We start from the raw sequence: 51,424 nt of genomic DNA, 5'->3' as shown, positions 1-51,424 counted from the left end.
TTCTTCGCCTTGCTGGTATGCCGCACGGATTTGTTCGTCAGTAGGTAATGGGGACGGTGTCATTGTCTACAGTATGCCTGATGAATGTATGCTTTGCAATACAAGAGTCGTCCAAGTTTGGTTATGCCTGAGCAGTTACGATGATTTTTCGTTTATGCAATGACGGATATTTTCGGCATAAACTCCAATGACCCCTCCACCAGCGTCAAAATCTCCACTTCCAGCAACAGGAAATAATTTTCCGTTACCAGGATCTGATTTATAAATTGAGAAAGTGAATTCCGAATTTACCGAAATTTCGCAAGGAAATTTAGAGATTCTCGAGTCAAGAAATTTCTGTAACGCCAAGCGCATATCTTTTTTTGCTTGGCGAATTTCTGATTTGAGCGGGCGTCTGTAATCGACAAAAACCCAATATGATTTTCCAGTGTACAAATGATTGAACGATTTCAATACTTCTTCAAATGCGTCATCTAAAGGATAAGATAGATTCTCTAACCCTTCAGGCTTTCCACCTTCAAAGAAATGTTGATTCAATCTTCTGACCTCTACAGCTATAGTTGAACCCACAAGAATATCAGGCGGGTCTTTATGCTTTGGCACAGGAACCACATCTTCGCCAAGCAAACTTTTCAAGTATTCAAGCGTGATCTGTTCTTCACGATTCATAAATTATGCAATGGGCAAGCCAACGGTTGGCGTTAGCGGCGGACAAGGAGCGGGTGTAGATAAAAGCCTGGGAGCGAAAAAAACTCAAAGCCAGAAAAAGGCTTATAAATCGCGCAGACTCCCCGCCGTCCGCTGCACGCATTGTTGGGCTGAAATTGCACGCTCTCATCACGTTTATTTCGACCTTTCCTGACCCTGTGTTAATCCCTAAAGAACACTTCCACGATTGGACTTGCATTTACCAAATCATCAAGTGAAGCCACCTGGTCGCGATACCATTTCGTTTCTGGAGCACTCATCAAAATTCTACGATCTTCTGGGTCAACAATTTCAACGGCTCTTGCGGGTAGTTCAACTTGGAGAGATTCTTTGAGACAAAATGTAAACTCGGGATTGGCTTTCAAGTTTGCTAACCAGTCCCGCCGCGAGCGAGGGCCTTTACCACCTTCTGCATCGGGTGTTCCGCAGATGATAATACGACCATTCACATTGGTAAACCAGATTTCAATTTTTCTGGGAAATCCTGACTTTGCGCCAACGGTGATGATATCAATCGTTCGATCTTTCCGCAGAGCCTCTTTGATTTCTTCATTCATAGCTGGGTTAGGCATCCTTTTGGGTGTATGAAACTCGATCACAGGTTTTCAGCCCAACGGGGCGGCTGCATCCGCTTGTTCGACGGCGCGCAGCGCCGAGAACAGCGGATGGAAGTCCGCCGCCCCGTGCGAGCGGCGCGAAGCGTCCGCTCGCACTATGTCTTATGCGGACAAATTTCGGTATAAGAATCCCCTGGGGGTGTTATACGGAATTTTTTCTGCCTACCCGCCTATGTGCGAATTATATAACAACTCCCAAGAAAAGCAATTGTTATGAACCAATTCGATGCGATCAAGCCGGTTTCACATACGCCACATATCCAGTAAACAAAACCTCGCGCGGAGCATCCCCGAAAATTGCCGCAATCGTGCGACTGCACCAATCGCGAATTTCGTTTTCCGGTACGCCGCGCGCAATTGCGCGCTCCACATTCGTTTCACTGAGAACGTATCGCCCGTACGCGTCCGTGCTCATAGGCAACGCGATCTCAAATTCGTGGTACGCGTCGAGTCGCAGACCGCATCGCGCGAAATCCATCGCGCGCACATCGAGCGCATAACCGGGTTGGAAAGGATAACGACGTTCAAACTCGGCGAACCACTTGTCCAGCGCATCGTCATCGCGAAAACGCCTACCTGCGGAAAAATCGTAAATGATGAGCGTGCCAGTCGGCGTGAGAATGCGTACCGCGTCTGGCAAAAAGCGACCCAGGTCGGCGTAGTTCAACGAGCCAGCCGCGGTGATGAGGTCGAACGCGCGATTGGCGAACGGCAGACTTTCCGCAAATGCAACTGCAAATTGCGCGTTTGGAGCTACCGCGCGGCAATACGTCAGCATCGTGTAGATTGGCTCGATGCCAACCACGACATCCGCGAGCGGCACAAGCGCATCGGTCGAGCGACCCGCGCCGCATCCGACATCGAGCGCGCGCACACTGCGGCGTTGACTTTGATGATCGGCGATCATTGCGATGACGCGCGGATGCACCGGCGGTCGCGCGAACGCGTAGCCATCGGCGAGACGCGTACTTTCGTAAACGCTTCTTGATGCAGTCATGTGTTCCTTTCGCTTGCTGGGCTGGGTAGAGTATAGGGTGCTTGCACCTTGGCGTCAATACCTCGAATCTTTGACATCTCTCACTCCACGCGTTATAATCTTTTTGAGACTAGTCGCGATGCGAGTCGCGCACGGTTGCTCGTCTCACCGCGCCTGGGGTTGGGTGCAGACGGGCGTTATTATTTTTATCTGGAGGTGGGAGATGGCTGGACGACAAAAAGTGACGCTCGGTTCGCTGTACGACAAGATGCGCCAGGGTACGCCGATCACCATGATCACTTGCTACGATTATCCGATGGCAGACCTGGTCGAGAAAGCCGGCGTGGACATGGTGCTCGTCGGCGATTCGTTAGGCATGACGATCCTGGGTTACGATTCGACCTTGCCCGTGACCCAGGATGTGATGATGCCGCACGTGCAAGCGGTACGGCGCGGCACGCCGAATGCGTGGCTCATCGGCGATATGCCGTACATGACGTACCAGCCGTCCGTCGAGACCGCGATTCGCTGCGCCGGTCGTTTCATGGCAGAAGCCGCGTGTGACGGCGTGAAGCTCGAAGGCGGTATCGAGATGGCGGATCGCGTCGCGGGCATTGTCAAGTCTGGAATTCCGTGCATGGGACACCTGGGATTGACGCCGCAAAGCGTGTCCGCGCTCGGCGGGTACAAAGTGCAAGGCAAAGGCGCGACGCAGGCGAAGAAGATTATTGACGATGCCAAGGCACTCGAAGACGCCGGGTGCTATTCGATTTTGCTCGAAATGGTTCCCGACCGCGTGTGCGAGATCATCACGAAACGCGCGGGCATCCCGATCATCAGTCTCGGTTCGGGAATAAACGCGCACGGACAGTTGCTCATCTTCCACGATATGTTCGGATTGTACCCCAAGTTCAAACCCAGGATGGCAAAAGTGTTTGGCGATGCGGGTAAAGTGATCGGCGATGGGTTGAAGCAGTACGTCGCCGAGGTCACGTCGAAACAATTTCCGCAGTCCGAAAACTGGTTCGGCATCAAGGATGAAGAGTACGCCGAGTTATTGAAGATGCTAGAAAAGTAAAACGTAATCTGTGATGCGTAACAAAAATCGCCGACCACTGATGGCGATGATGCAAGGGTGGTCGGCGGTCAGAGCCAGTCCTGAGCACTGGCGAAGGATGATCGTCGTTTTCAAAGGAGAAACGAATGGACAGTAAATTGCGCAGCAAACTCAAAATCCCCGCGAGAAATCTCGCCGCGCTCAACGGTCTTCTGCTCGATCCGAAAAGCAAGCTTGTCAACGATGTGCTCGCGGTGATCGCCAAGCACGGCACGATTGACGCGATCAATCACAAATCGGCGGAGGCGCGCCAACTGCCGAACTTGATGAAGCGCTTGCGCGCGATGAATTCGCCGTACGTGCCCGATCTCGAATGGCTGATCGAACAGCGCGACGCCGGCGCGTTCGTCAGCGTCGCCGATTATCGGCGCAAGGTGTTGGGCGATGCCGCCGCGACGATAAAGTTCAAAAAGTCATACGCGGTCACACTCGAGATCAGCGCGTTCCAGTACTTTCCCTGGATCATCGCGGAAGCGCAACATGCCATCGAGAAAAAAGGGTTGATGCCAGGACGATTCATTCGCGTGCGGTACATGAAAGAGTCCGAATCGGATCAGGGCGATTTGCTCGCGGGGATGGCGGCGATGCAAATCCTGGGTTCGTCGTACGTGGACACGCTCGATACGAAAGGCACCGATGGCTCGAATGTGCATCTCGGCGGCGCGGACACGATTGCCGGCTATTTCGGCGGCATCGGCGAGCCGAACGAGTACGCGCTCAAATGGCTCGACGAGTTTCTGTACTATTACACCAACTATGGCATCTACCAGGTTTTGAACATCAACGCCGGCACGATTCTCATTGGTTATTTGATCCATCGCCTCGGCATCAACAACGAGTTCAAGATTTCCGTGTTCGTCGGCAACGACAATCCGTACTTTATCGCGTGGACGTTGATGATGGCGAAACTGTTCGCGCGACCCAATGGCACAACGCCGCTCATCGGTTTCAACTTGAGCAACTCGGTGAACAATTGCACGATTGAGGCGGCGGCGGACATTCGCAAAAAATTTGGATTCGAGAATGTCGTTCGCATCGAGCATCACATTACCGAAACGTACAAGAGCATCGTGCGCCAGCCGTATGACCGCCGCGCGGAATTGATGGAACTCGCCGGCAAGGTCAAGAACATTTCCGCGAAACACGAGGGCGGCGATCCAGAGGTCGAAGCGACGCGCGCGCATCCATCGAACTTGCTCGAGTACTTTATTCCGAAAGCGGATGTCGAAGCCAAGGGGTTGATGCCGACATTGTTGCAGAATTACATGGACAAGCACGCGGCGCTAAATCACACGGCAGAGGAATTGACCAAGCACGGGCACGCGTTTATCGCGGCGAAGAATTTGCACAAGTAGCGAATGGCGGATGGCAAATAGCAAATGGCGAATGGCGGAGTCAACTTCGACTCCGCCATTCGGTTTAATAGTATCATCACCTTCGCCAAAATTATAAATTCATCCGCGAATAACGCGAACCCTGGCACTTGCGTTCCCGCCAGGGCAAGTGTAACGCGAATGAATTTAAAATTTAGCGGAGATTCGCGTTATTCGCGGATAAAAAAACGAGTGAAAACGATTTGGCGAAGGTATTGTAGTATATGACGTTATTCAGAATAAGAATTTGCCCACGAAGCGCACGAAAAATTCTTGAAAATTTCTTGACCTTGGTGTTCTTCGGGGGAGAAAAATTATTTCAGATAATGTCTACAGTTGTCCGGTTTCGCTCCACATGGCGAGGCGCGCGCGATAATCTGGGTCGTCGTAGCGCGCGGGCGCGAACGCGCGCGCATAGTCCGGTAGTGGGTTACCCAAGACGCAATTGGCGAGCAACTCGCCGGACGCGCACGCCGCCATCACGCCGAATCCAGATAACGCGCCGATGACGAATGCGCCGCGCACCGGCAACGCGCCAATCAGTGGACGGTTCTCGCGCGTTTTGGTGTAATAACCGCCATCTATCCACGGCTTGGGCGGATGATCAAAGTAATTCGCGAGTCCTGGCAAGAGCGCCGCCATGCCGCGCAAAACGATTTGCGGATACATCTCGTCGAACGGCGGCGGGAAATTTTCCGGAAGGGGCGGCGTGTGGTACGCCCACAGCATCAACGCGATGCGACTCGATGCGCCGCCTTCGGGACGCACGTGCGCGCCAGCCGGAAACTCGTCGAGCAGTCCGCGCGTTTCGGGTGATTCGCCGAGCAGCGCGCGCTCTTCGTCGGTGAATGGCAAATGTTGTGGGTCGCTCCAAATCAGCAAAGGCGCATCGCGCGGCACGATGCCCAGTTCGTCGCTGAAACTCATTTTTTGATGCAGTTCCGAAAAGACCGGTAATTCAACTCCGAGCATCTGCGCGACGTGTTTGAGGAATGGTCCCGCCGCCATGACGAACGTATCGCACGCGAGCGATGTGCCGTCGCTCAAGCGCACGCCGCTCACTGCGCCGCCATGCGTCTCGACCGATTCGACGCGCGCGGAGATAAAACGCACGCCGCGTGCGCAGGCTTGCTCGAACAAGTACATGCCCAGTTGTTGCGCGCTCAACCAGCCGCATCGCCGCGCGTGCAGAACGGCGACGACGCGCTCGGACAGGTACGGAAAATATTGGCGAATCAATCCTGGGTCGAGAATCAAATCCGCACCGTCAAGCGTACTTTCAAATCCGTGTGGCGATGCCGGTTGATACAACTCCCTCCCTTGTAAAGCGGGGGAGGGTCTGTGTTCGCGCAACGCGCCCGCGCCGTACTCCGCGGCTTGGATGCCCGCGCGGCGAAACTCGACGACACGTGCGGGATCGGCGGTGACGTAGAGATAGCCGCGCCGATTGAGATGGAAAACATTGTCGCTCGCGCGCGCGAGATCGTCCATCAACGCGATACTTCGATTCATCAATTGCACCATCGCGTTGTCGGGACCGCTCCACCAATTGCGATAACATTCGGTTGATTTGTCGCTCGTGAGCGAGAGCGGCGCGCGTTCGTCAATCAACACAATATCGCGCGCGCCGAGTTGCGTTAGAAAATACGCGGCGCTGATCCCTGCGATACCCGCGCCGCAAATGATAATTGACGGGTTCATTGCCAGACACGTTCCCTCAGTTCCCTCATTTCCTTCCTGCCCTGGGATTTACGGCTCCTCTCCCGTCTTCATCGGCAACTCCGAGCGACTCCAATCGCTCCACGAACCTTCGTAGAGGCGCGGGTTGGCATACCCGGCGAGCGTCAACGCGAACACGGCTTGGCTCGCATTGATGCCGCTTCCGCAGTACGCCGCGATTGTTTCTGCTTGATTCGCACCGAGCGCGTCGTAGCGCGCGCGTAACTCGGCTGGGTCGCGAAAACGGAAATCGTCCGGCGCGCGCAAGTTCCCGGCAAGCGGCACGTTCTTCGCCCCAGGCACGTGTCCCGCGCGCGGATCGAGCGGTTCGGTTTTGCCGGTGTAGCGCTCGTTGAGGCGCACATCCAGCACCAAGCCGCGCGGATCGTTTGCCAGCGCGCGTACCTGCTCGCGATTCACCATCATGTCCGGGCGTGGACGCGGCACAAAATTCGCGCGCGCGATTTGCGGTACGTCTGTCGTGAGAGGACGATTTTCTGTGCGCCATTGCGCGATGCCGCCGTCGAGCAGCGATACGTCGTCGTGACCGAAATAGCGCAACAACCACCACAAGCGCGCTGAGACTGCGCCACCGCGATCATCGTAGCAAATGACGTGCGTGCCCGCGCCGATGCCCGCACGCACCATCGCGTTTGCGAACTGGGTCGCGGTCGGCAGCGGATGGCGTCCCGGTCCTTGCAAAGGCGGTGACGAAAGATCGGTGTCTACGTCAACGAACACCGCGCCGGGGATGTGACCTTTCGCGTACTCGCCGCGCCCGGTGATGTCTTTTTCGAAAAGGTACCAACGCACATCGGCGATGCGAATGCTGGGATCATGCAAATGCTCGGCGAGCCAGGTCGTGGAAACGAGCAGGGGTGTGGTCATCGAAATCGCTCCAGATAGAATCAATCTGTTTGATAATGCTGAAGGGGCGAGATGACCTCGCCCCTTCGAAATCGTTCATCGAGTCCCAGGTCAACGCGCGCTCAACGATTCGCGTCCCCACAAATTACCGTCCGGGATGGCGGGATTGATGACGCGCCTGGGACTCGCGCCGTCGGCGCGCATCACAAAGATCGCCCAGCCGGTGCCGTTTTGGTCGGAACGCCAAAAAATAAAATTGCCATCGCGCGACCAGGTGGGTTGACCATCGTTGCTTTTGCCGGTCGTCAATTGTTTGCGATTGCTGCCATCCGTGTTGACGCTGAACACATTGACCGTGCCATTGCCGCTATCGGCTTGATAAACGAGTTTATCGCCGGTCGGCGACCATTGCGGGCTTGCGCCATTGTCCGTCGTAATCATCGCGATGTTTTTGGTTCGCAGATCGTAGATGAACAGTCCGCAACCGCGTGACGTGTTCTGGCAACCGGCATACGCGATGCGATTGCCGTCAGGCGCAAAGTCGGGACTAAAGCCCGTCGTGATTTCCGTGTCGTTAGAGCCGTCGGCGTTCATCACATGAATTTCGCCGCCGACTTTGAACTTGCCTTGAAAGTACACGATGCGTTTGCCGTCCGGCGACCACTGCGGATTGTATGCCTCGGTCGTGGTGAGGCGACGCACGCCGGAGCCGTCGCTGTTCGCCGTGTAGATGCCCGGTTCTTTCAAGGTAGCATACGCGATCCTGGTTCCATCCGGCGACAGCGAGGGCCACATCGCCGCGTCCAGGATTTTGTGCGCGTTGCTGCCGTCCGTGTCGGCGACCCAAATCGCTTTTTGATCCGGCGCTTCGCCGGTTGATACGCTGTACGCGATCTTGCCGCGTAGTGTTTCGGGTGCGACGGTGGTCGGTACGCGCGTCGGTACGGGCGTCGCGGTCGGCACGACAATCGCGACGCGCGTCGGCGTGGCGATCAAGGGTGCGGTCGTCGGCGTGGCTGGAAAGCGCGTCGTCAGGACGATCGCGATGGGCGGAGTGGGGGTCGGTTTACTGCCGAGCGAAAAAACGCCGAACGCCAGTACGCCGCAGAGCGCCAGCGCAATCAATCCGCCGATGACGGCGACGAACCAGGGTCGGCGATTGGTCGGTGCGTCGGATTCTGGCGCGGGCTTGGGCGTGGACGCAGGTTTGGTGAGCGACATCGGCGCGGGCTTTGGCTCATCCGCGAATGGGAGGACAATCGGAATCGCGTCCATATCCATTTGCGGACCGCGCACCGCGTTCTCCATCGCGCGCACCAGTTCGCGCACGCCGTTGTAGCGTTTCGCCGGATCTTTTTCCAGGCACTTGAGGAGAACTTGCTCGACCGGAATCGAGATGCTGGGATTGAGCGCGCGCGGCGGCGCTGGCGCGTCGTTGATCTGCGCCATGATCGTCGCGTATGGCGTATCGCCCATAAACGGTGCGCGCCCGGTGAACATTTCGTACAGCACGATGCCGAGCGAGTAGACATCGGTGCGTTGATCCACCTGCTCGCTGCGCGCTTGCTCGGGCGAGAGATACTGCGGCGAGCCGATGAGCATATCCTGCGACATCGTGGACTCGCCGCTACGTTCGATGCGTGCGAGACCGAAATCGGTGAGAAAGACATTGCCGTCCTTGTCAATCATAATGTTCGACGGCTTGACATCGCGATGGAGTACGCCGCGCGCGTGCGCGTAATGCAACGCGTCGCCGACGGGGCGCAGAATGTTAAGGATTTCGTTCGGCGTGAGGTGGCGTTCGAGCAACACATCCTTGAGCGTTTTGCCTTCGATGAATTGCATCACGAGAAACGGAATGCCCTCGGAGGTGATGAGGTCGTGCACCTGTACGATATTCGGGTGCGTGAGGTTGGCGACGACGGTCGCCTCGCGCGTCAGACGCGCGACGAACGATTGATCATTTTTGAGCGTGGGGTGAATGACTTTGAGCGCTACGTGCCGATCGAGGTTGGTTTGGTACGCCTTGAAGATCGTTGCCATCCCGCCTTGCCCGAGGTACTCTACGATTTTGAATTGCCCAACATGTTCGCCGACGACAAATCCCATTCCGATTTTCTCCGCGTGGTGTTGTCCCATTATACTCAGAACATACCGAACGCACAATTATACATCAAGCCCATTCCAAAAAAGCAAGGCGGATTCATCGCGTATCCGCCTTGACATGTTCGCAAAATGCAACGGCAGACGCATAAACGCGTCTGCCGTGGTGTGCGTTACGGCATGGTAACGAGTTGAAAAGTGACTCGATAGTTTACGTGTCGCTTCAAGGGCATAATCATGCCCATCGCTTTGTCGCTGGGGTATTGATCTTCGATGTTAAAGCCATAGCCGTCGCCATACATCGGATAGTTATAGTTGCAATCGCACATATCGGCGGCGGGCTTTTCATCGGGATATTCTGATAGACCACCCACGCTCGTGAGATGCGCTTTTTTACCATCCACGCGTTTGCCATCTTCGCCGAGCACTTTGACATAGATGGTGTGATCGCTGCCGGACTCGTCAATATTTTCGAACTTAAGACTGATCACGCGCCAGAATTTCTGTCCGCGCTGAACACCTTGCGCCTCTTCTACCTTGACGCCCTCGAGATGCGGCAACACTTGCGGTCCATTGCCCAGACGCGGATCAATGTAACGCGGGGCAAGGGGCGGCGCGGCGGGCGCGGCGGGCGCGGCGGCGACCGGCGCGGGGACCGGTGTCGGCGGGACGCGCGTTGCGACGACACGCGTCGGGGTCGGGCGCGGTGTGCTTGTTGGTTTCGGAGTTGGGGTGGGACGCGGCGTGTCGGTCGGAATGGCGAACGCGATTTTCAAACGATTGATCGGATCCGGTTCGTTCTGCGCGGACGCGTTCGTTGTTCCACTGTTGCCGTTTTGCGCGTTTGAAATCTGCAATCCGCCGACAGTCGAACTGACGGCGCTGATCGTCGTGAACGGCAGTGCGATCAACGCGAGCCACATCACCAACGCGCCCAGCGTCAACGCGCGCATTTTCGCGCCGAATGACAAACCGTTGAGCCACTCGCCGGCTTCGGCAAAGAAACCGCGACGCGGTTGCGCCGGCGCGTAGGTCTTCGGCGCGGCGGGTTGTAGCTTGGATGAGACCGGTTGAGTTTTGGCTTGCGCCGCGTGGACGTGCTGGAACGGGAGATGCAACCCAGGTTTCGGCGGTCGCGGCGCGCGATTCGTCGCGCTAGGTGCGGCAGGCGCGCGACTTGTTGCCGGCACGAGTGCGCCGGATTTCTGGAACGGGAGATGAAACGGAGGTTTGGGCGGTCGCGGCGCGCGATTGACCGGTTGCGCTGGCGCGCTTGCCGACGCGGTCGCGCCGGGCAAAATCGCATTTGGCGCGATGGGCGGCACGATGGACGCGCGCGAAATCGGACGCGCACCGGACGGCGGTCGTTGGATGCGCCCGACCGGCGGACGCGGCGGCGGCATCGCGCCGGGTGGACGCGTAGTCGGCGGACGCGTGTGCGACGCGGGCGCGCCTTGCGCGTGCGACAACCGATCGGCGATCAAACGCGTGACGGTCATCGCAAGCGACGGATACTGTTCCATCAGCGCGACGAAATCGCCTTTGCTGATCGTCCACACTTCAACTTCTTCGAGCGCCTGCGCGGTGTACTCGTAACCCAGGTTTTGCACGATGGCTTGTTCGCTGAACGAATCGCCGGCGTCGAGCAAGTCCACCGTAACCGGTTCGCCGTTCGGACCGACGCCGATGCGTTTGACTTCGCCGCGCTCGATCATGTACAGCGTGTGCGCTGGTTGTCCGCCAAAGCAAATGATCTCGCCGGGACGAAAACGCAAGCCGCGCACTTTTTTCGCGATCGCGTTCAACTCGGCATTCGTCAAATTCGAAAAGAGCGCGATGCGGCGCAAGTGCCGAATCACGAAATCATTCTCGCGTGAGGCGAGGCGGTCGGTGATCGCGCGGCTCAACGAAACGCTGATTTCCGGAAAGCGCACCATCACGTCGTCAAAGTCGCCTTTGTAGAGTACCCACACGGTCGTGTCGGTCGCGGCGCGAGCGCATTCCGCGCGCGTGCGTCCGGTGAGGAGCGCCATTTCGCCGAAGAAACTGCCGGCGCGAATGCGCTCGAGCAATTGCGCGTCGGAGAACGCGGTCTCCATCAACTTGACTTCGCCGGCTTCGATGATGTACATCGCGTCGCCCGGTGTGCCTTCGGTGTAAATCGCTTCTTCCGCCGGAAAATGACGCAAGACCAGGCGCGCGGCAATCGCGGTGAGCGCGTCGTTCGGCACATCGTGAAACAGATCGAGTGCGCGCATACGTTGCACCGCGTCGGCTTGATCGTTCGTGCTCAACGATTCGGCGAGCGCGCGACTGAACGCAAGTTTGATCGCGGGACGTTCGTTGATCAGGTATTGATAATTTTCGCGCGCGAGCACCCAAACGTTCACCGGCGTCACGGCGCGCGCCGTCGAAGTGTACGGCTTGCCGGTGATGAGCGAGGTCAGACCGAAAATCTGTCCTTCGTTCAAATCGTCGAACGACGTGCCGTCGGACGATTCGGTGATGAGTCGCACCTGTCCTTCTTCGATAATGAACGCGGCTTCGCCATCCATCCCATCTTCGATCAGCGTATCGCCGCGCGCGAACGTGCCAAAGCCAAGACTCTGCGCGATCAAACGCAGATCTTCTTCCGACAACGCGCTGAGGAGTTCGATGTTACGCAAGCGATGTTGAACGAGGTATTGTTCGAGGAATGGAATGTGGACGCCCAAACCCGCGCCGAGCTTTAACCCGATGCCAGGATGTTCGCTGATCAATTCTTCAATGTCCGCGCGCGCGAGCACGAGCAGCTCGGTATTCGCCGCGGCGTGCGCGGTCGCGGAGTACGGACGTTCGAGCAAGCAATCTACTTCGCCGAGCAAACTGCCCGCGCCCAGGTTGGCGAGCGTCGCGGTCTTGGAACCACTGGAAAGTTTGACCAAGCCCGCATGCACGACATAGAGCGCGTCGCTGGGATAACCCTCGGCAAAAATCAATTCGCCACTGGCAACGGTGCGTCGGCGCAAACGCGCGATCAAAGGTTGGCGTTCGTCATCCGACAAGTTCTGAAAGAGTGGTACTTGGTCAATAGGTTGTGGAATCACTCAGGATTTCCTCCGGGACAAAGTTCATTTCTGTGACTGCTCACCCTTGCGAAGTTTTGAAGGCGTGCTTACTTGGAAAAGGGATTGGCAACTTTTGCAAGGGTGGGCTGAGTAGTCGTTCATTTCTGCTGAAAAACAATCTTCCATCCGCGCGGCGTTGCGCCGCGATCATTGCGGCAGTTCGCCGGCGGTGCGCCGATCAGCAAATCGGTCGCCGCTTCGCTCGGCGCGTTGAGAATCGTCACGGCGTACTTGCCGGGTTCGACCTGCACATCCGCGTAACCGAGTCCGCGTTCGGGCTTGAGTCCCGTGTAGACGATTTCTTCGCCGTTTGCCGAACGGACTGCAATCGCCATGTTCGGCAAGTCGCGGCCGGTTTGATCGCGCACGATCAGACGAAGAAACGCGGCGTCGGGTTCTTCCGTACAAGTCAGTTTGGTGTGTTCCTTCAATACAAAGGTCGCGATGGCTTGGGTTGGCAGCGCAATGGGATCGGACGATGTACGCGCGCCGGGCGCGGGACGTTGTGCGGTGTAGGGCAGACGATAGCCCAGCGCTTGACCCAAATGGATCAACGAATCTTGAATTGCCGAGTTGCCCAGAGATTGTTTTTCCTGTGCGATGAGATCCAAGAATGTTCGTGCGGGGTCGCTCAGTTCGAGTTGTTCCAGGCGTCGTCTAGCCAGCGGCAGATCGCCGGACAACTCGTACGAGGCGCTGATCATGCGGACATAATCGTTTTTGATGGATTGGCGCAAGCTCGCGGGGCTGGTATTCCAAAAGGGAACCGGGACGCCCAGCCACGCAATCGCCAAACCGATCGCCATGCCCAAGACCGCGCTCGTTACCGTGGCTCCAATCACCGACACGAGCGAAACATCTTTGGTGTTTCGGGAGATTCGTTTTGCTCCGTTTGTTTCCTCGCGCTCAAGGCGCACGCGTTCCGCCGGGTCTGTGCGACGGCGGAGTTGATGAAAGCACTGGAGAGGATAAAACGCCGATGGAAGAATGAAAATTTGTCGAGCGGGATGCTCGCGCAAGTAATGGATGTTTCATCACCGGCGAATGTGGCTTTAATCTCGAATCATGATATAATAAAAATGTGAGTGCCGAAGGAGGGAATCGAACCCACAAGAGCGTAAGCTCACACGATTTTGAGTCGTGCGCGTCTGCCAGTTCCGCCACTTCGGCTTGACGATAGCAAGTATATTGGAAAAACGTTGTTAAGTCAAATTATCTCAACTTCGCTATGGACGAAAAAACGCTGATTTTTGCGGCACAAAAAGGGGATGTGCCGTCATTCAACCAACTTGTCCGCGCGTATCAGGCGTTGGCGTACCGCACCGCGTATCGCGTAGTTGGCGATACCGCCGCGGCGGAAGATGCGACGCAAAACGCGTTCATTTCCGCGTTCAAACATCTGCGCGATTTTCGCGGCGGCTCGTTCAAAGCGTGGTTGTTACGCATCGTGACGAACGCGTGCTACGATCAACTGCGCGCCAAGCAACGCCGTCCAACCGCCTCGCTCGACGCGTTGTTGGTTGATCCGGACAATCCCGCGCCGGGCGTGGATCGCGCTGCGCCGGAAACACCTCAGGAATTTGCCGAACGTCAAGAACTCGGCGCGCTGATTCAACGCGGCATCGCGACTTTGCCGCCGGATCAGCGCGCGACGTTGGTGTTGGTGGATATCGAAGGATTCGATTATGACGAAGCCGCGACCGCGACGAATACGAACGTCGGCACGGTGAAATCGCGGCTTAGTCGCGCGCGTGCGCACGTGCGCGATTTTCTGTTGAACCAGCAGGAACTTTTGCCCGCGCGTTATCGTCTGAATAGTGAGCGAGTGTGAAATATGTTTGGCGATAGTAACGATAAAGTGCATGCGTGGGTCGAAGATCGTCTATCCGCGTACGTGGATGGGCAACTCGACTCTACCACGCGCGCGCAAATTGAAACGCATCTGCGCGGGTGCGCGGGTTGCCGCACGAGTCTCGACGCGTTGCGGTGGACGATGTCGCTCGTCAAGCAAGCGCCCGCGCCCAAGTTGCGGCGTTCGTTTGTGTTACCCGTGCCGGTTCAGCGCGCGCCGTCATTCGGTTTTGTCGCACTGCGTTTCGCGACGGTCGCTGCGACGGTGTTGTTGTTCGCGCTCATCGCGACTGATCTGTTGATGCAATCTTCCGGTACGTCTGCACCGGCGCCGGCGGCATTGATGCGCGCGCCAGCGCAAGAACAAGCCGCGCCGACCTCGCTCGCATTTGCGCCGACGCAAGCACCTGCACCAACCAAAGCGCCGGCAGCGACGCGCGCGCCGGAGCCGACCAGACCTGCCGCACCCGCGCCCGCCGCGTTGCCGACCTCTGCGCCGAAACCAACATCTGCGCCGGCGGCGACTGCCGCCGCGTTGCCGACGACCGCGCGGGCTGGGAATGCGTTCGAAGGCACGCGCGCGGCGACACCAGCGCCGCCAGCGAGTCTTGGCAACGTAACTGAAACCATGACACCCGCGACGGACGCGACCAGCAAAGTCGCGCAACCGGCAGTCGCGCCGCGTGATGCCACATCGCCAACTGCCGCGCCATCGCCAACGGTTGTGCCATCGCCGACCGCCACGCTCGCGCCGACCGCGACTCCTCTGCCTACGCGCGTCGCGATCATCCCGCCGACGATTGCGATTGCGCCCGAACCAATATCTGCGCCGCGACAAAACTTGTTCACGCCGCTGCGCGTCGCGCAATTCGTCGTCTTGTTCGCGGCAGTGTTTCTCGCCGCGTTGACCTTGATGTTGTGGCGACGACGATAAAGCGCGCGCGAATCGCGCCAAGCACACAAGAAAAAGATGAGGCGAGCCATCACTGGCTCGCCTCTGGTTTTTGCTGATGAATTTATTTTATTTGGCGATGTAGATGAACAGCGTGCTGACACTCGCGTCCGGTTTGGTCATTTCACTTGCGATGCCCATCGCCTTGATCGGTTTGACCCAGGGTTGAACCTCGGTCTCGTAACTCGTGCGCGCGCGTCCGGTCAGTGTGCTGGCGTAAACGGATTCCGCACTGCTCACATTGACGTAGAACACACTACTATTCTTTTTACCGACGCCAGTTTGCACCGAAGTGTACGTCGCGTCTTTGGTCAGCGCGTTGCTCGACGCGCCGACCGCGGCATCGAGCGCGTCGAGCGGACCACCGATCACGAGAAATCCGCCGGTGAATCCATATCCCGCCGCGGGCGCGTTTGGATCGCTCGGCGAACCCAGCTTGGCGGTCTTGAACGTGACGCCCTTGATGTTTTGATCTTTCATCGGCGGCATCCCTTGCTTGGCGAGCGCGTCCACGATCTTGTCCAACTTGGCGGTCATTCCACTTTGGTCTTTGGCTTCGACGAACAAAAGGAAACCCAGTCCTGGCGCGCCAGACGTCACCGGTTTTGCCGGCGTCATGGCAATCGCAAAATCGCCGGTCATCCAATCGAAAACGTCTGTATTGATATCAATGCCAGTCTGCTTTTTTACCATATCGAAAGAATCTTGCATTTGCTTGCGCGAGGTCGCATCCATGACACTGAGCGAACAGTCCCACAGACTCTTCCAATCGTGCGCCGCCACCACGCCTAGCGTATTCGCGGGCAGCGCGTTGAGCGCCTTGGTCGGCGTGGTCTGTTGTTTCGCCAGGTTGCGCGAGCATTCCGGCAATTTTGCCATGTCGAATGTAATAGCCGTGTCCAGATTGACGCCGTTCTCGACGAACGCCAGCGACCCGGCGACGGCTTGATACGCGTCCAGTTGTGTCAGGATCTGCGGCTGAATCCCAGGTTGCGATTTGAGGTACGTCGCCGCGAGCGGCGCGAAATCGGCGTAAAATGTCGCGGTACGACTCGTCGGCAAATTCGCCAGCGCGTTTTTGTATTTCGCGCTGTTCGCGAGCGCGGTTGTCGCGCCGCCGGTTTGCGCGTCAATCGCCGCGCGCATCGCATCGGTGGTCGTGCTCACCAGGACATGGTTCGCGACCAGCGCGACCGTTGCGTCTTTGTAGATTTTCAGATTATTATTCTTGTACGTTTCGGTGCGCGCAGTTTGATCTTTCGGGACGCACTTTTGGATCGCGGCAGTCGCTTTCGCCTGATCGCGCACGCCCATCGCGACGACGAAATTCGGCGGCGCGCTCGTCGTCGCGCGACTGGAAGTCGTACTCGGCGCGAGGTTGGTCAGGTCGGTGAAGAAGAACGCGAGGTCGGGACCCCACCACGGCGCGATGTCCGCGTCGAAATCACAACTGAACGCGTCGCGAAATTGTTTTTTGAAATCGTCCGTGTTTTGTTTCGCGCGCGGCGATTGCTCGAATGCGCTCCACACCTTTTGAAAATTCACGGCTTGCTGAAAATCCACATCGAGCGACGCAAAGATCGGCGCGTTTACCGGCGCGAACGACGCGGCTTGCGCCTTGGGTCCCAAGCCGGCGAGCGCGAGTAGCGTATCCGTCCCGACGACCATCACCACCGCGACCCAAATACCGACACAGACCAGGAGTAGCACGGCGAGCACACTACAACCGATCAACAGCGTTTTGTTGCCGCCGGATTCCGGCGACGCTTGCGGAGCCATTCCTTGCATTTCATCCTCCGAGTTGGGCAGTGGGGCAAATTTCTAATTTGCCAGATGGCAAGTTGGAAACTTGCCTTACGTTTGAATGCGTACAGATTTCAACCACAATGCGGGAACCAGCGCGATAGCCGAGATCGTAGCGGCAATGAGAAAAATTTCGTTCATCACGGTCGCGGAAATGTTGACGACAAATTCGGCGGTCAGCGCGCCGAGCGGCGCGGCGCGCGAGAGTTCGTCAAAGCGATGCACACCCCAGGTCGTCAACACCGAGATCGCGATCGTCATGCCAACCAGTCGCAAGATCAACACAATCGCGGACGCGGTGCCGCGATGGTGTTCCGCGACGGTGTTGATCACCGCGGTGGCAATCGGCGAGATGACGATGCCGAGTCCGACGCCGCACACGACCAGGTCGCGCGCTTGGGTCACGTTGTCGAGCGACGCGTTCCAACGACTGAGCAATCCCAAGCCCAGCGTCGTGACGACCAAGCCGAGCAGAACCGGTACGCGAAAACTCCACCGCGCGGTGAGCGCGCCGCCGACGAATGCCGCGAGCATCATCGAGGTGGTGAGCATCGCGAGAATCACGCCGCTGTGCCAATCGGCTTGCGCGGGCGTCATGCGCCGCGCGAGCAACATCACCGTGTTGACGAACAACGGCACGTCCACGACTGCCGCGATCAACACACCGCCGACGAGCAGATTCACCGCGCACGCCGCGCGAAACGTCGCGTCGTTGAACATCGCGAGATCAATCAGCGGACTCGCCGCGCGGCGTTCGCGCCAAACAAATCCCAGGATCGCGACGAGACCGAGCGCGAAGAATGCCGGCGCGTACGGCGATAAACCTCCGCTGCTCGATGCGCTTGCGGCAGCGAACGCGGATTCCGAATTCGATTCGCCCGTGAGCGCGAGACTGAGCGAGGCGAGCGCGATGCACAACAACGTTGCGCCGGCGTAATCCATTCGCGCGTGTGTTGTCGCGTGATCGAGATCGCGCAACGCGATGAACGCAAGCACGCCCGCGACGATGCCGAGTGGAAGGTTGATCCAAAACACCCAACGCCACTCGAACTGGGTGACCATCCACGCGCCGTAGAGCGGTCCCGCAACCCAGCCGGCGGTGTCCACCGCGCCGATGATGCCAAGCGCGACCGCGCGTTTCTCTGGCGGCAACACATCGCCCACGATTGCCATCGCGACCGGGACGAGTGCGCCCGCGCCCAGGGCTTGCACAACGCGTCCCGCAATCATCGTCTCAAGCGAATTGGACAGCGCGACGATCACGGAGCCGACGACGAACAACGCGAGCGATGCGGTGTACACGCGGCGTCTGCCGTACAGATCGGAGAGGCGACCCATGACCGGCATCGTCAAGGTGTACGCGAGCAAATAGCCGGTGACGATCCACGCGGCTTGATTCAGTCCGCTCGGAAACGGAATTTCGAAATCGAAAATGACTTGGCGCAAAATCGTCGAAACGACGGTGAGATCGAGCGCGCCGAGAAACACCGCGAACGCGACGAGTGCAAGTGTGAATGTTGGGTGAAGTGAGCGGGTGTTCATTGGATAATGGTGTGGAGTAAACAAGGAAACAGGGAAACAGGTCAAGTTCCCTCATTTCCCTTGATTCCCGGTTTCCGTGTCTACTTGCTTCCGATCTCCGGCTGATTGATTTCGACCGGCACATCGAACTTGGTCAGGTCAATCAACCATTGCGTCGGCGGGACGGGTGTGCCTGGCGAGGGCGTCGCGTTCGGCAAGATTTCCGTCAGACGAATGCGGCGCAACGGCGCATCGTTCGCGCCGATCCACAACTCGACCTGGATCGTGCCGTCGCCGATGAGCCAACCCGTGATCGGCGCGACCGCCGTACCGGCAATGTCGCCGCGTAAACGATGATAACGTTGGTTCTCGATATGTTCGTCCGCGAGTGCGGTGAGGTTTTGCGCTTGGGTCATCAACGCGCCGAGACCGGTGCTCGACTGAAACAAAATCGCGGGATTAAAACCCCACTCGGTTGGAATTTTTTCCCACTTGCCGTTGAGCGGATTCGTCGCGAATTGGTGTTCGCCGATGCCGATCGCGTTGATGAGGACGTACGCGCCCGGCAACGCGGCTTTGACGCTTGCGCGCATTCGGTCAGGGCGTACTACGTCGCCTTCGACGCGGCGCAACGCCAGCGTGTGCGCGCGGTCGAGGTACGTCGGATCGCCGCTAAACTCGATGCTAAAGTGGAGCGATTGAATCGCGGAGAATTTTTGCGCGGCTTGATTGACCAGGTCGCGCGGAGGCGGTGCGGGAGGCGTCGCGAGAGAGCACGCGGCAAGCCACGCGGCAGTCGCGATGAGGAGAAACCGGAGAGCTCGGCGCGTACTGGAATTTGGCTTCATAGGTATCTGGGATGATTGTAACATTCCGCGCGTGCCGTGTCAATGGATTGAATAATCCTATTTGGTTATGGATGGATTTTTTCGTGCTTTTCTAACATGCGAATGAATTGCTGAATCTGTTTGGCGCGGGTCTCGGCTTTTTTGGCGGTCTCAAGTCGAAAGAGAATCGCGTAGCGGTTCGCGCGGTCGAGCGTTTCGAAAAAAGATTTTGCATTAGAGTGCTCGTCCAACTCGGACTGAAAATCGTTCGGGATCGTTGCATTGCGCGATGAACTGTACGCCGCATCCCATCGTCCATCTTGCTTTGCCGCTTGTATGGCTTTTAGCCCGGCAGGTTTCATCCGTCCGCTCTGGATGAGCATGTCGGCTTTTTCGCGATTGATCTTGGACCAAATACTTTTCGCACCGCGCGGCGTAAATTTTTGAAGCCATGCGGATTCATCGAATCCTTTTTTCTGACCATCAATCCAGCCGTAGCATAACGCGACTTGAAGCGCTTCAGCGTAAGTGATCGAAACTAGCTCAGAGTTTTTCTTTGCCAGCTTCATCCAGATGCCGGACGACGCGACATGATTTTTGTCGAGCCAGGTCGTCCAATCTTTTTCTCGTTTGAATAAAATGATCGGAATGTCGTTCACGCAAGACGCTCAACTTCACTGTCCAGTTTTGAACTGTAATGTCACATCGCTCGGTGTAATGTTGATGCCGACCAGCCGCATCCCGGTGCCCTGCAATGCGCGTTGCAGTTGCCGATTGATTTGCTCTTCCGCTTGGGCGCGAATCTTTTCGACTTGTTGCGACACGACGACTTGCACGATGCTCGCGCCGCTGACCTGCGTGTCTTGCACGGTCAACACGATGCGATTGTTTTGTACGGCGACGCGCAGCGTGATCGTCGCGTTCAACGTGACCGCGGCGCCGAGATCGCTGACGACGACTGCGCGGCACAGATTGGGCGCGCTGAACGTGAGGGTCATTTGGCGCGCGAGACCGCTCGAACGCGCGATGGGTTGAATTTGTGCGTTGATGTACGCAGTACTCGTCGTCACCGAAACATCCGGTTGTCCCGGCAACGGTTGCGGTACCACGACGTTCTCAGCGGCGCGGCTGGCGAACAACGCATTTACGCCAAACGCGAGCACCGTGCCGATGATGATGCCGAGTACCAAGCCCGCGCAACCAATCGCAAGCGATTTCATTTCTCGTTACTCGTCACTCGTCACTGGCTCACATCGTCTCTGGCGCGCGCACGCCTATTAAGCTCAACGTGCGCGCGAGTGTGCTCTTGGCGGCGGCGACGAGTTTCAAACGCGCGCGGCTGATCGCGGCGTCGCCGGGTTCGGACGACAGGACGCGGCACTGCTTGTAGAACGCGTGAAAGATGCCGGCGAGTTCAATCGCGTAATGCGGTAGATGATGCGGTTCGAGTTTCGTCGCCGCGAGTTCGACAATTTCAGGCAAGCGCAACAGTTCGCGAATCAAATCGAGTTCGGCGGGATGCGTGAGCAGCGCCACGTCGCCGTCTGCGCTCGTGATGCCAACTTCGTTCGCTTTGGCGAGAATGCTGGCGATGCGCGCGTGCGCGTACTGCACATAGTACACCGGATTTTCGTCCGATTGTTTTTTCGCCAGTTCGAGATCGAAGTCCATCGTCGTGTTCGCGGATTGCGAGATCAGCATAAAGCGCACTGCATCCGCGCCAACTTCGTCAATCAGCTCGTCCATCGTGACATACTCGCCAGCGCGCTTGCTCATCTTGACCAACTCGCTGCCGCGTTTCAGGTTGACGAACTGATGAATCAGGATGATGACTCGCGCGGGATCGAGTCCCAGCGCGCGCGCGACAGCAAGTACGCGCGGCACGTCGCCGTGATGATCCGCGCCCCAGATGTAAATCGCGCGATCAAATTTCCGGACGACCAACTTGTTCCACACGTACGCGACATCGGACGCCAGGTACGTCGGTCGCTCGTCCGGCTCCGCGATCACTTGCGGCGAGCGGATCAACACCGCGTCCTTGTCTTCGCCCAACTCTTGCGCGGCGAACCAAATCGCGCCATCCTTTTCGACGGTCAAGCCCTTGTCTTTCAAGACCTGAAACACTTGCGAGAACAATCCGCCTTCGTGCAGCGACCGCTCGGAAAACCAATTGTCAAAGCGCACGCCCATCCGCGCGAGTGTCTTGGCGTAATCGCTCAACACGGTGGCGATGCCCATGCGCCCGAGTTCACGAAGGGCTTGATCGCGCGGCATTCGCAAAAATCGTTCGCCCTGTTCCTGCGCGATCTGTTCTCCCATTTCGATCACATACGCGCCTTGATACCCTTTTTCCGGAAATGGCTCGTCACGACCGAGCGTCTGCGCGTATCGCGCGAAAACACTCGCACCAAAGAGTCGCACCTGGGTGCCGTTATCGTTGATGTAGAATTCGCGTTGAACATCGTGACCCGATGCTTGTAATATATTTGCCAGCGTGTCGCCAATCGCGCCGTTCCGTCCTCCGCCGATGTGCAACGGTCCGGTTGGATTCGCGCTGACGTACTCAACCTGGACGTGTTCAGGTTTTGCGGTGGGCACATCGCCAAAGCGCGCGCCTTGCGCGAGAATTTCTTCGACTTGGCGCGTGAGCCACGCATCGTTGAGCGTGATGTTTACAAAGCCAGGCGCGGTTGCTTCCACTTTTGCAATCGTGTCGTCGTTCGGAAAATGTGCGGCGATGGTTTGCGCGATTTGTAGCGGCGCGCGTTTCGCTTCGCGCGCGAGTTTTAACGCCAGCGCGGTCGAATAGTCGCCCCACTCTTTGCGTTGCGCGCGTTCGACAAACGTGTCAGGCATCGCGAACGCGGGGAGCGCCCCGGCGTTTTGCGCGGAGAGGATCGCGTGTTTAACCAGTTCGGCGAGATGATTTTTGATGAGCATGGTTGTGATTCTTTCTATAATCATTTTTGGGCGACCAACTGAGAAACGCGTAAATCGGATACAACTGCTCGACGCGTTTCAAAATCTCGGTCGCGATGTCGTCGGGATGCAGTCGTTTGTCATTAGGCGCATACGTGATGCCGAGGCGCAACTCGTGCCCGCCCGGTTTATACTTGTCCATCGTCGAGTTCAACATGCCCACGTTGACCAGGCGACTGGCTTTGGCGCGCAAAATTTCTTGATACCCTGGATAGCCGTCGTCGGGACGCACGAATTGCGTGAGACGCAAGGTGTGTTCGCCGCCCAGTTCGGCGAGCAGCGCGCGAAAATGACCGCGCTGGGTCGCGTTCTCTTCGAGACGACTTTTCAAATTCTGTCCGTCCACCCACGCTTTTTCGCTGATGAGCAGTTCAATCGCAAAGCCGCTCTTGTCAACGCGAGCCGCGAGCATCGCGTTCGCGTAAAAGTGTCCAAAGTCTTCGATCAGTTGTTTCTTCATCAACTTGATCGTCGTTTCGGGCTTGGAGTACCGCAACGTCATAAACTCGACGCGCGGGGTGGCGGGCGAAATGCGTGATGCGCTGATGAGCCACTGCGGCATCCAGTGTGGGTGCAGGTCCCATTTCTGTTTGCGAATTTCCGGATAAATGCTCTTGTGTAGCGTAACGAGTTTTTCGCGCACGCGTTCGCGCTCGCCGTCGTATTCGGGATTGGTGGTAATGCCGCTTTCGAACAAGGCATAGTCGGCGGGTGAAAAGAAAGTTGGGTTGGTCATCGGAGATTCATTTCGAGTGTCAAAGATCGCATTGAATTTGTTCTGCTTTGTAACCTGTAATTGGAACTGTGTCAAGTAGTGCGATATTTAACGCGGACAAACACAGCGCGCGGTTTCCGCCGGTTCGCAGTGAACGTTGACCTGAATGGATCGAATCGCGATGTCTGCCGGCATCGCGACTGGATCGAGCCGCAGACGCGTGACGCGATGGTCGAGCCACAGCATCCCGCTCTTCGCCATGTCCACGCGATAGGTGTGCCACGCGCCATCGGCTTGCCCAATGAACGATTGCTTGAGCACGGGCGAGAAATCGGGTTGGTCGGCGGTGAGCCAGTAGACCTCGCCCGCAAACGTCGGTTGCGCCGCGCGGACGCGCAGCGTGATCTCGATGTCGCCCAGCGCGAGACTGGGAATGTCGAACACGGGACTGCCCATATACGGATCATCGCCGGTTGCGCGCGTGATGAGCGCGCCATCGCGATTCGCCAATTCGTCCAAATCGTTCCAGGCGACCCACCCTTGCGAATCGCGCGAAAAATCCCAGGTCAGCGCGGGACGCGAGAAATCGGCGCACTGTTTGCGCGATGCGAGCGTCGCGATCAAGTCGGCGCGTTCGGCGACGCGGCGATGGTCCACTTGAAAGAAAAAGGTGCGGTCGAGGTCGTCGAGCCAAATCGGAAACCGGGATGATTTTGAAATTTGTAGCGATGGATCGTCGTAAACAATCGTGAGCGCTTCCCAGAATCCCGCGCCAAAAACCGGCGCGCCTTCGGTCGTTGCATCGGGCACGCCGGCAAAAACGAGGCGCGCCTCGGGCGGCATCGTCGGATGCGACTCGGTGACGCGTTGCAGAATCGCCTGGGTTACCTGGCTCGCGCGGACATACGCTTGGTTGCGCGCCCAGAGCGAATTGCTGTACAGCAGAATCACCGCGCCGACGCCCGCCAGTCCGGCAATCCGCGCGACCCAGGTTTTGTGCTGCACGAATGACGCCAAGACGATTGCTCCGACCAGCGCCACGCCAAACGATGGAATGTAGAACGAGCGATCATTCACGCCGCCAACTGTTGTGGTGAATAATGTGATTGGAATCCACAGCAAACCGAAAATGATTTCGGCGCGCCAACGATAAGCGAGCAACAAACACGCGACGCATCCCAGGGCGACCCAGCGCAGGTCGCCCAAGGATTCGGCGAGCGGATCGAAAACGCGCGCGAGATTCGCGTCAACGTAGTACGCCCATCCCTCCGGCGCGAGCGTCAGCCCGCGATAACCGTGCCCGAAAAAAATCAATCGTCCAGCCGCCACGACCCAGAACGGAATGTGCTCGATCACGATGCGTCGCAAGTCCGTTCGATGTTGACGCCAATAAATTGCATCGTAGGCGAATACGATGGCGGGAAACGTCAACGCGGTTTCGCGCGAGGATAGCGCGAGTGCGAACGCGATCAACGCGATCAAGTAAAAACGCCACGCCAGTTTCCGGCGATATAAAATGAAAAAAGAAATGGCGAGAAGAAAATAGATGCCGCACCACACGTCATAGTTCGCGGCGAGCCAGGATACGGCTTCGGCATGAACCGGCATACTCGCGAAGATGAGCGCGCCGATGCCAGCGGTCACGCGTTGGCGCGTGAGCAAATAGATCAAGATGAAAACGAGCAGAGATACGATCCAGTGGCTCAACACACTGACCGCATGGTAACCGAATGGTTCCAGCCCAAACGCGATAAAGTTGAGCAACCAATACACGTGGCTCATCGGACGAAAGACGCTATAGTTGACGATGCCGCCGATGAACCATTCCTCCCACTGTAGTCCGTTCAACATCGCCGCGCGGTTGAAATGCAAGAATCGAAGAAAACTAAAATCGTCGGCATTAAAGTACGCGGCGAACACTGGGCTGTACAGAATGATGATGATCAAACCTGCGCCCCAGCCGAATCCACGCGCCAGGTTTGCTTGAAATTTGTTGGGATGATTTGCTTGAGATGTTTGGTTCATCGTGCTAACGCAATTCAGTTTGCCGGTTGTGCGAAACGAAACCTTCAATGAAAAAAGCGATGCCCAGAGTGACCAACCCGCACAATGCACTGATGCCCGCGCCCAGGACGAGTGACATCGGTTGATAATCGAATACGATATCATGTTCGCCGGATTCAAGCGGTACGGCGCGGAATAGCACATCGGCGCGCGAAATAGGGATTGGCTCAGCATCCACCCACGCGTTCCACCCAGGATACCAGGCGTCCGTCAGCACCAAATAACCTGGGCGATCAGTTGCCGCGCGCAAGGCGATGTGCTCTGGTTTGTAATCGCGGATTTCAACGCGATCCAGAGAATTATCGCCATTGAATTGAAGCGGAACCCCTTGTTCCAACAGTACAATTCGGTCGGCAGGGAAATCCGGTTTTTGCAAACGCGCAAATGCCGTCGCGTCATCGGCGATCTCGGCGGTGTGAACGATGAACGCGCGCGGCAACTGATCGCGATTTTCCCACGCGCCGACCGTATCGCTCATGTACGCCACAGACAAGTTGGGCTTGCCGGTAAGGGTTGCCAATGAAATGGCTTGATTGTTCTCGCCGATGAGCGATACACTTTCGATGCACAAGCGTCCGTCTGGTAGCGCCGATTCCACATTCATCGCGACGATGCGCCGCGCCGGCGCGAGTTCGTAGCGCGCGCGATAGGTATGCGCCTCGAACAATTTCCCGTACGCGCGCGTCGCACCGGGATAACTGTGCGCGACACGCGCGCGTGGATGTTGCGCTGTCCTGGTGTCATTCGCGCGGTCGAAATCCCAGTCATCCGTTTCGACGCTGACCCGCAACGGAAATTGTAGAGTACTGTTATCGTCCAAGGTCAGAACGATGTGCGCCGCCAGAGTGCCGGCGGGCAGATTCGCGGTTTGTTCGGTGAACGATGTGACCTGGATTGCCGAGGCGAGCGTTGCCGCGATGCGCGCTGGTTCATTGTTGAGCAACCACGCGAGCGATTGGGTTGGCGCGGCGATGCGATGCGTGCGTGGTTCCAACGGCAACATGAAATAGCGCACGTTCAGTAAATTCAACATGGGCGCGGACAAAAGATTGAGGTACTCTTCGTGTCGCGCGTACGGCAACGGCGAGTACACTTGCGCGCTCTGACGTCCATACACGGTCGCTTGGTTGGGTGCAAGACTACCGCGCACTGCCGGGACGCTCGGCACGATGGACAGATCCGTTAACACGCGATCCGTCACGCGCGGTTCACCCAGGGCATTCACAACGCGCGGTGGCGTCTCGACGTACGAAGGCGGGGTCAGTTGTGCGAGCGTGAAAAGAAAGGGTGGCGCAAAACTCACGAGATCGAACAAGGTCAAGCCCAGCAATGTCGCGATGAACGTGGCGCGTAAAATTTTTCGTCGCCAAGCGAGTGCGATGAAGCACACCGCGCCAATGCCAATCGCGAACGGAAGCCATTGCCACGCGGTGAGCCAAAACTCGAGCGATTGCGATTGAGTGAGCCAAAACGAAATGCCTGCGAGCGCGCCCAGGATCGTCGCGATGCCAATCGCTTTTTTGTTCACGCGCGAGGATGCCAACCGATTCGACAATTCGTCGAACGCGATCGCGCTGAGTAGAATCGCGCCAAACAGCGCCAAGAAAATATAGCGCGCGGGTGTGCGAAACAAGTTGAAGAGTGGTAGCCGGTAAATCAATTCGTATGCCGGGTTGAAACTGCCGAGCGCAAATGACAATGTGATGAGCACGAACAGCGTCAAAAAAAGCGTGCGCCGGGTGCGGCGTATGAGCGGCGCGAGTATGGCGAGCGCAAAAGGCGCGATGCCGAAGTATGCCCAGTATTCGTTCGTGTGTTCGATCGGTTCGCCTTGTGTGTACGGGAAGATAAATTGCGCGAGAAAAGATGGCGGCAAAGAATACTCGGTTAGATAGTCCTTGCTCATCGCCGCGCCGCGAACGGATTGCTGAATCAGTTCCATCGTCGGAACGATTTGAATCGCCGCGATGCCCGCGCCCAATCCCAGCGGAAGGATCGTCGAGACTAGAAATCGCCGAAGCGGGGCATACGCTTGCTCGGTTACGATTTCAAACAAGCCGAATAATCCCAGGGTCATTGCGCTCAACAACGCGGTCTGCGGAAATCCAGAGACGAGTTGCAAACCGATACTGAACGTCAAAAGCAGAAACCAAATGCGTTTGTGCGTGTGGAGGAATTGGCTGTGCAAGAAAATGAGCCAGGGGAGCCAGGCGCTGGCGACGAGAATCGGAGTATGATACAGTTTTTCGAGCGTCAAACCGTTGAAAGAAAAAATGAAACCGGCAAGTAACGCGCTCGGACGATTCAATTGCATTGCACGCGCACACACGTACATCCCAACGCCTATCCATGATAGATGCAACACCATCCCATATGAAATCGCGAAATGCGGCGGCAAGAATTTAAAGAGCAACAAATAGATCGGGGAAAATGTCGCGACGTGTCCTTCGGCGATAAGCGGAAAACCGGCAATGAAATTTGGCGACCAAAGTGGCAGGCGATTCTCGGCGAGCGCGCGCGAAAGCTCGACGCCGAAAGGATGATACAACAGCATAATGTCGGTGGTAAACCAAACGGCTTGTCCCAGCGTCACGCGCCAAAAATAAAGCCACGGAAACGCGAACAGGAATGCGATTGCCCAGACATCGCGGTTGGATAGAATTTTGAACAGCGGCGCGTGCGCGGCGCGGAAAGCAAGCATGGAATTCATTATAGCGAGAAAAAATCAGGGGTCAACGCGCGGTGTGTTTAGTGCACGTTCCACTTGAAACCGAAAAACGGAAACTGGTTGATGTTGCGCGTCATTTGCAGCGGCGGCGCGATGTATTGCCACGGCGCTTGCGAACCTTGCCACGTCGAAAGAAGCGACAACGCCAATGCCGGGATGATCAACGCCCACGCGAGATGTTTCCACGTTCGCGCGCTCAAAGGCGGCGCGAAGAAAATGAACGCGAACAAAAGCGGAATTGCCGGGATGAACCACCGTTCGCCATACGCGTTCCCGCCATAGTTGCCGGTGTTCGTTGCAAGGTAGAGACACAGCGCGGCAAATCCGATGATGGCGGCGAGACCTTCGATCCACCACGTGTGGCGGCGATTCCATGCGACGGCAATCGCGCCGACGATGGCGAAAAGCAACAGAGGATTGTAAGCGAACAGACCTTGCCCACCCAGGAACATTCGAAAAGCGTATGCCGCGTAATCGTCCGGTGTGCCGTTGCCGGCGAACGTCGCTGGAAATTCCGACCCAGGATAGTTGTAGCCATTCGTAATCATGTACGGCGGAATGATCATCCCCGCGATTTGATAATCGAGCAGCGCGGTGAGGACGAGCGGCAGCGCGCCGCCCAGCGCGAAGAAAAAGAACTCGCGGCGCACGCGCACGAGCGCGATCACGCCGACCGTCGCCGCGACGATGCCTGCCAGAACGTCGAACGCAATCGCAAGCGCGGCGAGCACGCCCGCGAAAAAGATCGCGCGACGATCCTCGCGGCGCGTAACGATCAAGTAGAAACTGCCGAATGCCGCGCTCGCCGCCGGGATGTGATGGTTCAGCACGAGTGCGTATGGAAACCACATCGTTCCGATACCGAGCGCGAACGTGCCGAGCAAAGCGATCCAGGTCGCTACGTTTTGGCGGCGCGCCAAATCGAAAAAGAGCGCGAGTGTAATCGCGGCAGGGAGCGCATCGAACACGCGCGCAAGCCAGGGATACGCGCAAGCGTTACAGTCCGGCGCTAACGATAATCCAGCCCAATGCAGGGGCGCATAAATGCCGACGCCCATCAGTGTGAGCATCGGCATCTTGTCCGAGTAAAATTTACCGTTGAGCCAAACCTTGTCTTTGGTCGCGTTAACCCAGGGCGAATCGTCAATCGCCCAGGTGCCGCGCTCGACGAGCGACTCGATTGCCGCGACGCGTGCGATGTCGTTCCACGCGGCGGGCTGGGGTTTGGTCAGGGGAAACGTGAGTACGAGGAATACGATCGCGATGACGAACGACGCCACTTTCATTTTTTGAATTCTTGTTGCTCGTCCCAGTTTTGTCCGACCGTGACATCCACCCGCAACTTCGATTCGAGCGCGTACGCGTTTTCCATGATCTCGCGCACGAGCGGCACCACGGCGGCGAGTTCATCGTCGGGACATTCGAGGACGAGTTCGTCGTGGACTTGGAGTGTCATCCGCGCGCGCAACTGGCGCGCATGCAATTCGTGGTGCAAACGCAGCATCGCGATCTTGATAATGTCGGCGGCGCTGCCTTGAATCGGCATGTTGATCGCTTCGCGTTCGGCGGCGTTACGCGCGGCGACGTTGCGGCTTGCCGCGTTCTGCAACTCGGGAAAGTAACGGCGGCGACCCAGCAACGTTTGCACGTACCCGCGCGTGCTTGCCTCGCGCTTGGTTGCTTCGGTGTACTCTTTTACTTTCGCAAACTGGGTGAAATAGTTGTCAATCAATTCACGCGCTTGCGTTTGTGACAACTCGGTGCGCGCGGCGACGCCATAGCCGGTGATGCCGTAGGCGATGCCAAAGTTGATCGTCTTGCCGAGCCGGCGCATGTCCGACGTGACTTGCGCGAGCGGCACGTTGAACAGACGCGCGGCAGTCGCGGCGTGAATGTCTTCGTTGTGCGCGAACGCCTCGAGCAAACCTGGGTCGCGCGTGATGTGCGCGAGGATACGAAGTTCGACCTGGGAATAGTCCGCGCTGATCAGTTTGCTGCCGCGCGGCGCAATGAACGCGCGGCGCACTTGGCGACCCAGCTCGGTGCGGATCGGAATATTTTGGAGGTTCGGGTCGGACGACGACACGCGCCCGGTCACGGTACCGGTTTGATTGTAACTTGTGTGCACGCGCCCGGTGTCGGGGTGCACGAGCGCAGGCAGCGCGTCCACGTACGTCCCTTTCAACTTGGACAACTCGCGATGTTCGAGAATCAACGGGACGACCGGATGCGCGTTCCGCAACGAGTCGAGCACATCGGCGGCGGTCGAAATTTTTCCGGTGCTCGTTTTAGGAACGCCAGCCGTTGGCAGTCCCAGTTTGTTGAAGAGCGCATCGGCGAGTTGCGCGGGTGACGCGACGTTGAGCGGCGCGCCGACGTGCGCTTGAATTTGTTTTTCGAGTTCGAGCAAGCGTTTCGCCAAATCGCCGGACATGACGCGCAACGCGTCCAGGTCGAGCAACACCCCGGCGCGTTCTATCGCGACGAGAACGGGAACGAGCGGCATCTCAAGTTCGTTGAATAATTTGTCCAGTCCGCGTTCGGCAAGTTGTGGGCGATAGTGTTCGACGAGGCGAAATGTGTAGTCGGCGTCCGCGCACGCGTACTTGGACACCTGCGCCACGTCTACCTGATCCATCGAAATCTGATTCTTGCCTTTGCCGATCAACGCTTCGATCTCGGTCATCTCGATTTTGAATTTGTCCGCGACAAGTTTTTTCAACCCAAGCAATTGCGTGCTGGGTTCGATGAGGTGCGCCGCGATGATCGAATCGAACGCGATGTGGTTGACGGTGATGCCGGCTTGCGCGAGCACGAGCGCATCGTACTTGGCGTTGTGCGCGTACTTGGCGATGCGTGTGCTCTCAAAGAGCGGTTTCAGTTTAGCAAGCACGCGATCCTGGGATAGAGACGGAGGACGGAGGACGGAGGACGAAGGATTCGTGTCGAAAGCAAGTTGTCCTCCGTCTTTCGGCTTTCGTCCTTCGTCTAATTCCAACGGGATATAGTACGCCTCGCCCTTGCCGACGCCAATCGCGATGCCGACGAGCTGCGCGAGCATCGCGTTCGTGCCGGTTGTTTCGACATCGAACACGAACGCGTCGAGCGATTGCAAACGCGCGACGAGTTGATCGAGCTCGGCGTCTGTATCTACCGTGTGATAATTATCGCTGACCGGCGCGACCGAGTCGGGCGCTGATGGTTCGGCGACGAGTTCGGCTTGGGTGGGTGTGCCAGGAAGTCGTTCGATCAAACTGCGGAAACCCAGGTCGCGAAAGAGCGCGACGACGCGTTCGCGATTGAACTGGGTTACGCGGCATGCATCGAGATCGAGTTGAATCGGCGCGTCGGTCACGATCGTGACGAGTTTTTGGCTTTGATACGCCGCATCTTTGCCGGCGCGCAATTTCTCGCGCGTGCGCGCGTCAATCTCGTCGAGATGCGTGTAGATGTTGTCGAGCGAGTGAAACTGTTGGAGCAATTTCGTCGCGGTCTTTTCACCAATGCCTGGGACGCCGGGCACATTGTCGGACGGATCGCCTTTCAGCGCCTTGAAGTCAATCAACTGTTTCGGTTCGAGTCCGTACCGTTTGACAACCGCGGCGTGATCGTAAATGACCGTCTCGTTGATCTGCCGCGCAAAGGTTAATACGCGCACGCGCGGCGTGATGAGTTGAAACGTGTCCGAATCGCCGGTGACGATGATTGTTTCGAGATTGGCGCGTTGACTCGCGAGGTGCGCGAGCGTGCCGAGCAAATCGTCCGCCTCGTACCCTTCTTTGCCGAACGTGGGAAAGCCGAACGCGGCGACGACCTCGCGCGAGCGTTGCAGTTGCGGCACGAGATCATCCGCGAGCGGCGGGCGATGCGCTTTGTATTGCGCGTACAGATCATCGCGAAAACTTTTGCCCACGTCGAACGTGGCGGCGATATAGTCCGGTTTTTCGTCGCTCAACACTTTGAGGAGCGTGGAAGCAAAACCGTACGTCGCGTTCGTCGGCTCACCGCTGGGACTGGTGAGCGTGGGCGGGACCGCGTGATACGCGCGATGAATGAGCGCGTGCGAATCGAGAAGGACAAGTTTCATGATTGTGGGTTGCGAGTTACTTGATGCGCTGCAATTCGGCAACGCCCGCCGATTGCAATTCTTGAAAGCGCGCGTCGCCGTCCTTAACGCGCCACTCGACGACTACCTTGCCGTCGCCGTCTTTGTACGCCGCGAGCGGTTTGTGTTTGAGGACGAGTTCAAACGCGTTGAGCGCGGCTTGATCGGGTTTGCTCAATTTGAGCAAGAGATACTTTTTCGGTTCCCATTCAATCGCGAAATTTTTTTCGCCCCAGGCTGCCTGGGCTTGGAACGGCGCGGCGTCTTTGACGCATGAGAACCACATCGTTTTGAAACCGGCGCGCCAGAATTCAAAGCGGAGTGCGTTTTCAATCGCGTGGCGGGAGGCGGGCATTTCGTTCAGAAGAAAATTCGATGGCATGGTTTCTCCTCAAAAAAAAGAATGTCACACGGACGGCGACAATTCTATCACAAGAGCGCGGAGAATGGCAAATGGCGGATGGCGAATGGCAAACGGTAGATTGTTTCTTGACTTTTGATTGGCTTTGGCGGAGAATTGGGTTGGGAGAAATTCGCAATGACAGACATGATTCGAACGTTTATCGCGATTGAGTTGGACGACGCGACGCGACGCGCGTTAGGCGAGGCGCAAGCGCGGTTGAAACGCGATCGCGCGGCGAGTTACGTGCGCTGGGTCGCGCCGGAGAATGTTCACGTCACGCTCAAATTTCTCGGCGAGGTCGCGGCGGAACGCGTGCCCGAATTGCAGAACGCGGCGGCGCGCGCGTGCGGGGGCATCGCGCCGTTCGCGTTGACGATCACCGGCGCGGGCGCATTCCCGAACACGCGGCGTCCAAACAATGTGTGGATTGGCGTCGAAGGTGATGTCGCGGCGCTGGAACGATTGGCGCAACGCGTGGAAGACGCGTGCGCCGCGCTCGGCTACGCGCGCGAGGAACGACCGTTCACCGCGCATCTCACGCTCGGGCGCGTCAAGCGCGATGCGTCGCCGAGTGATCGGCAGTTCGTCGGCAAGATGATCGAGCAGGCGCAAGTGGGCAAGCTCGGCGTGTTGCGCGTCACGTGCGTCAGTGTGATGAGAAGCGAGTTGCGTCCGGGCGGGAGCGCATACTCGCGATTAGCAGAGATTGGATTGATGAAGGACGGATGACGGAGGACGATCGTGTTTCTTGATCGTCGCGACGCGGGCAAGCAACTTGCCGCGCGGCTCGTGTTTCTCACAGCGGAGACCGATCTGATCGTGCTTGGCATTCCACGCGGCGGAGTGGTCGTCGCGGTGGAGGTGGCGCGCGAGTTGCACGCGCTGCTCGACGTTTTTATCGCGCACAAAATTGGCGCGCCGTTCAATGCCGAACTCGCCATCGGCGCGCTGACGAGCACGGGCGAAGTATGGTTCGATGAAGCGGCGCTTGACGAACTGCGGTTGGGTCAGCGCGCGATTGAACGCGTGGTGGAACAGACGCGCGCGGACATTGAGCATCGCGTTGAAATGTATCGCGGCAAACGCGCGCCGCTTGATGTGAAAAACAAAACCGTCGTTCTGGTGGACGACGGCGTGGCGACTGGCTCGACGGTGCTCGTTGCGTTGCGCGCGTTACGCAAACAAAATCCAGCGCGATTGATCCTCGCCGTGCCAGTGGGACCCGCAGACACGATGCGCCAACTTGCGTTTGAGTGCGACCAGGTTGTTGTCGTGGATACGCCGGACCCCTTCTTCGCCGTCGGGCGATTCTATACTCAGTTTGGGCAGACGAGCGATGAAGAGGTGGTAAGATTGCTGGAGGAAGTGGAGCGTGATGCGTGAGGTGTGAACTCGGGGTACACCGCAACGGTGGACGAATCGAAAGTACCTTCCAATTGCAAGCCGCTCCGTCGTTGCCGGCGTACGTTTCGCGTTTGTGCGGTTTTGAATCGGTCGGCATCTTGACGCTAGTATCGTTATATGATACTATTCATGTGTGATTGAGTCTTTCGCCGACCCTGAAACAGAAAAAATCTTCCAGGGCATTGCTTCGCGCAAGCTGCCTTTCACCATTCAGAAAACGGCGCGACGTAAACTGGTCTACTTGGATGATGCTGATGGCTTGCGTGACCTGTCTGCGCCGCCTGGCAACAGACTCGAAGCGCTTCACGGAAACCGTGAAGGTCAACATAGCATCCGGATCAATGATCAATACCGAATCTGTTTCAAGTGGTCAAAAGGCAAAGCGAAAGACGTGGAGATTACGGATTATCCCTAAACAGAGGTTACGTATGGAAAGATTACCGCCTATTCATCCTGGCGAAGTACTACTCGAAGATTTCATCAAACCACTCGGCTTGAGCCAATATCGCGTGGCGAAAGATATTGGGGTGCCGACTTTGCGGATTACCCAAATCGTGCGCGGAGAGCGTTCCATTACGGCGGACACCGCCCTGCGGTTGGCGCGCTACTTTGGTACGAGCGCAAACGTCTGGCTTCGTATGCAAGCGCGTTATGATCTTGAAGTTGCCGAAGCCAAGATAGCCAAGCGCATTAACCGTGAGGTCAAGGTTTTGCAGGTCGCGTAATCCGCCGCGCGAGATTCACGCCTCACGCTTTCGATAAAAACACAGCATCGTGCTGCCATACTTGCGCTGATCGTACAGTTCGAACTGGGTCAGCGCAAGTTCTGTGTACTCTTTCGGATGAATCTGCGCGACGAGGATGCCGTCGGGTGCGAGCACCTCGCGCGTGTCGAGCGTCTTGAGTGTTTCGGACCACAATTCCTTGTACTGCGGCGGCGCGATGTAGATCAAATCAAACGGTGTCATTGCGAGGAGCGACCTTTGCGACGAAGCAATCTCCAACCCCACCTTCGCCCTCCCCTTGTCAAGGGGAGGGTTGGGAGGGCTAGATTGCTTCGACGCTTCGCGGCTCGCAATGACAGGATAACCGCGAATGAACTTGAACACGTCGAGCCGCACGATTCTCGCGCGACTGGTCAAGCGCGTCAGTTCGAGATTCGCGCGAATCGCGTTCAGCGCCGCGCGGTCGAGTTCGACGAATGTTGCCGCGCGGGCGCCGCGCGAAAGCGCCTCGATGCCGACGCTGCCCGCGCCAGCGAACAGGTCGAGCACGTTCGCATCGCGCACATCCGCGGCGATAATGTTGAACAAACTCTCTTTCACGCGGTCGGTGATCGGACGCGTCGCCTCACCTGGCGATTTGAGTGTACGTCCTCTGGCTGTGCCGGAAATCACGCGCATCGTTTCACCACCGATAATGTCCAATCATTTTGAATGAACGCAAGGCATCCTCTTATAGACTTTATTGGAAACAACTTTTGCCTCTCGCCAAGACGCAAAGCACGCAAAGAATCATATTGAAAAAACTTGGCGTTCTTGGCGGCTTGGCGAGATATGCCCTATCCCCGATAATGTCTAATCCATTCGCGTTATTCGCGTTATTCGCGGATTAATTTATGATTTTGGCGAAGGTGTTGTTCAAAGTACGGCGATTCATTTCTTCAATTCGCGCAACCATTCTTCGATCTGCGCGCGGTCGGGCGTGTTCGGCTCAAGTTGCAGATGTTTCTCAAGATCGGTAATCGCCAATGCGCGATTGTTTTGCTTGCGGTACGCGAGTCCGCGATTGAGATACGCGATAGACATCCCAGGATCGAGTTCGAGCGCCTTGGTGTAATCCGCAATCGCGCGCGCATAGTCGCCCTTGTCGTAGTAGACGAGTCCGCGATTGTTGTAGACGCGCGGCAGGTTCGGTTCGATCTCTAGCGCGCGTGTGTAATCGGCGAGCGCCTCGTCGAGCTTGCCTTGGTCGTGATAGAGAATGCCGCGATTGTAAAACGCGCGAACGAGTTTGGGATCGAGTTGAATCGCTTTCGTGTAATCGGCAATCGCGCGTTCGGCGTCGCCCTTGTCCTCGAACGCGACCGCGCGATTATAGTACGCGTTGGCATACCTGGCATCGGCGGCAATCGCCTGGGTGTAAAGATCAATCGCCGTGTCGAGATCGCCTTGGCGTTGCGCTTGTTCCGCGCGCTGGAACAGCGATTGTGACAGCGACTCGGCGCGTGGCGTCAGTGCAGCGGGCGGCGCGACGTTTGGACCTGGGTAAGGAAGCGATGCAGGCGCGGGATACGGCGGCGCAGACGGCGCGGGATAGGGCGATGTCGGCTCGGCGTTGCAACCAACTAACGCGACAACCAGAATGATGAGCGCACAAATATTGATTCTCATTCAATGTGTTCCAAGTTTGATCTGCTAGGATTTTCGCATTGATTCTGTTTTGTGTCAAAAAGGAATGGGGCGACCACAAGGGTCGCCCCTACGAAATTATTTACGCGCCTTTTTCATTCGTTTGTTCGTTGGCGTTTTCTTCTTCGCGATTTTCGCGCGTTTCGGAGGTTTCGCGATCTCGCGTCCTTCCAATCCGGCGAGTTGCGCGTCGAGTTTTGCGCCGCGTTCCTGGTTTGCCGCGAGCGTGTCGCGCACTTTTTGCACGACCTCCTTCGGCGCTTTTTTACTGAAATCGCTTGCAAGTTGTTTTTCGGCGCGATCAATTGCGCCGCGCACGTTCGCGATTTCTTTAGCGAGCCGCGCCTTTTCTTTTTCGAGGTCAATCATCCCGGCGAGCGGCAAATAGATTTCGATTTTGCCGGCGATGAGCGCGAGCGACTGCGCCGGTTTCGCCGCGCGCTTTGCGATCTCGAACGCGCTCGCATCGAGCCGCGCGAGCGAGACAATCGTTTCGCGTTGCGATTCGAGCAGACTCGTCGCCGCCCCCGCGGAGATGATCGCCGGGATGCGCTTACCCGGTTCGACGTTGAACTCGGCGCGCGCGTTGCGAATCGCGCGGACTATATCCATCACCGTCGCGAATTCTTTTTCCGCGCGGTCGTCGAAGAATCGTTTGTCCGCTTGCGGAAATTCCGCGACCATCAACGCGTCGTACTGGCTTGGCATTCCGAACGCGCGTAGTTGTTGCCAGGTCTCTTCGGTGACGAACGGCATCGCCGGATGCAACAAACGCAAACCCTGGTCGAGCGCGTAAAGCAAAATTGCACGCGTGCGTTTCGCCGCGTTTGCATCGTTCCCGTAGAGGGCGTTCTTGGCGGCTTCGATGTACCAATCGGCAAACTCGCTCCAGAGAAAATCGTGTACCTGCCGCGTCCCTTCGCCGAAATCCCAACGACGGTACGTATCGTTCACGGTCGCGATGACGTGATGCAAGCGCGAGAGAATCCAGCGGTCGGGGAGAGACAGTAATTGGGCATTGGGAATTGGCGCGATCGGTTCGTTGGGTTTCAGGTTGCTTGTGATGAAGCGCGCCATGTTCCAAATCTTGTTGCCAAAGTTGCGCGCGTGCTCGACCTTTTCCATATCAAGCTTGGTGTCGTTGCCGGGCGCAGACGACGTCATGATCGTAAAGCGCAACGCGTCCGCGCTATAATCGGCAATCACATCGAGCGGATTGTCGCCTGGCTGTGGATTCGATTTGCTGATCTTGCTGCCGTCCTTGTGACGAATCAAGCCGTGCAGATACACGGTGCGGAACGGCACCTCGCCAGTGAATTCGAGTCCGTCCATAATCATGCGTGCGACCCAGAAGAACAAAATGTCGTACCCGGTTTCAAGCACCGAGGTTGGATAAAAGTATTTGAGGTCGGGCGTTTCATCGGGCCAACCCAGGGTCGAGAAGGGCCACAACCCGGACGAAAACCAGGTATCGAGCACATCTTCATCTTGGCGAATGTTCGTCGAGCCGCACACCGCGCATTGCGTTGGATCGGTGCGCGTGCAGGTCTCGTGTCCGTTCTCGCAGTACCACACCGGGATGCGATGCCCCCACCACAGTTGGCGGCTGATGCACCAATCGCGGATGCTGTTCATCCAGTTGAAATAGATTTTGTTGAAACGTTCCGGCACGATTTCGATTTCGCCGGTCTTGACTGCCTTGATCGCTTTTTTGGCGAGCGGCGCGATCTTGACAAACCATTGAGTTGAAATCAGTGGCTCGACCACGGTATTGCAACGCTGGCATCGTCCGATGGACATGGCATGGTCTTCGATGCGGTCGAGTTGACCGGCGGCTTGCAAATCGTCTACGAGTTTTTTGCGCGCGTCGTAGCGATCCAGTCCCGCGTACGCTCCGCCGTTCGCGTTGATCGTCGCGTTCGTGTTCATGATGTTGATGATCGGCAGATTGTGCCGCGCGCCGATGTCGTAATCCGTCGGGTCGTGACCCGGCGTTACCTTGACCGCGCCGGTGCCGAACTCGGTGTCCACTGAGTCATCCGCGATGATTGGGATGCGCCGACCGAGCGCGGGCAGAATCGCGTTGCGCCCGATGAGATGTTTGTAGCGTTCGTCTTTTGGATTCACCGCGACAGCCGTATCGCCCAGGATCGTCTCTGGACGCGTTGTTGCGACGGTGATAAATTCGTTATTGGTAATTGGTAATTGGGGATTCGGTTCGAGCCAGTACTTGACGTAGTACAACTTGCCTTGCTCGTCCTCGTGTTCCACTTCGAGGTCGCTGATGGCGGACTCGTCGCGCGGGCACCAGTTCACGAGGCGCGGTCCGCGATAGATGAGTTTCTTTTCGTAGAGCCGCACGAATGCTTCGCGCACCGCGCGCGACAAACCATCGTCGAGCGTGAATCGTTCGCGCGTCCAGTCGCACGATGCGCCCATGCGGCGAATCTGGTTTGTGATGATGCCGCCGTACTCGGCTTTCCATTCCCACACGCGCTTGACGAATTCTTCGCGTCCCAGGTCGCGGCGTTTGATGCCTTGCTTTTCCAGATTTTTTTCCACGACGTTTTGCGTCGCGATGCCGGCGTGATCGCTGCCCGGCACCCACAGCGTCGGCTCGCCGAGCATCCGATGCCAGCGAATCATCAGGTCTTCGAACGCGAGGAACATGGCGTGACCGTGATGCAGTTCGCCGGTGATGTTCGGCGGCGGAATCGAAATCACGAATGGTTTTTTGCCGGGATCAATGCGCGGTTTGAAATAACCGCGCGACTCCCACCAATCGTAGAGGCGTTGCTCCACGATTTTGGGATCGTACGCTTTGGGCATTTCGGTTGGTGTTGACATTGGGTATAACTCCTGTGTGAGAAAATGGTAATTGGTAATTGGTAATTGGACTACCCCGCGCCGATACTGGGAATCAACGCGGGGATGAGAACGATGACGGTCGTTGATTTTGTTTTGCATGTTTCAGTTGGGCGAAACATTTTGTGGGATTCCTTTTGCTGATTCGCGTTCGTACCAGTGAAATAAAAGCCGAGCAATCAAGCGGCTGATGAACATTGCCTCAGTTAGACTCCCAAGGTGTAAGACGCGACTGAAACTCTATCTTTTTTTTGAAATCTATTGTTTTGTGCATTTCATCTACGAACCAGGCGGTAGTCGGTTTCTGGACGAGTATAATCGTTTGTCCAGCGATAAACGCGATAAACGCGGTTATCAAAGCGTCGTTCAATGCCAGCCCTTCTGAAGACCGCGTTATTGCAAATCCCAGCGATAGGAATGTCGCGATGATTGCAGCAACATCGCCGAGAACTCGAATGGAAAGTTGAAATCGTTTTTCATCTTCGGATGGATAGAAAAGAATTCGTGTAAATATCCCAATGACACAACCAACAGTAGCTCCGGCAACTCCGCCAACCGGTGACCCCAAGAAGAAACTTACCAACATGGTCGGCAAAGCAGCCAGCGTTGCATCGGTAAGAACGTAGAAAAGGTAATCAAAATCAGAAAACAGGAAGGCGTTAATTACGTACCCCATGTAGAGCAGTCCAAGTAAAACTACCGAATAACCACCGCCAAGCAGTCCTCCACAGACTAGTCCCCATACTCCGCCGCGCCACGTCATTCCCCACAACAACTTGCGTGTCGTCATTTCGCGGCCTCCTTTTCGTACCAGAACGCAATCAGCGCGGGGATGAGAACGATGACGGTGTTTGATTTTGCCTTGCGTGTTTCAGTTAGGCGAAACATTTTGCGCGATCCCTTTTGTTGATTCGCGTTCATACCAGTGGGCGAGACGCTGGCTGGCGAAGGCTGCTCCTATCGCGGCTAATAGAATAGGCACATTGTAGAACAATGCGAAACCGATGAAATTCAGTGGCCTAGGTGGGGTCCCGTAATCCATGTCAAAGAATGTGTACATTGCTTTAAGGAGAATCAGACTGCTGGAAGTTACGTAGATAACACAAATTGTTCCCGCAAATTGACAAATAAGTGATTGTCCGCGGTGCCAGGTTGTGAGGAAATGTACCATGTTTCCCCAGAGAAGACCAGCCGTACAACCAAGTACTAATCCCATAATCATGCCAATAATTGCTCCAGCAATAGAGCCTACAAATAGTGACGATATCAGTCTCATTGAGGGCGATCGGTCTATTGGAACAATTGAAAAGCCCGTGTAGAAAAACAAAATGAAACCATATAATCCGCCGAGAACTGCACTTGTGACTATTCCCCAGCCACTGCCGCGCTGAATTGCCCCCAACACCAATTCCTCTTTTTTCATCTCGCGCTCTCCTGTTCATACCACCGCGCAATCACGCGGCTGATAAACGCGGACGCGACCCCGGCAATCAGCGCGGGGAGCGTCACGGCGAGCGCGAGCGTGCCCACATTCGCCTTGTCGCGATCCGCGTAAAACAGCATGATCGCAAAAAAGCCGAGCCACGCGGCAATCGTCGTGAACACCGCGCATGTAATCGCGATCACGCGGCGATACGTTTTCGCATCCTTCAACGGAAAGAAAAAAACTCGCGTTACGATTCCAATTAACAAACCATCCAACAACCCAACCACCAAACCAGTCGGCACGCCGAACAGCGCGCCCATCACCGAGCCGATGAGCGCGAGAACCAACACCGCGACGATGGCGCGCGGAATGTCATCGCGCTGCAAATCGAACGGCGCTTGCGCCGCCAAGCCAAACGCAAACAGCACGTTCGCGAAAATCGCGCCGTAAGCCGTGCCCAGCATCGTCCCGCCGAGCAAGCCCCACGCGCCGCCGCGCCAGGTTGTGCCGAAGAGTAGTTTGATCGTTGTCATTGTTTAATTCTGAAGTTGAAAATTCAAAATTCAAAATTCGGAATTTGAAATCTGAAACCTGAAATCGAAAATCGAAAATCCAAAATAAAAAATCCCCTTCACCTCAAGGGCGAAAGGGAGTTCGCGGTACCACCTTGTTTGGCAAGTAGTAATTGGTAACTGGTAATTACAAATTACAAATTAAAAATTACTGATTACCTTGCCGTCTCAACGCGTTAACGGGGCGAACCGGAGCCAACTAATCTGCGACAAGCATTTCGCTGACCCAACTCCCCGGCGACGTTCGAGCGTCCTTGTTGCGAGAGGTTTGCACCCGATGACCTCTCTTCTCTTTCAACGCGATTCGCTCTACTCTTCCGGTTCGACGTTGTTCGTATTCAACTGTGCCAAGATTTTAACACGAGTAACGTGATGTGTCAAACGTCTGGGACAACTATTTCTACGGCTGATGCAAAGTCGTTTTGTTTGTCATTTCGAGCGCAGCGAGAAATCCCGCGCCTCTGACAAAAGCGAGATTTCTCGTCGCAAAAAACGCTCCTCGAAATGACAACTCGAATTGTCAATAGACTTTACACCGACCGTACAACTATTTCGCATCCACACGCTCAAACAAACAGCGGAGTCGAGCACTAAACTCAACTCCGATGTTCGTTTTATCTGTCTACGGTCTACTGTCTACTGGCGACTATTCCTTCACTTCGCGGAACTCGCCCTCGACGGTGTCGCCTTTGCCGGGTGGTGGCGTGCCACTTTCCGGTTCGCCGCCGGGTGGAGGCGTTGCGCCGCCGGTCTGCTGGTACATTTTCTCGCCAATCTTTTGCAGCGATTGCGTCAACGCTTCGTTCTTCTTTTTGATCTCCGCGACATCGCGTCCGCCCATGGCGGTTTTGAGTTCAGCGATTTTGCCTTCGACTTCGGTCTTGACATCCGCGGGAACTTTTTCGCCGAGGTCTTTCAACATTTTTTCCGATTGATACACCGCGTTCTCGGCGGCGTTGCGCGTTTCGACTTCGTCCTTGCGCTTTTGATCTTCCGCCGCGAACTTTTGCGACTCTTTCACCATCTTGTCAATCTCTTCCTTGCTCAAGCCGGAAGACGCGGTGATGGTGATTTTCTGCTCGCGCCCGGTCGCCTTGTCTTTGGCGGTCACATTGACGATGCCGTTCGCGTCAATGTCGAACGTGACTTCGATTTGCGGCACGCCGCGCGGCGCGGGCGGAATACCATCCAAGTGAAACGTGCCCAATGATTTGTTGTCCGCTGCCATCGGGCGTTCGCCCTGCAACACGTTCACTTCGACCTGGGTTTGCATATCGGCGGCGGTCGAGAACACCTGGGATTTCTTCGTCGGGATCGTCGTGTTGCGTTCGATCAACGGCGTCGCCACGCCACCCAGCGTTTCGATGCCGAGTGTCAACGGCGTCACGTCGAGCAACAAGATATCTTTCACTTCGCCGCCGAGCACGCCGGCTTGAATCGCCGCGCCAACCGCGACGACTTCGTCCGGGTTGATGCCCTTGTGCGGCTCTTTGCCAAAATAACGTTGCACGACTTGTTGCATCATCGGCATGCGCGTCTGACCACCGACGAGCACGACTTCGTCAATTTGCGATTGCGACAGTTTCGCGTCTTCCATCGCGCGCTTGACCGGGTTGAGCGAATTCTCGACGAGGTCGCCGACGAGTTGTTCGAGTTTGGCGCGCGTGAGCGTCATCGTCAAGTGCTTGGGTCCCGAGGCGTCCGCGGTCACGAACGGCAAATTGATCTCGCTCGTCATCACGGTCGAGAGTTCGATCTTGGCTTTTTCTGCCGCTTCCTTCAAGCGTTGCAATGCCATGCGATCATTGCGCAGATCAATTCCGGATTCTTTGCGGAACTCATCCGCGATCCACTGGATGACGCGTTGATCGAAATCGTCGCCGCCGAGGAACGTGTCGCCGTTCGTAGATTTCACTTCGAACACGCCTTCGCCGAGCGACAAGACTGAAATATCGAACGTGCCGCCGCCAAAGTCGTACACCGCGATGGTCTCGTCTTTCTTTTTCTCGAGTCCGTACGCGAGCGAGGACGCGGTCGGTTCGTTGATGATGCGCAGGACTTCCAAGCCGGCGATGCGTCCCGCGTCCTTGGTCGCTTGGCGTTGCGAGTCGTTAAAGTACGCTGGCACGGTGATGACGGCTTGCGTCACGGTTTCGCCGAGGTACGCTTCCGCGTCCGCTTTTAGTTTCGCGAGAATCATCCCGGAAATTTCCTGCGGCGAGTACTGCTTACCGGCAAGCTCGACCCAGGCATCGCCGTTCGACGCTTCGACGATTTTGTACGGCAGAATCTTGCGCGCCTTTTGCACTTCGGCGTCGGTGAACTTGCGCCCCATCAAACGTTTGATCGAAAAGATCGTATTTTCCGGATTCGTAATCGCTTGCCGTTTCGCGACCTGACCGACGAGGCGCTCGCCAGTTTTCGTAATCGCGACGACGGACGGTGTGAGCCGCGCCCCTTCCGTGTTCGTAATCACGACGGGATCGCTGCCTTCCATCACCGCTACAACCGAGTTCGTCGTTCCCAGGTCAATGCCAATGATTTTTGATTTTGTAGCCATGTCTATAAACTCCTCGTGTTTTTCCTTCAGTTCCTTCAGTTCCCTTCGTTCGTGCCGGGAACTCTGGGAAACAAGGGAATTAGTTTTTCTTCTTTGCCACTTTGACCATCGTTGGACGTATCACGCGGTCGTTCAACTTGAACCCTTTTTGCAATTCCGCGATGACGACGCCATCATCGTGTTGATCCGTCTCTTCGTGAATGACGGCTTCGTGTACGTTCGGATCGAATGGCTGATTCAACGCGTCAATCGGTTTCAGCCCCTCGGCTTCGAGCACCGCGTTCATCTTGCGCGCGATCAGCATCACGCCCTGAATCCAGGTCAACTCGCGCAGATTGTCGGGAATCGTTTGGAACGCGCGGTCGAAATCGTCGAGCACCGGTAACAATCGCGCGATCAGCACGCTGTTCGCAAATTTGCCGAAATCCTCCCGCTCCTTGTCCGCGCGCTTGCGAAAGTTCGACAAATCGGCGCGCGCGCGCTGCCATTGATCGAGATACTCGGCAGATTTCGCGCGCTCGTCTTCCAACTGTTTCTTTAACGATGCCGCATCCTCTACTGCTTCTGGGTGTTTTTCTTCCAGTTCTTTCACTTGTTCTTCCGACATTCGATGAGCCTCCACTGAAAACTGTTCACGGTCCACTGCCCACTATCTTCCGTGCATCCGCGCCATCAAATCATCCAACAGACCGGCGACGTAGCGCACCGCGCCAATCGAACGCGCGTACTGCATCCGCACCGGACCCAGGACGCCGACGATACCGGTCGCTTCGCCGGGCAAACCATAGCGCGTGAGCACCATGCTATAGTCGCCCATTTCGTCGTACTGATTCTCGCTGCCGATGACGACGTGCACGCCGCGCGCCGGCGCGAGATCGCTCAACATCGTTTCGAGCATACTGCGTTGTTCGAGCATTTCCAGCAATGCCTGCATTCGCCCGATCGCGGAAAATTCCGGCTGACGCAAAATATCCATCATGCCATCGCGATACACATCCTGGGTCGTGCGCGTATCTACTTGCCGCATCAAATCCAGGACGGTGCCGATGACATCGCTTTCAAACATCGAAAGCGCGAGCCCGAGCGTACGAATTTGATCGGTGTTGCGTCCGGCAAGATGCTCGTTCAGCCGATTCGAAATCCGCATCAACTCTTCTTGCGGCACCGCTTGCGGCAGCGCGAGCATTTGTTGTTTGACCGTGCCTTCTTGCAAAACGAGGACGAGCAGCGCGACTTGATCACTAATCGTGACGAGTTGCAAATGTTTGAAACGACAACGTTCGGCTTGCGGCGCGGTCACGAGCGCGGCGCTGTGCGATGCGTGCGCGAGCACTGCCGCCGCGAGTCGCATCCACTGATCCACGTCGAGCGTGACCTGATGAAATTGGTGCCGAATCATCCGCTGTTCGACGAGCGGCAGTTCAAATTCCTCCATTAACGATTCGACAAAATAGCGGTAGCCCTTTTCGGTCGGGATGCGCCCCGCCGACGTGTGCGGGTGCATCAAATAACCCAATTCCTCAAGCGCGGAGAGTTCATTGCGGATTGTCGCCGAACTGACGCCAAGCCCACGCTGGCGGAGGGTTTCCGACCCGACCGGCTGGGCGTTTTCCACAAATTCCTGGACGACCAGCGCCAAAACCCGCCGCTGGCGTTCGCTCAAATCTGTCATAAAATTATACTCTTTCCGATTTAGCACTCTCGGCACATGAGTGCCAAGATTTTAGCACAAAGAAAAGCACTTGTCAAGAAGTTACGCGAACCGTCGTGCCGATTTCGATACCAAACGCGACCGCCGCGTTGCCGTTTCGCACCGCGATTTCGAGGGTACCGCTCGAACTGACGAGCGCGAGCGGCTCGCCCAGCGCCGCCTCCGCGTAGGTCTGGCGAATGCCGATCAGCACGCGTCCCGCGAGGTGAACGCGTGTCAATCCACCCAGTATCCCACCTGGAATGTTCGTGATGAGATTGCCGAAGCGATCAATGTGAACGACCTTGCCGACAATCGCGCCGTCCGTATCGCGCGTTGCCATCGCGATGTCGAGTTGTGTCCAGTCGTCTATCGCGTCGCCCAGCGCGTCGAGCGGCACGCCGAGCGAGAGGTGCGCGGCGACGGGCGCAAAAATATCGCGACCGTGAAAGGTGTGGGAAACGCGCGGCAGAAAAAATTGCGGACGATTCAGATGCACGACGCGAAATGGTAATGGGTAATTGGTCATTGCTGGCGCGATCACGCCGTTATCCGGCGCGACGAAAAACGTTTCGCCGATTTGCATCGCGATGGGTCGTCGCGATGTGCCAACACCTGGGTCAACGACGACGACGTGAATGGTGTTCGCCGGGAAAAACCCGCACGCGTTTGCAAACAAAAACGCGCCCTGTTCAATGTTCTGCGGCGCGATGTCGTGTGTAATGTCCACGATGCTGGCTTGCGGATTGATATTGAGGATGACGCCTTTCATCGTCCCGACAAATCCATCGCTCGATCCGAAATCAGTCGTTAGCGTGATAATGCGATTCATTCTAATTCCAAAAATGGGAAACGAATGAACGCGCACAAACGCAGATTTTTTAATCCGCGTTCATCTGTGTTCCTTCGTGTCCAAACAACTCTGAATGTCTTCCCGATACACGCCCCACATTTGCTCTGGCAATCGCGCGCCGATGCGCGTCATCACTTGCCGCGCCGCTTCGCGATCGCGCTGTGTGCGCGGCAACGTGTGCGGCACGCGCAAGTCGAACGGCTCGCCGAAATTTGCGAGGAGAGTGTCCTCTTCGTACACGCCGACCGGCAAAAATGGAATCGTGTTGTGCGCGAGCATCAGCAAAAACAGCCCTGCGCCTGAGGGCGGCTCGCACAATGCGAGTCCTGGTCCCGTGTTTCCTTCCGGCGCAAGTCCAACCAATTCCGGCGCGTCGCCGCGTGTCAACGCGAGCGCGCGGCGAATCGCGTACGCGGCGGTGCCGCGATAGTGCTCGACGACCGGCGGCAGTGTCACAAGTCCGTACGTTTTGGCGAGTTGCCCGAAGAACCAACGCGTGAGCGGTTGTTTGACCCAGCGTCCGAATCTGCTCGGATACCACCACTCACGCGCCATCGCAAAGTGCACCTCGCGCGGTTCGCGCGTGCGTCGCGCGGTAATGGTCGCAAGCACGAGCGATGCGCCCCACCACGCGCCGAGTCCCGGACGATCATAGTGATTGAGGACGAGGATGAACGGGGAATCAGCCGGAATATTTTCGGAGTTGAGCGCGCGCGGGGCTGGGTGTGCGCCTTGTAAAAGCAACGCCGCGTCGCGGCTCAGAGGTTTGGGAATGCCGGTGAGTGTGAGAAGAAATGGTACGACTAAACGTGGATGCCAGGTGCGATAGTTGACGCTCACGTAATTTCCGTTTCGCGCGTAGAGCTGCCCCGCCGGGGCGTCTCTACTTTGATGCTTTGTACACCAGCCACATGCGTTGCACGGCGGTCACGTTCGCAAAAATCGCGAGAATTCCCAGGACGGTGAACAAGGGTGTATCGCCGAAAAGCGCGGTGAGCAACAGACCGATAACGAGCAACGCGATGCGCTCGAATCGTGTGAACCAACCTTCCTTGCATTCGACGCCGATGCCCTCGGCGCGCGCGCGTGCGTAGCTAACCATCAACGAACCGAGCAGCGCAAAGTAGATCACGTAAACGATGAATGTGAATCCTTGTTGCAGATACCAGTACAAGATTCCGAAAAAGAGCGCGCCTTCGGCAAAACGATCCGTCGTCGAATCGAGAAACGCGCCGAACTTGGTCACGCGATTCGTCATCCGCGCGAGCGTGCCGTCGAGCGCGTCGAGAATGCCGGACGCGATGATGAGCAAACCGCCGAGCGCGAGTTGCCCGGTCGCGAGCACGACGCCGATGAGACACATCCCGGCAAACCCGATCAGCGTCAGCGCGTTCGGCGTCAATCCCAGTTTGTGCAAGCCGCGCGCGATCGCATTCAAAAACGATTGCGCGCGTTGGCGAATCCAATTACTCAGCAAGGCAACCTCAGTAGTGCGATAGTGTGTTCGTGCGATAGTGCGATAGTTGACGCACTATCGCACTATCGTACTATTGCACTATTGCACTTGGAATTCCTTCAACTCGACCGTACTCGCCGCGCCTTCGGTGACGAGTTCCGCGACACACGCGCCGACGGCGGGCGCGAGCGCGAGACCGTACCCACCAAATCCGGCGGCAACGAACAACCCTGTGATTGCTGGGGCTTTGCCGATGATTGGATGCGCGTGCGCGGTCACATCATAAACTCCCGCGTGTCCTCGCACATAGCGCGCGTTCGCCATGACCGGCAATCGCGTCACGATGCGCTGGCGCAATTCATTGACGAACGCGGGGGATACGCTTTCGTCGAAATGATCGGGGTTTACATTTTCGTCGTTCGGCTCGATCATCCCGGCGTACAGCAAGCCGAAGGTGTGCGGACGAAAGTACGCGCCGGTGTACGCATCGAAAAACGCGGGATGCCCTTTTTTCAATTCGGCGGGACGATCAAAGAACGCGACCTGGGTTCGCGCGACGCGCATGCCCAGTTCGATGCCGAGCGGTTTGAGTAGGCGTTCGCTCCACGCGCCCGCCATCACGACGACCGCGAGCGTTTCAATGGTGCCGGTCGTCGTCTCGATGCCGGTCACGCGCCCGTGCTCCACGCGAATACTTTTGGCAAGCGTGCCCGTGCGAAACTCTGCGCCGTACTCTTTCGCGCGCGCGGCGAGCGATTGCGCCATCTGCATCGGGTCCACGTAACCTGCGTCCGGCTCGAACAGCGCGCGCGGCGCGTCGTCCGCGTTCACACCTGGTTGAAACTCGCGTAACTCATCGGCGGACAAGGTTTGCGCCGGTGCGCCGATCCGCGCGAGCATCGTGGCTTGCTCGCGCAATACCGTTTCGGGCGCGAGCGCGAGCAACCCAGTTTTGATGAACGCGCATTCGCCGCCGACGATGCTCTTCCAGTTTCGCACGTACTCCAGACTCTTCCATGCAAGCTGTGCCTGGGTCTCGTCGGGCAAACTCGCGTGCATCAGACCGCCGCTCCGTTTCGTCATGCCCGACGCGACCGATCCTTTCTCGACGACGACGATGCGCGCGTTCAGCGGTCGCGCGTCATCGCTGACGCGCGCGCCGCGCGCGAGATGAAACGCGGCGCTACAGCCCATCACGCCGCCACCTACAATCACGACATCGGCAAAGCGATTCATCCGATTTTCCCTTTTCGCAGTTGCCAACTCAGGATGCGTCCCATCCGTGTGATGCGTTTGCGGTACGAGATTTTCGATTTCGCCGGCGCGAGACGCGTTTGTGCGCGCACCTGGTCGTAATAGTCAAGCACGCGTTGCGCAATGATGCTCCAATCGTACTGCGCGGCTTTGACTTTGCACGCGGTCGTCATTTGCGCGCGGCGCGTTGGATCGCGCAAGAGTACGCCGACCGCGTCTGCGAGCGCGTCCTCGTCTTTCGGCGGCACGAGCAGCCCTTCAATACCCGGATCGAGAACGGTGCGATAACCGGCGATGTCGCTCGCGACAATCGGCACGCCCGCTGCCATTGCTTCGAGCAGGACGATGCCGAAACTTTCAAAGCCGGTTGAGGGCGCGCAAAAAATCGTCGCCGTGCGAAAATAGCGCGGCAATTCTTCGGGCGAGGCATAGCCGATGAAATGAATGCCGTGCACATGGTGCGAGCGCGCGTACCGCACGAACGGCGCCTTGTCCTTGTGGCTGTACGCGCCGACGACGAGCAAGCGCGCGTCGGGCTGGGCTTGCTTGATCGCGTGCCACGCGCGAATCAGATGGCGAAATCCTTTACGCGCTTCGAGTCGTCCGACGAACAACACATTCGGGCGTCCATCGTTATAGCGCTCGATGGGTTGAATGTGAGGCGCGCAAAACTGCGCGCAGTCTACACCGTTGGGAATCAGCGCGTAATCGCCGGGAAAATACTGGGTGATGTAATCGCGCGCGGCTTCGGAAACGAAAATGCGTCCGTGCAGACGACCCAGGGCGCGCTTGATAAGACTGTTCGCCATGTCGTACACTGCGTTCGTTTCGCGATACGCGTGGAACGTGCCGATGTTGATCGCTTTCGAGTGGCGCAGGACGATGGGGCAGAGGATTGGCGCGGTCGGCTCGTGGACGTGCACGATGTCGAAATTTTCTTGCTCGAGAATTTTTTTGACGCGGCGATAGATTTGCGGCGACAGAGTGACGCGCGCTTTCGAGCCGCTGAACGGCACGAGCGACACATCGTCCGTGACGCGAATGATGTGCGCGTCGAGCGCGGCGTCATCCGCGCTCGACGCGGCGATGATGCGTGTGTCGTGCCCGAGCGCGCGAAAGTGCCGGTCGAGGTGTGTGATGTGTTCCGTCACGCCGCCGGGATACGGATAATCGTACGGAGAAACGAGAGCGATTTTCATTGAAACCTTAGGAGCATATCACCAATTATCATCAGATCCTGGTAGTGAGTTGATTGGAAGAGTCAAAAAGGGAGCTCTCCGTCGAAAGTTGTGAGAGATTCCAATTCTTTTCCTGTTCTTGATTTGAAGACTTCACATAACTGGCTCATACTCCGAGGATCTATTTGCTCTTTATAATCTTTTGTAATGTTCCTAATGAATGCCATCACATCTGGATCGCCCATTATCAGAAAAATTTGCGAATTGCCAAGACACGTACTAACGATATCGTTAACTTGGGATTGTGTGAAATCATTATGATGTTTGAGCCTTGCTATGACGCTGTGAGTCCGCGAAAAAGATGTACTTCCTGATAGGTCTCTTATCAGAATTTCTTTTTCATACTCGCTTGCTAGCTTGATCGCGGGGAACCTTTCCCGAAAGAAAGATGACAATTTGTTGCTGAAAAAGAGTAGCGACCCTTTTGTGTTTTTCCATTCATCTAGAAGAAAGGGATCGAATTTGCTATCATCTATTGGCGAACTGTAATCCTTGTCATCTGTAACGAAGTAAATATGCTCTCCATTTGGCGATGCCTCAAGCAAGGATTCCCAATTTAGCGCATCACCCAATGAGCCGGTTTTGCCAGGTGGGTTTCCGAGTTCAACACGGAGTCGAGCTTTTGCTAATACGGTGTCTGTAGTAAGGATTCGAACTGCAAGATTGAATAGTTCTTTGATAATACCATCAGCCTTCAGTGTTTCATCTGAAACATCTATGAAGATCTTTTCTAGAAGTCTTGCGTGAGCAGTTTCATAGTGTCTTTGCAGTTCTCTGAGCTGATCGTATTCTTCATATTCTTTGCACAGTTGTGGAAATTGTAGGTTGAGTTTCTGTTCTCGTAGTCTTTTCAGGGCATCTACAATCTTATTTTCACGGTTTCTTCTAAATTCAACCTCAACTTGTCGCGGGAGTAAGAGACGTACCTCATCTCTGCGTAGAAGCACAATCAACTTTCGCAATTCTTCTAAATCATCACTTGTGAAGTGATAAAAGGACAAGAAGATATTAGTGTCAATGGTAACTGCTCAGGCGGTTGATGCAGGTTGCGTAGCCAAGATGGGCGGCACATAGGGTGTTCCTTGCAACGCCGACTTGAGTGCATCCAAGACCCGCTGTCCGTTTTTCTGCGCGGTGGAAATGTAACTGCGAACTTGGCA

Annotated in this window: 42 protein-coding genes, 1 tRNA gene, 1 pseudogene and 1 other annotated feature; of the genes and pseudogenes, 8 read left to right on the top strand and 36 right to left on the bottom strand. The window is 56.7% G+C overall.

Going from position 1 to position 51,424, the window contains the following annotated elements; translation table 11 throughout:
* Window positions 1-135: 135 nt before the first annotated feature.
* From HY868_10805 to HY868_10795, 3 genes are all read right to left on the bottom strand, one after another.
* Window positions 136-669 carry a hypothetical protein gene (locus HY868_10805; protein MBI5302617.1) on the bottom strand — a complete coding sequence of 178 codons (534 nt, stop codon included), beginning with the start codon at window positions 667-669 and terminating at the stop codon, window positions 136-138.
* A gap of 200 nt (window positions 670-869) precedes the next feature.
* Complete coding sequence (locus HY868_10800; protein ID MBI5302616.1) at window positions 870-1,265, bottom strand: nitroreductase family deazaflavin-dependent oxidoreductase; 396 nt, start codon at window positions 1,263-1,265, stop codon at window positions 870-872.
* 292 nt (window positions 1,266-1,557) lie between these two features.
* Window positions 1,558-2,322 (bottom strand): methyltransferase domain-containing protein, encoded by a 765-nt coding sequence (locus tag HY868_10795; protein ID MBI5302615.1) that lies wholly within the window; start codon window positions 2,320-2,322, stop codon window positions 1,558-1,560.
* Window positions 2,323-2,524: 202 nt separating this feature from the next.
* Here HY868_10795 and panB point away from each other — a divergent pair, with 202 nt between their 5' ends.
* Together panB and HY868_10785 are read left to right on the top strand one after the other, a co-directional pair.
* The gene (panB, locus tag HY868_10790) at window positions 2,525-3,379 is read left to right on the top strand and encodes a 3-methyl-2-oxobutanoate hydroxymethyltransferase (GenBank protein MBI5302614.1); all 855 of its coding nucleotides are present in this window, start codon (window positions 2,525-2,527) and stop codon (window positions 3,377-3,379) included.
* 125 nt (window positions 3,380-3,504) lie between these two features.
* Window positions 3,505-4,773 (top strand): hypothetical protein, encoded by a 1,269-nt coding sequence (locus HY868_10785; GenBank protein MBI5302613.1) that lies wholly within the window; start codon window positions 3,505-3,507, stop codon window positions 4,771-4,773.
* A gap of 348 nt (window positions 4,774-5,121) precedes the next feature.
* On the opposite strand, the gene HY868_10780 is transcribed toward HY868_10785, so the two are convergent.
* The 6 genes from HY868_10780 to HY868_10755 all read right to left on the bottom strand — a co-directional run bounded on the left by HY868_10780 (window position 5,122) and on the right by HY868_10755 (window position 13,757).
* Complete coding sequence (locus HY868_10780; GenBank protein MBI5302612.1) at window positions 5,122-6,492, bottom strand: FAD-binding oxidoreductase; 1,371 nt, start codon at window positions 6,490-6,492, stop codon at window positions 5,122-5,124.
* A 48-nt stretch (window positions 6,493-6,540) separates the two neighbouring features.
* Window positions 6,541-7,398 carry a sulfurtransferase gene (locus HY868_10775; protein ID MBI5302611.1) on the bottom strand — a complete coding sequence of 286 codons (858 nt, stop codon included), beginning with the start codon at window positions 7,396-7,398 and terminating at the stop codon, window positions 6,541-6,543.
* A gap of 90 nt (window positions 7,399-7,488) precedes the next feature.
* The gene (locus tag HY868_10770; protein MBI5302610.1) at window positions 7,489-9,516 is read right to left on the bottom strand and encodes a protein kinase; all 2,028 of its coding nucleotides are present in this window, start codon (window positions 9,514-9,516) and stop codon (window positions 7,489-7,491) included.
* Between the two features lie 137 nt (window positions 9,517-9,653).
* Window positions 9,654-12,566 carry a cyclic nucleotide-binding domain-containing protein gene (locus tag HY868_10765; protein MBI5302609.1) on the bottom strand — a complete coding sequence of 971 codons (2,913 nt, stop codon included), beginning with the start codon at window positions 12,564-12,566 and terminating at the stop codon, window positions 9,654-9,656.
* Window positions 12,567-12,685: 119 nt separating this feature from the next.
* On the bottom strand, window positions 12,686-13,435 hold the full coding sequence (locus HY868_10760; protein MBI5302608.1) for a hypothetical protein: 750 nt from the start codon (window positions 13,433-13,435) through the stop codon (window positions 12,686-12,688).
* A 238-nt stretch (window positions 13,436-13,673) separates the two neighbouring features.
* Window positions 13,674-13,757: transfer RNA gene (locus tag HY868_10755), tRNA-Leu, on the bottom strand.
* Window positions 13,758-13,815: 58 nt separating this feature from the next.
* Between HY868_10755 and HY868_10750 the strand changes: the two genes are divergently transcribed.
* A complete protein-coding gene (locus HY868_10750) occupies window positions 13,816-14,418 on the top strand; it encodes a sigma-70 family RNA polymerase sigma factor (protein ID MBI5302607.1) in 603 nt (200 codons plus the stop codon).
* A gap of 3 nt (window positions 14,419-14,421) precedes the next feature.
* Window positions 14,422-15,372 (top strand): zf-HC2 domain-containing protein, encoded by a 951-nt coding sequence (locus HY868_10745; GenBank protein MBI5302606.1) that lies wholly within the window; start codon window positions 14,422-14,424, stop codon window positions 15,370-15,372.
* A gap of 87 nt (window positions 15,373-15,459) precedes the next feature.
* On the opposite strand, the gene HY868_10740 is transcribed toward HY868_10745, so the two are convergent.
* The 12 genes from HY868_10740 to HY868_10685 all read right to left on the bottom strand — a co-directional run bounded on the left by HY868_10740 (window position 15,460) and on the right by HY868_10685 (window position 32,514).
* Window positions 15,460-17,178, bottom strand: coding sequence for a DUF3352 domain-containing protein (locus HY868_10740; protein MBI5302605.1), 1,719 nt, complete (start codon window positions 17,176-17,178; stop codon window positions 15,460-15,462).
* Window positions 17,179-17,244: 66 nt separating this feature from the next.
* A complete protein-coding gene (locus tag HY868_10735; GenBank protein ID MBI5302604.1) occupies window positions 17,245-18,735 on the bottom strand; it encodes an MFS transporter in 1,491 nt (496 codons plus the stop codon).
* 80 nt (window positions 18,736-18,815) lie between these two features.
* Window positions 18,816-19,562, bottom strand: coding sequence for an LppX_LprAFG lipoprotein (locus HY868_10730; GenBank protein MBI5302603.1), 747 nt, complete (start codon window positions 19,560-19,562; stop codon window positions 18,816-18,818).
* Between the two features lie 65 nt (window positions 19,563-19,627).
* Window positions 19,628-20,110: a YdeI/OmpD-associated family protein gene (locus tag HY868_10725; GenBank protein MBI5302602.1), complete on the bottom strand. Its 483-nt coding sequence runs from the start codon at window positions 20,108-20,110 to the stop codon at window positions 19,628-19,630.
* 105 nt (window positions 20,111-20,215) lie between these two features.
* A complete protein-coding gene (locus tag HY868_10720) occupies window positions 20,216-20,761 on the bottom strand; it encodes a hypothetical protein (protein MBI5302601.1) in 546 nt (181 codons plus the stop codon).
* 28 nt (window positions 20,762-20,789) lie between these two features.
* Entirely contained in the window at window positions 20,790-22,481 is a 1,692-nt protein-coding gene (locus tag HY868_10715; protein ID MBI5302600.1) for an arginine--tRNA ligase, read from the bottom strand.
* Window positions 22,447-23,256 (bottom strand): hypothetical protein, encoded by an 810-nt coding sequence (locus HY868_10710; GenBank protein ID MBI5302599.1) that lies wholly within the window; start codon window positions 23,254-23,256, stop codon window positions 22,447-22,449. Before HY868_10710 ends, HY868_10715 begins: the two co-directional genes overlap by 35 nt.
* 87 nt (window positions 23,257-23,343) lie before the next feature.
* On the bottom strand, window positions 23,344-25,260 hold the full coding sequence (locus HY868_10705; GenBank protein ID MBI5302598.1) for a hypothetical protein: 1,917 nt from the start codon (window positions 25,258-25,260) through the stop codon (window positions 23,344-23,346).
* Between the two features lie 4 nt (window positions 25,261-25,264).
* Window positions 25,265-28,000 carry a YfhO family protein gene (locus HY868_10700; protein ID MBI5302597.1) on the bottom strand — a complete coding sequence of 912 codons (2,736 nt, stop codon included), beginning with the start codon at window positions 27,998-28,000 and terminating at the stop codon, window positions 25,265-25,267.
* 47 nt (window positions 28,001-28,047) lie between these two features.
* Window positions 28,048-29,313 carry a hypothetical protein gene (locus HY868_10695; protein ID MBI5302596.1) on the bottom strand — a complete coding sequence of 422 codons (1,266 nt, stop codon included), beginning with the start codon at window positions 29,311-29,313 and terminating at the stop codon, window positions 28,048-28,050.
* Entirely contained in the window at window positions 29,310-32,114 is a 2,805-nt protein-coding gene (gene polA / locus HY868_10690) for a DNA polymerase I (protein ID MBI5302595.1), read from the bottom strand. The genes HY868_10695 and polA overlap by 4 nt, the downstream gene beginning before the upstream one ends.
* Window positions 32,115-32,130: 16 nt before the next feature.
* Complete coding sequence (locus HY868_10685; GenBank protein ID MBI5302594.1) at window positions 32,131-32,514, bottom strand: hypothetical protein; 384 nt, start codon at window positions 32,512-32,514, stop codon at window positions 32,131-32,133.
* A gap of 156 nt (window positions 32,515-32,670) precedes the next feature.
* Between HY868_10685 and thpR the strand changes: the two genes are divergently transcribed.
* The 4 genes from thpR (at window position 32,671) to HY868_10665 (ending at window position 34,664) form a co-directional block, all read left to right on the top strand.
* Window positions 32,671-33,264, top strand: coding sequence for an RNA 2',3'-cyclic phosphodiesterase (gene thpR / locus HY868_10680; protein MBI5302593.1), 594 nt, complete (start codon window positions 32,671-32,673; stop codon window positions 33,262-33,264).
* 12 nt (window positions 33,265-33,276) lie between these two features.
* Window positions 33,277-33,918, top strand: a complete 642-nt coding sequence (locus tag HY868_10675) for a phosphoribosyltransferase (GenBank protein MBI5302592.1) — start codon at window positions 33,277-33,279, stop codon at window positions 33,916-33,918.
* 154 nt (window positions 33,919-34,072) lie between these two features.
* The gene (locus HY868_10670) at window positions 34,073-34,354 is read left to right on the top strand and encodes a type II toxin-antitoxin system RelE/ParE family toxin (protein MBI5302591.1); all 282 of its coding nucleotides are present in this window, start codon (window positions 34,073-34,075) and stop codon (window positions 34,352-34,354) included.
* 13 nt (window positions 34,355-34,367) lie between these two features.
* A complete protein-coding gene (locus HY868_10665; protein MBI5302590.1) occupies window positions 34,368-34,664 on the top strand; it encodes a HigA family addiction module antidote protein in 297 nt (98 codons plus the stop codon).
* 15 nt (window positions 34,665-34,679) lie between these two features.
* On the opposite strand, the gene HY868_10660 is transcribed toward HY868_10665, so the two are convergent.
* The 15 genes and pseudogenes from HY868_10660 to HY868_10590 all read right to left on the bottom strand — a co-directional run bounded on the left by HY868_10660 (window position 34,680) and on the right by HY868_10590 (window position 51,289).
* Window positions 34,680-35,342, bottom strand: a complete 663-nt coding sequence (locus HY868_10660; protein MBI5302589.1) for an RsmD family RNA methyltransferase — start codon at window positions 35,340-35,342, stop codon at window positions 34,680-34,682.
* 252 nt (window positions 35,343-35,594) lie between these two features.
* The gene (locus tag HY868_10655) at window positions 35,595-36,332 is read right to left on the bottom strand and encodes a tetratricopeptide repeat protein (protein MBI5302588.1); all 738 of its coding nucleotides are present in this window, start codon (window positions 36,330-36,332) and stop codon (window positions 35,595-35,597) included.
* A gap of 96 nt (window positions 36,333-36,428) precedes the next feature.
* A complete protein-coding gene (locus HY868_10650) occupies window positions 36,429-39,197 on the bottom strand; it encodes a valine--tRNA ligase (GenBank protein ID MBI5302587.1) in 2,769 nt (922 codons plus the stop codon).
* A 220-nt stretch (window positions 39,198-39,417) separates the two neighbouring features.
* Window positions 39,418-40,005 carry a hypothetical protein gene (locus HY868_10645; GenBank protein MBI5302586.1) on the bottom strand — a complete coding sequence of 196 codons (588 nt, stop codon included), beginning with the start codon at window positions 40,003-40,005 and terminating at the stop codon, window positions 39,418-39,420.
* 81 nt (window positions 40,006-40,086) lie between these two features.
* A complete protein-coding gene (locus HY868_10640; protein ID MBI5302585.1) occupies window positions 40,087-40,638 on the bottom strand; it encodes a hypothetical protein in 552 nt (183 codons plus the stop codon).
* The gene (locus HY868_10635) at window positions 40,635-41,174 is read right to left on the bottom strand and encodes a hypothetical protein (GenBank protein ID MBI5302584.1); all 540 of its coding nucleotides are present in this window, start codon (window positions 41,172-41,174) and stop codon (window positions 40,635-40,637) included. The genes HY868_10640 and HY868_10635 overlap by 4 nt, the downstream gene beginning before the upstream one ends.
* A gap of 102 nt (window positions 41,175-41,276) precedes the next feature.
* Window positions 41,277-41,548: a binding site (T-box leader), on the bottom strand.
* Between the two features lie 311 nt (window positions 41,549-41,859).
* Window positions 41,860-43,773 (bottom strand): molecular chaperone DnaK, encoded by a 1,914-nt coding sequence (dnaK, locus tag HY868_10630; GenBank protein MBI5302583.1) that lies wholly within the window; start codon window positions 43,771-43,773, stop codon window positions 41,860-41,862.
* A 79-nt stretch (window positions 43,774-43,852) separates the two neighbouring features.
* Entirely contained in the window at window positions 43,853-44,380 is a 528-nt protein-coding gene (grpE, locus tag HY868_10625) for a nucleotide exchange factor GrpE (GenBank protein MBI5302582.1), read from the bottom strand.
* 42 nt (window positions 44,381-44,422) lie between these two features.
* Window positions 44,423-45,445, bottom strand: coding sequence for a heat-inducible transcription repressor HrcA (gene hrcA / locus HY868_10620; protein ID MBI5302581.1), 1,023 nt, complete (start codon window positions 45,443-45,445; stop codon window positions 44,423-44,425).
* A 73-nt stretch (window positions 45,446-45,518) separates the two neighbouring features.
* Entirely contained in the window at window positions 45,519-46,295 is a 777-nt protein-coding gene (locus HY868_10615; protein MBI5302580.1) for an SAM-dependent chlorinase/fluorinase, read from the bottom strand.
* Between the two features lie 60 nt (window positions 46,296-46,355).
* Entirely contained in the window at window positions 46,356-47,156 is an 801-nt protein-coding gene (locus tag HY868_10610) for a hypothetical protein (protein MBI5302579.1), read from the bottom strand.
* 43 nt (window positions 47,157-47,199) lie between these two features.
* Complete coding sequence (locus tag HY868_10605; GenBank protein ID MBI5302578.1) at window positions 47,200-47,679, bottom strand: CDP-alcohol phosphatidyltransferase family protein; 480 nt, start codon at window positions 47,677-47,679, stop codon at window positions 47,200-47,202.
* Between the two features lie 192 nt (window positions 47,680-47,871).
* On the bottom strand, window positions 47,872-49,008 hold the full coding sequence (locus HY868_10600) for an FAD-binding oxidoreductase (protein MBI5302577.1): 1,137 nt from the start codon (window positions 49,006-49,008) through the stop codon (window positions 47,872-47,874).
* Entirely contained in the window at window positions 49,005-50,225 is a 1,221-nt protein-coding gene (locus HY868_10595) for a glycosyltransferase family 4 protein (protein MBI5302576.1), read from the bottom strand. The genes HY868_10600 and HY868_10595 overlap by 4 nt, the downstream gene beginning before the upstream one ends.
* Window positions 50,226-50,287: 62 nt before the next feature.
* Window positions 50,288-51,289, bottom strand: a pseudogene (locus tag HY868_10590) (DUF4935 domain-containing protein).
* Between the last annotated feature and the right edge of the window lie 135 nt (window positions 51,290-51,424).

It is taken from the genome of Chloroflexota bacterium (genome assembly GCA_016219275.1).
Classification (GTDB): Bacteria; Chloroflexota; Anaerolineae; order UBA4142; family UBA4142; genus JACRBM01.
The sequence above is the reverse complement of the archived record's forward strand: the minus strand, read 5'-3'. Positions and strand labels throughout refer to the sequence as shown.

Excerpts from the sequence above, each read along its gene's own strand:
- HY868_10805 (MBI5302617.1), bottom strand. The coding sequence starts at position 669 with ATGAATCGTGAAGAACAGATCACGCTTGAATACTTGAAAAGTTTGCTT.
- HY868_10800 (MBI5302616.1), bottom strand. The coding sequence starts at position 1,265 with ATGAATGAAGAAATCAAAGAGGCTCTGCGGAAAGATCGAACGATTGAT.
- HY868_10795 (MBI5302615.1), bottom strand. The coding sequence starts at position 2,322 with ATGACTGCATCAAGAAGCGTTTACGAAAGTACGCGTCTCGCCGATGGC.
- panB (MBI5302614.1), top strand. The coding sequence starts at position 2,525 with ATGGCTGGACGACAAAAAGTGACGCTCGGTTCGCTGTACGACAAGATG.
- HY868_10785 (MBI5302613.1), top strand. The coding sequence starts at position 3,505 with ATGGACAGTAAATTGCGCAGCAAACTCAAAATCCCCGCGAGAAATCTC.
- HY868_10780 (MBI5302612.1), bottom strand. The coding sequence starts at position 6,492 with ATGAACCCGTCAATTATCATTTGCGGCGCGGGTATCGCAGGGATCAGC.
- HY868_10775 (MBI5302611.1), bottom strand. The coding sequence starts at position 7,398 with ATGACCACACCCCTGCTCGTTTCCACGACCTGGCTCGCCGAGCATTTG.
- HY868_10770 (MBI5302610.1), bottom strand. The coding sequence starts at position 9,516 with ATGGGACAACACCACGCGGAGAAAATCGGAATGGGATTTGTCGTCGGC.
- HY868_10750 (MBI5302607.1), top strand. The coding sequence starts at position 13,816 with ATGGACGAAAAAACGCTGATTTTTGCGGCACAAAAAGGGGATGTGCCG.
- HY868_10745 (MBI5302606.1), top strand. The coding sequence starts at position 14,422 with ATGTTTGGCGATAGTAACGATAAAGTGCATGCGTGGGTCGAAGATCGT.
- HY868_10740 (MBI5302605.1), bottom strand. The coding sequence starts at position 17,178 with ATGCAAGGAATGGCTCCGCAAGCGTCGCCGGAATCCGGCGGCAACAAA.
- HY868_10735 (MBI5302604.1), bottom strand. The coding sequence starts at position 18,735 with ATGAACACCCGCTCACTTCACCCAACATTCACACTTGCACTCGTCGCG.
- HY868_10730 (MBI5302603.1), bottom strand. The coding sequence starts at position 19,562 with ATGAAGCCAAATTCCAGTACGCGCCGAGCTCTCCGGTTTCTCCTCATC.
- HY868_10725 (MBI5302602.1), bottom strand. The coding sequence starts at position 20,110 with ATGAAGCTGGCAAAGAAAAACTCTGAGCTAGTTTCGATCACTTACGCT.
- HY868_10720 (MBI5302601.1), bottom strand. The coding sequence starts at position 20,761 with ATGAAATCGCTTGCGATTGGTTGCGCGGGCTTGGTACTCGGCATCATC.
- HY868_10715 (MBI5302600.1), bottom strand. The coding sequence starts at position 22,481 with ATGCTCATCAAAAATCATCTCGCCGAACTGGTTAAACACGCGATCCTC.
- HY868_10710 (MBI5302599.1), bottom strand. The coding sequence starts at position 23,256 with ATGACCAACCCAACTTTCTTTTCACCCGCCGACTATGCCTTGTTCGAA.
- HY868_10705 (MBI5302598.1), bottom strand. The coding sequence starts at position 25,260 with ATGAACCAAACATCTCAAGCAAATCATCCCAACAAATTTCAAGCAAAC.
- HY868_10700 (MBI5302597.1), bottom strand. The coding sequence starts at position 28,000 with ATGCTTGCTTTCCGCGCCGCGCACGCGCCGCTGTTCAAAATTCTATCC.
- HY868_10695 (MBI5302596.1), bottom strand. The coding sequence starts at position 29,313 with ATGAAAGTGGCGTCGTTCGTCATCGCGATCGTATTCCTCGTACTCACG.
- polA (MBI5302595.1), bottom strand. The coding sequence starts at position 32,114 with ATGAAACTTGTCCTTCTCGATTCGCACGCGCTCATTCATCGCGCGTAT.
- HY868_10685 (MBI5302594.1), bottom strand. The coding sequence starts at position 32,514 with ATGCCATCGAATTTTCTTCTGAACGAAATGCCCGCCTCCCGCCACGCG.
- thpR (MBI5302593.1), top strand. The coding sequence starts at position 32,671 with ATGACAGACATGATTCGAACGTTTATCGCGATTGAGTTGGACGACGCG.
- HY868_10665 (MBI5302590.1), top strand. The coding sequence starts at position 34,368 with ATGGAAAGATTACCGCCTATTCATCCTGGCGAAGTACTACTCGAAGAT.
- HY868_10660 (MBI5302589.1), bottom strand. The coding sequence starts at position 35,342 with ATGCGCGTGATTTCCGGCACAGCCAGAGGACGTACACTCAAATCGCCA.
- HY868_10655 (MBI5302588.1), bottom strand. The coding sequence starts at position 36,332 with ATGAGAATCAATATTTGTGCGCTCATCATTCTGGTTGTCGCGTTAGTT.
- HY868_10650 (MBI5302587.1), bottom strand. The coding sequence starts at position 39,197 with ATGTCAACACCAACCGAAATGCCCAAAGCGTACGATCCCAAAATCGTG.
- HY868_10645 (MBI5302586.1), bottom strand. The coding sequence starts at position 40,005 with ATGACGACACGCAAGTTGTTGTGGGGAATGACGTGGCGCGGCGGAGTA.
- HY868_10640 (MBI5302585.1), bottom strand. The coding sequence starts at position 40,638 with ATGAAAAAAGAGGAATTGGTGTTGGGGGCAATTCAGCGCGGCAGTGGC.
- HY868_10635 (MBI5302584.1), bottom strand. The coding sequence starts at position 41,174 with ATGACAACGATCAAACTACTCTTCGGCACAACCTGGCGCGGCGGCGCG.
- dnaK (MBI5302583.1), bottom strand. The coding sequence starts at position 43,773 with ATGGCTACAAAATCAAAAATCATTGGCATTGACCTGGGAACGACGAAC.
- grpE (MBI5302582.1), bottom strand. The coding sequence starts at position 44,380 with ATGTCGGAAGAACAAGTGAAAGAACTGGAAGAAAAACACCCAGAAGCA.
- hrcA (MBI5302581.1), bottom strand. The coding sequence starts at position 45,445 with ATGACAGATTTGAGCGAACGCCAGCGGCGGGTTTTGGCGCTGGTCGTC.
- HY868_10615 (MBI5302580.1), bottom strand. The coding sequence starts at position 46,295 with ATGAATCGCATTATCACGCTAACGACTGATTTCGGATCGAGCGATGGA.
- HY868_10605 (MBI5302578.1), bottom strand. The coding sequence starts at position 47,679 with ATGTGTCTCATCGGCGTCGTGCTCGCGACCGGGCAACTCGCGCTCGGC.
- HY868_10600 (MBI5302577.1), bottom strand. The coding sequence starts at position 49,008 with ATGAATCGCTTTGCCGATGTCGTGATTGTAGGTGGCGGCGTGATGGGC.
- HY868_10595 (MBI5302576.1), bottom strand. The coding sequence starts at position 50,225 with ATGAAAATCGCTCTCGTTTCTCCGTACGATTATCCGTATCCCGGCGGC.